The sequence below is a fragment of the Acidaminobacter hydrogenoformans DSM 2784 genome, from assembly GCF_900103005.1.
Taxonomy (GTDB): domain Bacteria; phylum Bacillota; class Clostridia; order Peptostreptococcales; family Acidaminobacteraceae; genus Acidaminobacter; species Acidaminobacter hydrogenoformans.
In genome coordinates this window covers 1-57671 of the sequence record NZ_FMWL01000018.1, presented here as the reverse complement: position 1 = coordinate 57671, position 57671 = coordinate 1, and the positions used below count along the sequence as shown (strand labels likewise).

Genomic DNA, 57671 nt, shown 5'->3' with positions numbered 1-57671 from the left:
CCATATCCTGGCGGGTGATGTTCTCATTTGGCGCAAATTTGCCGCCACCTACACCGCTGACGAGGCCATGGAGGGCTGCCACATTCACATACTCGTAATACCAGTCGCTGGCATAGACGTCATTGAAGGTGACTTTAACGTCGCCTTTCAGCTGAAGGGCTTGGACGAGGATTGTAGCAAATTCCGCCCTTGTAATAGTACCATTTGGCTCATACTCTGTCAAAGCTCTGCCGGAAACAATCCCTTTCACGGCGAGCTCTTCAATCACTGTTTTTGCCCAGTGCTGGGTCATATCCATAAAGACGACATTTTTCTGGAGAACGCCATAGGTGCTGAGGTGTGGCGCGCTGAAGACCAAACGGTCTCCAACGACACGGCTTCTGACATATTCCCAGGTCCCGGTAGCTTCATTGTAATAGTACGCGCCAACCGTATGCAGGTTGAGCTTAAAGCTCCCAAGGGGTAAAGACACCAGTGGCTGAACATTTGACAGCACTTCGACGACCGCGTCCTCAGCATCTGTCAGGTAGACGGAAAGGTCATAGTTTAACTTTTAAAGAGCATCTAAAACGACTCAAACTCCTGCGCAAAAATTGCCGCCCCAAGTCTCTGCCATAACGAATGCTTCGCTGGCTGAATTAACTTTCTATCGAATGACGTCCAGGAACTGTCGTGATTATTTTCCACAGTCCCCCCTATAAATGCACGCTGTGGATTCGACTTTGAAATTTGGTCAAAATAGCTGCGACTTACCATATTTATTAAAATCTCAAGTTCGTTATGAACCAATGGTGAGCAGTCCGTATCACTATTGGCGTCAGTTCCAATAAAGTGATACATTTGATTATTTAACAGGGTTTTTGAAGTCTTGAAAACTCTGGACCTGGGATGTTTTAGGCTGTTGAGATTGAGCTGTAGATAAGCACCACGCTCAATTAGTGCCACGGCCAACTTAGGGTTTTCTATAATAGCAGAACACTGTTCCGGATCTGTAATCACCACATCAATATTCTTCTCTGAGAGTTCTGTGATCAGAGATAGGGCTTCCCCTATCTGACCGGTTTTTGGCAGTTCGGCTAAGAGATATCGATTTGCTAACAAGGCCACTTCCCGGTTCATAATATGTTGAAGCAGTTCAGGGTTCAAATATGCTTTGTGTGCTGGGACGATTTCTAGTTCCATACCTTTTCCTCTGAGAAACTTCGACAAAGTTCTTGCCACAGCCTGTAAATCCTCGCGCTTACCGAATGGCTCACCAGCGACAAAGCGAGAGGTAGATAAAACATGGTTAAATCCCGCCGAGACAGTTTGTTTTGCCATACGATAAGCCATATCATAACTTTTAGAGCCATTATCTCCAGGAATATGTGGAAAAAGATGTGAATTGAAATCATACATCGAAAATATTTCTCCTCGTTTATTGATTAAATTATTTTCGCCTCATAATCTATGACATTGCCAGCTTTCGCGACTTCATTTCCTTAATCAGCGCCGTACACCCATTCTCGAGGAACGCCTTATTGATCTCCCTGTTATCCCTCTGATAGGACGTCACCAGCGAAGCCAGCATCTCGAGGAGCGCTTCCTGATCCCCGCCTTCTGCCAGTTCCTTTAACAGCACGAGGCGCTTCAGTAAAATGGCATACTCCACTCTGCCAGGCTTGCCCACAAAGATCTTTTCATGCTTGGTTTTACTCTCAACGGATTCCTCTGAAGTCAGCAACTCCTCGAAGAGCTTTTCCCCAGGTCTTAGACCTGTAAACTCAATCTCGATATCTTTATAAGGCTCAAGGCCGGAAAGTCGAATTAAGTCTTCTGCCAGGTTCAGGATTCTCACCGGCTCGCCCATATCCAGGACGAAGACATCCCCGCCCTTTGCGAGGCCGCCAGCCTGCAGCACCAGTCTTGAGGCCTCTGGAATGGTCATGAAGTAGCGAACCATATCCTTATGAGTAACCGTCACCGGTCCCCCCGCCTGGATCTGCTTTTTAAACAGAGGAATGACGCTGCCGTTTGAGCCCAGAACATTCCCAAAGCGTACTGCCGTGAAGATCGTTTTGTTGGACTCCACGGACTGAACGATCATTTCCGCGATCCGCTTGCTGACCCCCATGACGCTGGTTGGGTTGACAGCTTTGTCCGTAGAGATTAGAACGAAGCGTTCCACGTCGTTTTTAAGTGCGGCGTCCACCAGATTCATGGTACCAAAGACGTTGTTCTTAATGGCCTCCTGGGGGCTGCGCTCCATGAGAGGCACATGCTTGTGGGCCGCTGCGTGGAAGACCACCTGAGGCTTCAAGGTTTGAAACGCCCTCTGTAGCTCCTTTCGGTCTCTGACAGAGGTTATTACGGTATCCAGATCAACCCCCGCCAGGCCTCTGGCTTTCAGTTCATTGGACAAGTCATAGACAGCATTTTCATTGATGTCTAAAATGATCAGCTTTTTAGGGGCAAATCTGAGGATCTGTCTGCAGAGCTCAGAGCCTATGGAACCCCCGCCCCCAGTAACGAGTACAGTCTTACCTTCGAGGTAATCCTTGATCCCCGCCATATCCAAATTGACCTCATCCCTGCCAAGTAAGTCCTCAATCTCAACATCCCTGATCTTCTTCAAGTCGACGTTGTCTACCATCATTTCTTCTAAGGATGGCACCGTCTTGACCTTAACACCGGTACGCTTGCATTCAGAGAGGATTTCTCTTCGGTCCTGCATGGGCACCGTTGGGATGGCCAGGATGATCTCGTCAATTTTCTGTCGCTTGACCACGCTTAAAATGTCATAGCGGTTGCCCAAAACTTTAATGCCGCTGACCAACGTCCCTTCTTTTAAAGGGTCGTCATCTATGAAAGCTTTGGGATAGCCAAGGCGCTGAGGCTCCGACAACAAATGTCTTGCCGTCATGCCGCCGGTATGGCCTGCGCCAATGATTAAAACACTTTTATAGCTCTGAGTGATGTTTGAGGCCCGGCTCATGAGTCTTCTCAAGACCCGGTAGCTCATTCTGAAGCCGCCTATGAGCACTACATCAAAGAATGAGATGAGCAGCAGACTCTTATAGCTGAATTCGCCGTCCATGTATAGATCTAAGGCGACCACCGTAAAGTGGCTGAGCGCTCCGAACACCGCGATACGAATCAACTCGTCGACACTGGCGTGCTCCCAGAGGCTGTCATAGAGCATCAGCAGTTTTAAAAATACGAGTTTGATCCCAATCATCAGGAGAATGAAGTGCGGAGCATTTTCAAAAAGATGAAATAACCTTTCAAAGTCAGCCTTTAGTACAATGGCTGCGAGCATAGACGCAAAGAGAAACCCTATATCAAGCAGCATTATGGATAATTTTCGCGTCGTTCTCATGGTCGTACCTCCTGGAGCTATTGTCCATATTTTATATTTTATGTATGTGTAGTGCGTATTGAATCCATTATATAATATTTAGAGTGTCGAAATTCCTATAAGAATGTCGAATTGGTTAAAATTCAAATATAATACATTTATGAAAATTTCCACTAAAAAACGGCCACATTCTGCCGCCGTCTACAACTTGCAACTGGCTGACTTTTCCACTTTCGGAGGAAGTCCCTTTAGCTTTGTGTCCTGAAGTTTCCAACAGTTTACCTAACGGGATTAAATTGTGTTATGTATACAACATTTGTTCGCCTCTAATACTATAGCATAGTTATACGAGCTTAGGAAAGGTCGAATAATGTCGATTCATTTTTTTTGGAGGAAATTAGCATAATCCTAACAATTGAAAGGTTTTAATTAGATCGTCAGCGTTTTTCTACGAGATTCAATTTTTATTATCTATTAAAACAAGCCAAAGCTATAGGTCTGCTTTGGCTTGGTGGCTTATAACTAAAGTCTATGGATTAATCCGTTCTGATGGATCTATAATGCTGTTTAATCATTCGGCAATGTATCATACGGCACAATATCAAACGAAATGGACCTAAGCACATTCGTCTTCCCTGTGACGTCCACAGGATCATAATAATATAGCTCCGCGGACGAAATTTGTTCTTCCCAGACCCTGAACTCAAACGGATCCTCCCCTGGCTCAAAGACCGGCTTGATCCAGGCTAAAAAGCGCTCACTGTCCGGGCTGATCTCTGTAAGGGTGATCATGGTCTCGTAGTAATCGAAAGAGCAAAGCAGCAGCTCTACGGTTTCGACCACCTCCGGATCTGTGTTCAGATCCGGGTCAATGAGGTAAAGCTCCAGAGCATCTCCTGCCACTATGTAGATGCGCTCCGGCAGGATGAGCTCTATTTCAGCGGTGTGGGTGGGGACTGGGCCGGGCTGAACGGGCTCAGGAGATTCAGGTTCTGGAGTCGGCTCTGGTTCTGGAACGGGTTCCGGTTCCGGCTCAGGATTTGACGGCGGTGGTATGACGTCTATAGCGTCATCCGTTGTGTAGTCCAGTTCCCCGTCTGGAGTGTGTACTGGTTCGGGCTGGGGCACTGGTTCAGGCTGGGGCTCTGGCTCTGGTTCAGGCTGGGGCTCTGGCTCAGGCTGAGGTGCTGGCTCTGGCTCTGGCTGAGGTTCCGGTTGAGGCTTTGGTTCCGGACTTGGGCTGGGTACCTTTGCCGTGACCCCGTCCTTCATCCAGTGCTGCTGAGATTTTGCCACCAGGCAGATGGCCTCGGCGTGGGTTAGCCACTGGTGGCTTTTGAAGGAACCATCGGGGAAGCCCTTGAAGATGCCCTTTTGAGTCATTCCCAGAACGGACTTGAGCGCCCAGTCCGGGATCTCCGGCTGGTCGGTGTAGAGCTGCTGTTCGAGGATGTTCTCCGCTTTCAGGAGGTGGTGGAGATAAAACGCACCCTCCATGCGAGTGATGTAAAGTGTTGCGGTTTGCTCCCGCTCCGCCTCGGAGCCAGCGGGGATCCTGTAGGCTTCCAGGCCGTCAAAGCTCTCCTGGATGAGGATTTCAAAAGTGCTCCGGGTCATAGGGGTGTCCAGGAGACCGAGGTCCTGGAGCTCATCAATCAAGGGGTGCCAGGCTTCTGACACCTCTTTTGACTGCTTGATCCAGTGGGTGGTGTTCTCTGGCAGAGCTTGGGCCGAGGCAGCAAGACTTGTGGGGAGTAAAACGCTTCCTAAAATCATGATCATACTGAGGACGAGAGAGAGGATCGAGCATTTTTGTTTTGGACGGTTAGTGTGCATTTTTTGCCACTCCTTCTGTAATGATAGCTGCAAGTGGTTGTGTTTCACTACTTTGTGTCCGTCTCTACTGTCTTTTGAAGCGTTGATACTTGGTGTGCGGTTGCTGGTTGCTGCTTACTGCTTTACCCTTCCCGGATCACCTCCCTGGATCCAAAGTCGCAGACGTTGACATAAGACTGGAAGAAAATGTAACCTCCCGATTTTGATTGTAACGGTTTTCGTAAGCCATGTAAAGAAAATTATAGGGATATCCTTATATTTCTTCCTTTATTTACATAATATTTGTATTGATTTTTGTACAGGATTATCTGTCAGTTTGTAGTGATGACAATTTGTTGACTTTCTTGTGTCGTATCAGGCTCCGGTGTTACAATAGAGGCAATGTGAGGTGGATTTTATGCGTATTAACGCAGTTGAGAAAAGAAGCATGAGATTAATGGACGCAGTGGTGATTTTACTGCTGAGTTTGACGCTTTTGATCCCCATAGGGCTTGGGCCAGTATGGGGTGAGACGGTAGCGCCTGAAAGCGCTTCTGAGGCGGAGGCCTTTATGGAAGAAGGTGCTGAGACCTGGCCTGAGGGGGATGCCGGCTCTGAAGCAGGTTATGATGAGACTGGTGGCGTTGAGTCTGGCGGTGAGGAAGAAGTCACCTTTGTCACCCATACAGAAAAGGCTCGGGTGTTGTCCGTGGTAGAGCGGATCCCCGCACCGGAAGAGCAGATCAATCTGGAGCAGACGGTACAGCTTGAGATTCTGACAGGTAAGTTTAAAGGCCAGATCACCGAAACCATTAACGTCCTCAGCGGCAATTACATTTATGAGCTGCCGGTGGAGGAAGGCGACAAGGTTATGATTCATATTGAGGAGTACCTGGATAATGGCGATTTTGTGATCTATGTCTCCGACTATGTGAGGGACACGTATATTTACTGGCTGGGGGCCTTCTTTTTACTGCTGTTGGTGGCGATAGGCCGGATGCAGGGCGTCAAGACCATTGTGACCCTTGGGATTACTTTAGCGCTGATATACAAGGTACTCCTTCCTGCCCTGCTGGCAGGCTACAGTCCTATCATGATTACAGTAGGGATCGCAGTTATTATTAACATTGTCACCTATCTGGTGATCAGCGGCGTCCGGCGCAAGAGCTTTGCCGCCATGATTGGTGCGACCCTGGGGGTTATCATTGCTGGTGTCCTGGCGTATGGGGTGGGCTCCATGGTCCGGCTGACGGGACTATCCGGTGAGGAAGCCGGGATGCTGATGTATATTCCTCAGGGAACCCAGTTCAACTTTAAAGAGCTGATGTTTTCAGGGATCTTGCTTGGGGCTTTGGGCGCTGTCATGGACGTGGCTATGTCTGTGTCCTCGGCCATTGATGAGGTGCACCGGGCGAATCCTTTACTGAAAAGCAAGGCGCTGTTTGGCGCGGGGATGACCGTAGGCAAGGACATTATGGGCACTATGAGTAATACCTTGATTTTAGCCTATACCGGCAGCTCCATTCCCCTGCTGCTGATCTTTATGGCCTATGATACGCCACTGGCGGGAATTATCAATTTGGACTTGATTGCCACGGAGATTGTCCGGTCCCTGGCGGGAACGATAGGGCTGGTGCTGACCATACCGATCACGGCGGTGATTGCGGTGGGGCTTAAGGGAAAGTAATCAGGAAAACAAAGCGTCACCCCCACATTCAGCTGAAGTTCGCTGATTGTGGGGGTGGTTTTTGGTTTTTTTGGAATTGATCTCTGGGGCTCTTGACTTAAAAATTCCAGCTGAACCGCCATGGAAATTGTCACTTTTCTAAATTCAACAGAATCTCCTGATACCGCCGGGTCGCCACCTCCGAAGGCTGGCCGGCTTTACAGAAGTCCAGCTTTGCCAGCTTGGCATTTGGGCGCTCTACTATGAGTCTCCCCTGCCCGTCCAGTTTTTTGCAGAGGGCGTCGAGCATTTCCAAGAAGCGCGGATCTGATTTGGCGACGTCATAAAAGGACAGCACATAGGTAGTGTAAAAGAGGTTGTAGCGGAGGAAGGGATACTCCACTTTCATGTACTGTGTGCCTATGCCGAAATGGCATGGGCCTGTGGGGCTCCGGACTGTCCAGTGGTCGAGGAGGGTTTCGACGGCGCTGTCCAGGCTCGTTTCTTTATTGTTGTAACCAGCGCAGCGGAAGGCATCCAGTGCCCATAGGGTGACGCCGGGGTTGGAGTGTTCAGTTTCCGGGCCTTTTCCCCATATGAATTTGTTGCAGCGCCAGCCGCCGTCCTCATACCGGTTTTCCAGGAGATACTTAAGCATCAGGACAACTCGTGGGTGCTGAGCGAAGCCATTTCTGCACAGCGCCGCTGCAGCTGCAGCTGTATGGCAGGGGTAAATGGCACCCTTTGGCGCGATCCGGGCTCTGCCGTCATCACGGATGGCTTGGATCACAAGGCTTGCGGCACCGATGACCGCTTCATGGGTACTTGGCACCTCCAGCTCACTCATAATAGTCAGCGCGGCCATGGTACCAAATGGTCCACCGACACCAATTTTCCCTTCTGGAGTGGCCCAGAAGTCTGAGCCGTTGTCGTGGCGGGTGGAGAGGAGGAATTCGAGGTCTTTGGAGGACATGGTGGGTGGGCTCCTTTCTATGGGGAGTTTCTTTATATGTACCCCCCCAAAATTCAATTAGTTATTATGATCATCACATATAACGTTATCATTTATTTCAAAATAGGAGTATAATAGTTTTAAAGATAGGAATAAGATCGATTATGTTATTAATAGTTTCAGACAGCAAAACAAAAACGAAAGAGGCTGATCATATGAAAATACTTTCGACTAAGATTCTTGCTGACTATGTTAAAAAACTTCGTACTGAGCAAGGTTTTACCAAAGAAGAGCTTGGAAAGTTGACTGGGATTAACAGAATAATGATTGGGAGAATTGAACGAGAAGACTTTATGCCGTCTATTAATCAAATAGAAGTCTTGTCAGATATTCTCGGTTTTGAAATTACCGATCTATTTATTGAGAGCAAAAAAGATAATGCTTTTGCAGCGCTCCGCAGCGAGACCTATAGTGAAAATGAAAAAGAAGGTGTAGAACAACTTTTTAAAATGATGTTGTCACTCAGACAGCAAAAATTACTGAGGAGATTATGTGATTATGAAAAAAGTGGAATTAAGTGATCTTCAACTTGACCATATTATTAAACTATCCAGAGATTTGAGAAGATCTGTTGGTTATGTTGGTGACGTCGTCATTGGTTATAATGTCTTTTCAATTCTTGATACTTTAGGCATTGCGCTATTAGAGTATCCCATTGATTCGAAAAACAGCAAGCCAGCTTTTTCCGCTGCTATGATTTACTCTGAGGAAAATAATGAAAGGTTTGCCTTTATTGGTCTAAATACTGCAGATTATTTAGATAATCAGATTTTCTCAATCGCCCACGAGCTTTACCATTTTTGTACGAAGACCGGTTCCCATCTTAGCAGAATTGAAAGCGATAATAATCAAATTGAAGATATGGCAAACCGGTTTGCTGCTGAGTTTCTTTTGCCTGAAACCTGTTTAAAAAGTTTGATTTTGGAAGAGTTCAAACAAACGTCATTGGAAGATATAAGTCGAAATACTTTATTGAGATTGATCGCTCGTCTGCAGTGTCATTGGTATTTGCCTTACAGGTCCGTCGTCAGGCGACTGTATGAAATAAGTGCGATAACACACGAACAGTTAGTTGAATTCTATGACATCAACGAAAGGGATCTTAATGGTGAATATGGGCGGCTTGGACAAGCTATTGACCAGGATACTTTTATTAAGTTAAATGATCCAACTTATAAAATTGGGACATCGGCAAAGGAAATAGAAATAATCATTCGGAATTTTGAGGATCACTTGATAGATGAGGATAAGTTTGCAGCTGCACTGAGCCTCTTCAACAGAACCCCTGAGGAATTTGGTTTTCATATCAATGTTTCAAACGAGGACATTGACGAATTTGAAGCATTTTTCTCAGGGGAGGGAAATAATGTATGAGCTCATCTTCTGTCTTTATGCTAAAAAATTATCGACTAACAAGGACCTTAAAATGTTTTATAAATACCAATATTTCTTAACCAATTATGAGAAGATGCAAAATCCAGATTGGAGTTCATTTATTTATAAAATGACAAGGCTATATGATTTGATTGATTAACAACGTTGTTATCTACTTACGAGTTGTCAACTCATGAGTTGTCAACTTATGAGTAGTTAATGTTTTAGATAGGCTAAGTCAAAAGATATAAAAGCGCTCCTTCAGCCAAAGGGGCGCTTTTTGTTATCCTGTAATACATCTTTGGTCTTCTACTTTAACTATCCCACATATTCCAATACCGCTGCCAGGACTATGGCGCCTGGGGTTCCATTGGCTGGATCTCTCCACGAGACATCCTCATAGGCGAGATGTCACGTTTCACAGTAGTTGCCATCGGCGTCAAAGGCAAAGCTGTCGGAGACTTTGTAGCGGTTGTTGGCGAAATCGATGTGCCACTGCTGCTCGTCGCGGACGGCGGTGCCGGGGTTGTTTTTGTAGTCTATCCGGACCCAGACGTCGAGGATCTGGTCGCCCTCTTCGTTGGTCCAGGTTTCAATGGAAGCGGGTTCGAAGCTGTAGTCCCGCCAGGCGTCGGCGCCGGCTGGGACGAAGACCTTTTCGGTGGCTTGTGGAAGCGTGTTGGTTGGGGTCTCGGCGGCTGGCTCGGCTATGGATGCGGCGGGCTGCTCAGCCGGGACGGGTTCTGGGGGATTGGCAGGTGGGACCTCCTGTGTACAGGCGCTCAGGGTGAGGGCTGCGGTGAGGAGGAGGGCTAAGGTGACCATCGGCAAAAACATTTTTGAATTTTGGGAGCTTGGCATCTTGGGTTCACCACTTTTCTTTGTGAAGGCCAGTTGAGAGGTGGTTGATGGATAGTCTTGTTGATACCCGTTCTCAATTGGTTGTGATTTTACTATACCCCCAATTTGTAATAATTGCAAGGGCCCCCTTGAGTGGTCAGCGGCGGATGAGCATGAGCCACTGGTCGATGGTTTCGAAGCCGAGGCGGTGGTAGATGGCGCCGGCGGCGGGGTTGTCGTAGAAGAGGCAGAGGATTTTGCCTTCGGCGAGGAGGTCGCGGCAGAGGGCGGAGAGGTTGGCGGTCATGAGGCCGCGGCCGCGGTGGTCCGGGTGGGTGGCGACGCCTACGATCATGGCGGAGAGGGAGTTTTCGGCGGTGGTTTGGGCGACGGTGAGGAGGTTTTGGGTTTCGTCTTCGATGAAGTAAATGCGGGCGGCGCCGGTCTTGAGGTTCTCCCTGAGGCGGGCTTCGGTGATGGTGAGGGTGGCGCTGAATTCGTCGATGCCCCGGAGGAGGTGGAGGATGCGGGGGGCGTCGTCCGGGGTGGCGCGTTTGGGGGCTGGGGTGTGGCCTTCTGGGGTGAAGGTCTCTGGGGCGAGGCGGCTGGTGGAATCGAGCTTGCAGAAGTAGGTGGACTTTTCAATGTAGGTGGGTTCCGGTTGGCCGAGCTCCCGGGCGGCGCGGGCTATAGCGGCCTGGGTGGTATTGACCAGGGACTGGCGGCCGGAGAGGATGCGAAAGTCTGAGTCGGAGAGGATGATGGCGGCGAAGACGGCGGGATTGTAGCGGGGGTCTTTGAAGTAGGGGATGTAGTTGGTTTCGTAGCGGAGCAGGACGGCCTGGAGGCGGTCGGTGTCCGGCTCGAAGTCGCCCCAGAGGGCTTGAAAGGGGGTCTCGAAGCCGTACTGCTCTATGTCGCCTATGGCGAAGAGGTTGATTTCGGGTTCCTGGAGGAGGAAGTCGAGGGTGGTCTGGCGGTCGGCTTCGGTGAGTTTGCGGATCATGGGCGGGGCCTCGCTTTCGTGGTGGGGGTGTGTGCAGGGTGGTCGTGGTTGGGTGATAGACAGCGGTGGTTTAGATATTTATATGGAAGTTTACTATTCGAGCTCTGAAGATGATGGGCTTTGCTGCCCGCACTGCCCTTTTTCCCTTTTGAGGGGGATTTTAAACGCTTCGGGGATGCTCTTTGATCTTAATTTTTCTATGAGGTGGTCCTCGAAGGCGTAGGCGGCGGTGGCGCGGAGGATTTCTATGTCCTCGGGGGTGAGCTGGGTGATTTGTATGCCGCGGCAGTAGAGGGTGATGGCGTGACCATCGGCAGCAGTCTCTGTGGTGAGGTGGTTTTGGTGGCCAAAGTGGTAGCGGTCGAGGTTCGCGGTGAGTCTGGAGGCGTAGGTGAGGCTGTCTGCGGTGAACCTGAACATGGCGCTGGCCCAGCTGTTGCCGCCCTGGACGCGTTTGTAGCGTGGGGTGGATGGGGATGGGGTGTTGTTGGTGCTGGTGCTGGTATTGATGTTGTTGGTATTGGCGTTATTTTCATTGTTCATGGGGAGGCCTCCTTGGGGGTTGGTTTGTTGGTTAATTGGTTTGAGTGTTTTTGGTTGGGGCTTGGGGCTTAGGGCCTGAGGCTTAAGGGCCAAAGGCTTTTTCAAAAAACGAAAAAAACTTCTTTAAGCAAAAGAAGTCATGTCATCTGTAATCCCTCCTTATCGCTTTCAGCTGGACCACCTTACTTGACAGCAGGTTGGCGCAGGGTCATAGAGCTGAACCTCTACCCTGACTCTTGATAAGACTATGAAGTTGTTGGGGTGTTACATCAACAGAATAGCATATTTAAACGGGATTGGGAAGGGGTGGTTTGGTTGGGGACAGGGACATATGGTTGGGGACAGGCACGCGTGATAAGTCCCTGTCCCCTAATGAAAATCGCTGGGAACCGTCCCCTTTGTGTCATTTTTGGATGTTGTAGATCAACTGGGCGGCTTCTGCCCTTGTCATAGACTTCTGCGGCATAAGCTGCCTGTCGTAGCCTGCCAGCCAGCCGGCGTTGATAAAGCGCTGGAACTGGGTTTTTGCGTAATCTGAAATGGTATCTGCATCCAGGAAGTTTTGGATGTTATAGTTGTATTTCTCTGGGATCTCCCACTTCGCAAAGGTCATGGTCTTCTCCAGCATGACCAGCATGTCCTCGCGGGTGATGGCCGCTTCAGGCTCGAAACGGTTCTCCCCTGCCCCGCTGATGAGATCGAGCTGCCTTGCGACATCGAGGTACGGCGTGTAATAAGCATTTTCGGCATCTGCAAAACTCTCAGTCTCCCCTATGCCTGGTACTATTCCAAAGGCGTGGATCATGAGGATCACGAAGTCCGCGCGTTTGATTGGGGCTTCAGGGTCAAAGCGTTCATTGCCGACCCCTGCCACTATGCCGCGGGCGGTTAGGAAGTCTACGGCGTCTTTGTACCAGGTGTCTTCGAGAACATCTGTAAAAGTGACGAGGCGGTAGTCGGTGCTGTTCGATCGCAGTTCCTCCTTTGTTGCATAGCTATTGGAAAACTCTGCATAGCTGGAAAAATTCGCGGTAGAAATCATACCAGCGCACAGCATCAAACTCAGAAGGAAATAGAAAATTGGACGTTTCGCAGTGTAGCGGAGATTCATTCTTTTCGCCCTCCTCGTTAGTCTACGCATGATTTTTGTATAATTTGTTCTCATTGTTATGTTTACTGGGTACTTATATTATACCCGCATGAGGCTTGTTCAAAGTGTTTTTGAGAATAAAGTCGAGTGACTTGCAGCAGGTTTTAAGGTTTGATGGGTAAAAATGGTGAAATGAGATTTGTGGAAGTGGATTCGTTGACCATCGGCAAATATTTGACTCGTAACTGATGTAAACGGTTTACCCGAAAGGAGACTCAGGCTATGAACACAAACGGCACGCTTATGAGACGACTCCCCCTGTTCCTGCTGCTGTTAATTCCGCTTTTCGCTGTCACCGCCTGTAATATGAATGATGGCACTGAGCCTGACACCAGCCCTGATGGGATCTCAAGCGCCACTGAAAAGCGCTATCAGGAGCTGGAAATCCGGGAGTACGAAGGGGTCCGTCTGGATCCGTCTATAGGACCTCGGGATAATTCCATCAGTGGTATTCAGCAGGTTAATGTTGAGAACTATCAGCTTCAGATCACAGGTCTGGTGGAGAAGCCTATAGTCTATACCTATGAGGACGTTCTTGCACTGCCTGCGGCAGAGCGTCTGATTACGCTTTATTGCGTTGAGGGGTGGGACGCCACCGTCTTGTGGGAGGGTGCAAGAATTTCTGAGCTCCTTGAACCAGCGGAGATCCTGCCAGAAGCGGTGACGGTGATTTTTCACTGTGTGGATGACTACTCAACTTCCATGCCCCTTGGGACCATACTGGAACGGGATATGCTGCTGGCCTATAACGCAAATGGCATCAAGTTGCCGGCTGCCCTGGGATATCCTTTCATTGTCGTAGCGGAGGACAAGCTGGGCTATAAGTGGGCGCGCTGGGTGGACGAAATTGAGTTGTCGGATGATCCTGATTATTTGGGCTACTGGGAGCGGCGTGGGTATGACAACGATCCGGATCTTCGGGAGGCTGAGACGACGCCGTGAGGGATGGGGAGAGGTGTTTTTTGGTGTGACCATCGGCAGAAGCTTGGTATTTTTCCTTTTTGGAGCGTAGGGGTTTTGGTGCGGGACAGGGACGCGTGGTTGGGGACTGGGACACACCAAAAAAAGGTCCCTGTCACTGACGCTTTTGTCAGTGACAGGGACTCTCCTATTTAGGGGACAGGGACATATGGTTGAGGACAGTCCCCCGTGTGTCCCATGTATATGAATCGCTAGGAACCGTCCCCATTGATTCCCCATGGAATCGCCAGGAACCGTCCCCTTTGAATGCCCTTGGGCTACTGGGAGCGGCGTGGGTATGACAACGATCCGGATCTTCGGGAGGCTGAGACGACGCAGTGAGGGATGGGGAGAGGTTTTTTTTGGTGTGACCATCGGCAGAAGCTTGGTATTTTTCAGTGGAAATGGGCAATGGAGACCATTTTGTTTTCTGAGGGATAAGGTTGTTTTAGCCAAATAAAAGAGCCCGGTTCATGTCCCCCACACAGAAATCGCTGGGAACCGTCCCCTTTGTGTCAGTTGGGGACTATGACACACCAAAAAAAGGTCCCTGTCACTGACGCTTTTGTCAGTTACAGGGACTCTCCTTTTTAGGGGACAGGGACATATGGTTGGGGACAGTCCCCCGTGTGTCCCATGTATATGAATCGCTATGAACCGTCCCCTTTGATTCCCCATGGAATCGCCAGGAACCGTCCCTTTTGATTTAAGCTTCTTTTTGTGTTTTGGTGATGGTTGGCTGATCTTCATAGAAGGCCTTGAAGTTTGGATCCACCTGGCCTATGCCCATAACGCGGGCTTTGTAGTCCTTGAGGAGCTCTGAGAATTTCGGGCTCAGGATGGCGAGGGCCACGACGTTGGCGAAGATTGGCAGTGCCGTGGACATGTCGGAGAAGAGCCACACGGTCGTGCCAGGGAACGCGTAGTAGACGGCGATCATGACGAGCGCGAGGCCTGGCAGCGGATAGGTCCACTTGTAGATGCCGAGGACGAGGTCTTTTTTCTTGGAGTCTCCCACCAGGAAGCGCATGACGACTTCCATCTGGGCGAAGAGGCCGCTGGCGGTGGTGATGCCAAACAGGAAGGTGCCAATGGCGAGGACTATGCGGCCTGCGGTGCCAATACCCGTTTCGAAGGCCGTGAGGGTCAGTTCTGCGCCTGCGAGACCGGAGCTCCACTGGCCTGTGACCATGATGACCAATGCTGTTATGGAGCAGATAAAGAGGGTGTCCACAGTGACTTCGAAGACGCCCAGGATGCCCTGTTTGACCGGGTGATCGACCTTAGCCGAGGCGTGGACCATAGGCGCTGAGCCCCAGCCCGCTTCGTTTGAGAAGACCGAACGGGCCATACCTGTCTTGATGGCGTGTGAGAATGCCGCGCCTGCAAAGCCGCCCACTGCAGCGGTGCCTGTGAAGGCGCTGCCAAAGATGAGTCCAAGGCTTCCCGGTACCATGGCAATATTCTTAAGAATAATAAAAATGCCTGCGCCAAGATAGAAGACGACCATGAAGGGAACCATGAACTCTGCAATGCGGCCGAGGCCTTTCAGGCCACCGGAAATCATGAGGTAAAGGACTATAGTGAAGCCAATAGCTACTGGGACCATGTCAAAGCTGAAGGTTGTGGCAATGGCCTCTGCTACTGTATAAATCTGAATGTTGATAAAGAAGCCGACCATGAAGCCAAAGGCGAACAACGCGCTCAGGAATTTTGCCACGCCATGCATTTTCTTCTGGATGCCTATGCCTTTTTTCATGTAGTAGTTTGGTCCGCCGTAAGCTGAACCGTCTTTGTTATGGGAGCGGTAGTGGACGGCCAGGGAGATCTCCGCCATCTTGATGACGGTGCCGAGGACACCGGCGACCCACATCCAGAAGATGGCACCTGGGCCTCCTATGGCAATGGCTGACGCCACGCCGCCTATGTTTCCGACGCCAACCGTCGTCCCCAGTGCAAGGCTCATGGCCTGGAAGGACGAGATGACGCCGGCGTTGTCTTTCTTGTCTTTGCCGCCTCCGGTAAAGGCCTTGATGGCTTCCTTAAAGGCGAAGCCGCCAAAACGGAACTGGAAGAACCCGTTTCGAACGGTCAGGTAGATGCCTATGGCCAGAATGGTCACAACCAGCGGCGTTCCCCAAAGTACCTCCCACACGATATACTCGATCATAGCTTGCGTCATACATTTGCCTCCTCAGCATTTGGATTTGGAACGGGGGTTGGATGGACTTTCAGGTGGGGACTGGGCCCGACCAAACTTTCAGGCGGGGACTGGGCCCGGCCAAAACTTCAGGCCGGGACTGTCCCCAACCAAACAGCCTTAAAACCTCAGTGACAGACAGCTTAACCCGCCGTCGAGCTTCCTGAATTCAGAGGTATCGACGACAATGACATTGTAGCCAAGCGCTTCTACCTTAGCCTGGGTCTTAGGGTAACCCGCCGGCACAATCACGTTGTCGTTGATCCAGATGCAGTTGCAGGAATAGGCTTCATCCTCAGAAACTTCCAGTCTGTTGAACTTCTCAAACACAGGCGTAGTGATAAACTCACCGCCAACGATCAAGTTATTGTTCTCAAGATACGCCAGTCCCGTCTTGAGATGGAGCATTTCCTTCATCTCTACCGCTTCGCAGGTCATGCCAAACTTGGCCAGGGCCTTGGTGAACTGGTCGATGCCTTCAGCGTTGGTGCGCTCGGAGAGGCCCACATAAAAGTGGTCGCCCACCATCATGACGTCGCCGCCATCCAACGTTCCCGGGGCCGTAATGTAAGCCATTTGATCCTCAGTATAGAACTTCTTCACCGCATCTACAATATAATCCTTTTCCTTATTTCTTGACGCGGCGCCTGGGTTGGTGATGATGGCGCCTGCTCTGGTACAGACCGCCACGTCTTCCACGAAGCAGGAATCCGGATAATCTTCGAGGGCGTCGAGGACGAGAACGTCAACGCCGCAGGCCTTAAGGGCTTCAATGTAGGCGTCGTGCTGTTTCAGTGCCAGGGCGTGGTCAGGCTTGCCAAGCTCGGGTGCTGAGGTGATGCCTTCAACCATGGATTTCGCCGGGCGGCGTACGATAGTATGCTTGAACATTGTGAATTCCTCCTAAAGATTAAGTTGTTTTTTCATTGCAGCATTCCATAAGACAAGTCCTATGAAATGTCATGAATCCTCTGAGTTTCAGCAGCGGGGACGGACGCCTCACCCGCCTTACCCAACATGGTCTCAATGGCTTTCAGAACCATTGCCGGCGTTCTGTGCAGCAGATCCTCCTTTAACACGCGCTCACTGATTTTATGGAAATCCTTCCCCCATGGGCCAATGTTAATGCACGGCATGGCATTTCTGGCAATGGCTTCGAAAGGAATGGCATAAAAATCACCATAAAGTGGCATCTGAGCTGCGACAGCAACCTCCAACGTCTGTACCTCCTCCGGCTTTAAGGAGACATAGCTTAAGTCTGAGATTCCTGTAAAATACGCCTCGAGGTCATAAGACTGGCCGTAGTTCTCAGTCGTCAGCGCGTTGAGCGCTTGCTTCAGTCCGAGGACGACCTCCGTGTGCTCAGCCCGGTCGAGGTAAGAGACACTTGGGTAGTATGGCGGGACGACGCCTATGATGACCATCGGCTGATCCGTTCCTAAAAAGTCGAGGATGCTGTCCAGCAAATTCCAGGTCGCTTCCGCATGATTATCAATGCCACTGTACATATTATCATTTTCTTTTTTGAGAGCGTCTTGATAGAAGGCATGGAACCGTTCTCCGAAGCGTGCTTCACACCGCTGAATCAGCTCTGAAAACGTCAGAACCTCCGGCGCCCACCGAACCGTTCGCTTAGGCCTTTTCGTATGCTTGTGATAAAGGTCTGCGGCCACGTTGACCCGGGCGGCAACTTCTTCAGCGGAGAACCTCGCCATATCCACCAGGGTGCGGATAATCTGATCCGGCATGCTGGAAAGGGGCTGGAAGCTGATGCATCCAAAGGCCGTCAGCGGCATGGAGACGTCATAGGTCGTCTTGCTGTCCCGCACCATCAGCCAGGTCGGCGGCGGGGACATCTCCCCCACTTCCTCAGCGACATCCGCCAGGGACGGATTCATTTCCGTTCGCCGCACAATTTCGCTTAGGATCTGGACTGGGTTGAAGCCCTCCGGGCTCTTGCCTGCATGGGCCAGGATCCCCCTCACATACACAAAGGGCAGGATTTTGCCGATGGATCCACCGGACAGCATCCCGCATTCCGGCGTTTTTCGCTGATGTGGCTCTGAATTGATCATCAGAATGTACTCCAGCTGGTATCTGTCTTTTAGCTCATCCAGGAGCACTGCGGCAGAGCGCATGCCGCCCGACAGATTCTCTTCATCAGACACAGCGATCAGAATCAGTGTTCCGTCAAAATCCTCCTGGTGGCCATAGGCGTCCATGATGGCCATTTGAATGGCGCCGCCACCCTTCATGTCCGCTGAGCCACGGCCAAAGATCCATTGATTGGATTTTAAATCCGCCATGGCCTCCTCGCTGATCGCTTCAGGGTCCTCTGCCAGCGACGCGAGGAGGGTTTCAGGATTGAAGGCGAACGCCTTATGATTTTTGAAGTCTTCAATTTCCACGATGTCAAAATGATGGACCATAACAATGGTTCTGTTGCTGCTGCCTTTGACCATGGCCCACGCGACTTCCCTCTGGTGCGGGTCATGCGCAACTTTATAAAGGCCAAAGTGCTCCGGGTGCTTCACGAAATAAGGATGGTCCTTGAAGTGTCTGTAAACGTAGGCGCTGGCTGCGTTTTCTGCCGGCGTTCCGGATTCGGAATTGATGGCCACATAAGGGTAAAATATTTTTTCAATTGCTTCAGGGTCAATGGCTTGAATGTAATTGAGATTCGTTGCTTTTAGGGTTTCCAATTGTCATCACGCTCCTGGGATTGTTGGCAGCTATGCCCGCCAGATGGGTGCCGTGAGGCAGGTCGGGCCGCCAGTGCCCCGGTAGGAGACCTCTTTGCCCAGATAAGTGTAGACTTTGGCGCCGTTTGCCTCGAGACCCTTCTTGACGGCGTCGTTGCCCTCCACCATGATGGCTACGCGGGGCGCGATGGCAAGGACGTTGGTGCCGAGGTAGTCATATTCGGCGTCCGGCGTCTCGATCAGGGTCATGCCGCGCTTCAGCAGCAGCTCCCGGAAGAATACCGGCATGTATTTGGAATACACCACTGCCAGGTCCTGGTCCACCATGGAGATGATGCTCATGAGATGGAGGCAGGCGTCGGGACCATCGGCATGAGGCATGGGGATGACGATGATCTCGTCCACCATACCCTCTGTCAGCTTTCGGAAGGCCTCTATGCCTGCGTCGTTGGTGCGGTAGCCTCTGCCGATGGCCACCGTGCGCTCATCCAGCCAAACGATATCCCCGCCTTCTATCATAGCTGGGGCTTCAATGACGCCAAGGGTTGGAATGCCGTTGGCTTCGAGGAAGCTCCGGGTCGCGGCGGCCTCTTTCGAGCGGAGGGCTTTGCCCATTGGGAAGTAGATGGCGCCTTTTTTCGTGACCTTCAGCGGGTCGTGGGCATAGATGGAATCGAGGCCCACGCTGGCTTCTTCCGGCAGATAGAGGAGCTCGGTGCCCTCGGCTTTGAGCGCGGCTTCGAAGGCCGCGTACTCTTTAAGGACGATCTCGTATTCTGGCGCGCCTATGTAGCCAAAGGCTTCGTAGTCCGCGTTCAAGGTGTTTTGATTTTTGAAGGCGGCTTCGGGGTGCTTGATCAATACTGTTTTTAGTTTGCCGGTCATGGATTGGCTTCCGTAGTGCATGCTGATCTCTCCTTGTCAGGTTGGATGGTGGTATGAAGCGTTTTGTATTTTTGTTGTTTTTTATATATTATATATGGATTTCTTTCATTGTAGACTTATTTGAAGACGGCGTCAAGGTGTTAATCGAATTTTCTGAAAACTAAAGACGGGGGCGCTGCTCCGCGCCGCCCCCCTGCTCGTATCAAAGGTCGAAACCGCCGCGACGGCCGTGCGCCGGTTTCCCCCATTGAAAGAGCCCTTCGGCGTGAACGCTGAAGGGCTTATGAACAGTCCTAATGTCTCGTTTTTCAGTTATAAAGACCTCTTGGTCCGGTCGGCGTGTCTCGGTTTACTGACAATGGCACTCTCAGCTCAGTCCGACTTATCTTGAATATTGCTGAAAGCGGGGCTCTGGCCCAGTCCAGCTTTTCCCGGTTCGTAAAAAACAGGCCTCGGCCCTCAGCCTCTCGGGACTTTAGGGTCAGCCTGCTTTTATCAAATCACAATCTCCATATCCGCATATTTGACATTCCAGTGAACGTCGCGGACGAAGCGGCGCAGCGCAGCTGCATCCCCTGCCTCGAAAAGCTCGAGGATCTTCCAGTGCTCTTCGTTCGTCATGCGCAGGGCTTCCTGATAAAGCTCTTCGGAATCAGTGGGGTTGTAGGATTGCTTGATGAAGATTTTCTTGAGACTTCCCAGAATGCGGATCAGGTCCTCATTGTCACTGGCTTCAATAAAAGTGCTATGGAAGCGGTTCTGAAGGTTATAGTAGAGATCATAATTCTTCTGGTCAATAGCCTCATCCATTTGATGGGCGAGCTGCCTCATGGCATCAAGGTCCAGAATTTTGCCCTGCTCAAGGCAGTCTGTGACGGCCAGGGCTTCGAGGGTACCAATAATCTTATAGATGTTGTTGGCGCGCTCCAAGGTCACTTCACAGACAACAAAGCCCCGTCTGGGGATCTGTTCTATATAGCCTTCTTTGCTGAGCTGAATCAAGGCTTCCCTGACAGGAGTCCGGGAAATCTTTAAGGCGTCGCAAATGACATTTTCATTGATTTTTTCTCCGGCTTTCAGCGCTTTGTTCCGTATCTGTTCTGAAATATAGTCATAGACAATGTCTGTGAGAGAACGGTAATTGATCATAAGTACCCCCAGCGTGTGTGATGGCATATGGTGATATTTTTAGAGTAACACTTTTTCTGGGAATGGAAAAGGGAGAAAATTGCCTGGGGTGTTGGTAGGGGACAGGGACGGACCAGATTTCTGGTCCGTCCCTGTCCCCTACCACATGTCCCTGTCCCCCACCAAAAAACATCACTGAACCAACTGAAACCACGGCATAAACAGCAGCATTACAATCACTGGCGTCAAGAACGTCATGACGACCCCAATCTTGAGGATGTGCCGCGGCCCGTAGTGCTCAAGGCCAACCAGCAAAACGATCTGCTGAAATGGCAGATAGTAATGCAGGTTCACCGTAACATAGGAGATCAGCATGACTGCAATGGGGTTCATGGTGGCCCCCGCCAGAGCCCGCAGCCCCGGAACGCTTATAGACAGCGACGTCACCGTACTTCCCACCAGCTGATGCACCATCATGTTGAGTCCAATGATGGCCGGTGCGAACCAGCCCGTGCCCACCAGTCCGTCCATTTTAAACACGGAAAACATGGCCTCAGAAATCCCGCTGGACTGCATGACACCCCCAATGGAAAACGCCGCCGTCAAGAAGATCATCAGCGGAAAATTCATGGATTTTATGTCCTTATGTCCAAGCGTCCCCGTCAAAAGTGCCAGCCCCGCCACGCAAACCACCGCGACAAATGCCGACGATACCCCATGCACACTCTCCGTCATCCACATCCCAACCGTGCCCAGGACCAGCACCAACACTATTTTTTCGCTCCTGCTGAAGGGATTATGGCTCACAATATGCTCCGAATCCTGATCTGAATCCCCCAGCCTGCCCCGAGCCACCGGATGCCCGAGCTCAACGCTAAACGCCTTACGGTTCATCAGAATCAAAAGCCCGGACATGATCAGTGTGGTGATGAAGCTTGGCACTGCCATCCACTTGGCCCAATCGAACCAGCTGATGCTCGTCCCGCTCATCTCCACCGCGAACGTATTCAGGATTACGTCCGCCGTCAGGAACATCATCAGCGTCGTCACCGCCGTCACAAAGAGATTCAGCATGACCACCTCACTGGTCGCCCGCGGAATATTGTGCCGCTTGATGTACTCTACAAAAATGGCTGCCAGGAGAATAGTCCTCGAAAAAGGCTGCGGAATCAAAAACATCATTAATAAATTCGAGGCAATCCCAACCCATATGAGGTCCATAGGCTTTTTCACAAACCGCGCCAGCAGTGTATCCGCCAGCCTCGCCGCAATCCCGGAATTGACAATAGCCTGAGACATCAGAAACGACATGGCAATGGTGATGAAATTGTCAGAGAGCGGAAACTTGAACACCTGCTGCAGCGGCGTCATGCCAAACAGCGAAAACATGATCAAGAGAAAAATGGACGTCACCGTCTGGGACACCGCCTGGGACGCCCAGCTCAGCACCGCCATGAACAGCGCGCCAAAAACAATTTGCTGTTCCACATTCAAATGCAGCGGATTCATTAGCGTCAGCGCCAGCGCCGCTGCAAGACATAATAAAAAAGCCCTCGGCTTAAGGCGAAAAAAGTTTTTGAATTTGTCACTCGCGGCCACGGCCGGCGGCGCAGTATTCTTCGGATTCTTCTGGGGCACGCTCTCCTCAGTCCTTCTCTGGAAAATTTCACAAACGAAATATTTCCAATTTTATCATAGTTTGTGCCCCCTGACCACCCACCAAAAGCCCAGTGCTCTGCCGATGGTCCCCGCCACCAACACCTCTACCTCCATTTATTATCCTGCTACGGCGTCATGATTTAAATGTGCCAAAGTTTTTATATTCAACTATAAAAAATATACAAATTGAACCAGTTTTCATATCGTATCATAAAATAGTTTCTCAAAGATGGAATCAACTATGCATTGCCTGGTCTTTTTTCTTTTTAAATAGAAAGGAACCGGCACAAAGCGCCGGTTCCTGACGTGGTCTTATCTCAATTAATTGTCTTTATTTCCATTGCCGTTTCCGACATCCTTGCCTTCGAGTCCTGGAGGCGTTGTAGGTCTGTCGCCTTCTTCTTCAGAGTCCTCGCTGCTGTCGGTTTCGGGATCATCGGCTTCAGGTTTTTCTGGTTTGTTTTTATCTTTGTCTTTGTCTTCTTTTTCTTTATCTTGATCCATTTCTTCTTCGTCTTCTTCGCCCTCTACTTTGGCTTTCTCTTCAGGGAGCTCGCCGTTTTCAAAGCGGAGGCGCTTGATTTCCTTCATGATGTCTTTCACAGAAAGCTCTTCTTTGTCGAGGTCATCAAGAAGGTCGTCCACGAAATCGATGACTTTTTGAGCTTCGTCGAGGTCTTCAGCGTCCTCATCCATAGCGGCATTCAGCTTTTGCAGCAGATTGAGCTTGCCAGGGGTCATGGCGTAGTCTTCGTTTTCCTCTTCGATAGCCGCGGCAAGCGCTACACGATCCGCGCCCACGCCTTGGACTTCAACTTCGGCTTCAATGCCGGCTTCTGTAACATAGGCCTTAATCTTGCCATCTAAATCCACAGTCAGCTTTTCAAGTTTTTCTTCGTTCTTTTTGGTGACTGTGATGACGATATCCGCTGTATCATCCTCTTCATTCAGGTACCCGTCATCAATCATTGCCTCTATCAATGCCTCAATTGCCTCGTCGCTTTCCATCCCTTTAAGGTTGAGCGCTTTGAGGATCTCTTCACCATCGGCATTCAAAGCTTTTGCGTTGATGACCTTATCAAAAGTGTTAAGTCTCATCTCCACAGACGGATTGACATCCACGTTGATGGTAGTTACCGGGTTCATGTAAGCGTAGGATACCGCGCCGCTGGTCACCAGCAGCACTGCTGCCGCAGCAGCCACCCACGAAGTTGCTTTCGAATACCATTTTGTTGTTTTCACTTCTATCACCTGTCCAATTTTGAAATTTTTGTTGTCGAGAAGTCGTACGCTGCCATCATTTTGCAGCGCAGCGGCTTTCGCTCCCCTGATCTCTGTAATTACGGCTTTCATCTGGATGTCTCCTCTCTAATGAAGCGCATGTACTGCGATAGGTGAGGAAAGTCCCCACCGACTATTTCAACTGCCGCTATTATGTATTTTCGGTGACGCTCCAGGATTTTTCGGGGTACACCGGACATTTTTTCGAGACTTTTTATGGGGAGCTGGCCATTTTGCTGCAGCGTCTGAAGCAGGACAGGCGATTCCAGGATGCAGTTGACGGCCAGCGCGCATGAAGATTTGGTTTTTTGGGCTTTGGGGGAACAATCGGCAAGGTCAAAGAAGGAAAAGCCGTAGGTTGAGAAAAGTTCGGTGGCGGCTTCGATTTCAAGCGTCAGGGCGTCGTCCGGCTCGACGGTGAGCTGGCGCAGCACCTGGGTGCGCATGGCCTGGTCTTGAGGAGCATCTTCGGAGCCGCTCCCGTTTTCGCCGCCACTGCTGCTGCCGCTTTCGAAGACGTTGGGGTCAATGGGGATTTCCTTCAGGTGCCGCGCTTCTTTTCGGGCGTGGTCGATGAGGCGGCGTTCAATAACCATGGCGGCGAAGCTGTAGAAGCTGCCTTTGTCTATATGATAGGTCCGGAGGGCTTCGTGGAAGGCTTCCAGGGAAATGGTGTAGTGGTCTTCGCCGTCGCCAATATGCTGCTTTCCGTGGCTGGAAGCGCTGGAGCGGTTCTGCCAGTGGCGGACGCTGCTGCGGATGAAGGCGTCGTTGTCCCGGATGAAGGCGTCTGCCATTTCCGGTGTTTTTTGAATTTCCATAACTTTGTGGTCAATGGCGCGTTCCATGGGGGGACACCTCCTTTGCTTGTCTTCGACAGGATTATATCACTCAGGGCGGCGGAGCGTCTACCGCAGGGGGGTTACAATTACTTAAGGATTTGGGGGAGTAAAAATTTTTTTACTTCACAACTGCAGGATGGGGTGAAGTTTGGTATAATGGAGGAAACGTGGTGTGGGACAGGGACTCGTGGCGGGGGACTGGGCCCCGCCATGAGTCCCTGTCCCACACCAGAAAACCACAACGAAAGCGAGGTCTTCCCATGCTTGAAGCCTATTATGACGTGATCACTAAAATCGAAAATTTCGTCGATGGCCTCATGATCGTCGACGACCAGTGCCGCATTGTTTACAATAAGCAGTTTCTTGCCGGAAGCTTTGATTTGAATGAGAAAGACTCTATTGGCAAAACGCCCATGGAGGTCTACCCCAACCTGAATCCGGAGGATTCTACCTGCTACCGGGCCATCCACTACGGGGAGTCCACGGTCAACCAGATCCAGAAGCTCGAGTACATGGGCGGCGGCGAAATGCTGGTCCTGGACAACACCTTCCCCATCATGGAAAACGGGAAGATCATAGGCGCGGTGAGCACCTCCAAGTACCTGGACAACGCGGCCCTGAAAAACTTCATTGACCTTCCCAACATGACCAGCTCCCACAAGGATGGGCTGTATGAAGTGAAAGACATTGTTGGGGAATCGGAGGTGATCCGGGCCCTGAAGCAAAGGCTTGTACGGGTGTCCAAGGCCCACGCCAGTGTGCTGATCTACGGTGAAACGGGCTCCGGCAAGGAGCTGGTGGCCCAGTCCATCCACAGCGGCAGCAGCCGGCGGGGTGAGATGTTCGTTTCCCAGAACTGCGCCGCTATCCCCCACACCCTCCTGGAAAGCATATTCTTTGGCACCACCAAAGGCAGCTACACCGGCGCCGAGAACAAGCCCGGCCTCTTTGAGATCGCCAGCGGCGGCACCCTCTTCCTGGATGAGCTCAACTCCATGGACCCCAGCATGCAGGCCAAGCTGCTGCGGGCCATTGAAGAAAAGAAGGTCACCCGGATTGGCAGCCACGAGCCCAGGAAATTTGATGTGCGCATTATTGCCGCCATCAACGAGCACCCCCAGAGCTGCATTGACCGCCAGCAGATCCGCCAGGACCTCTTCTACCGTCTCTCCAGCGTTCAGATCAAGGTGCCGGCCCTGCGGGAGCGACCGGAGGACATTCCCCTGCTCACCGAGCACTTTATTAAGCTTTTCAATGGCGAATATGGCATGAGCCTCCAGGGGGTAACGCCAGAGGTCGCGGCGCTGCTTCAGAAGTACAGCTGGCCGGGGAACGTCCGGGAGTTCAAGAATGTGATTGAGAGCGCCTTCAACTTTGCCACGACGAGTCAGATCAGCACTCTGGATCTGCCGGAGTTTCTGGTGGAGGCCGCGGCGCTGGAGGTGGGAAGCACTGGCAGCTCACAGGGCTTTGGAGGTGGCATAGGCGGCACTGCCGCTGCGTGGTCTCCAGTGCATGGTGGGGCCAGAAGCCAGGTCAAGGCGCCTGCCACTGCCCCCGCGCCTTCCCTCCCGCCGGAGTCCGTGAGCCTCAGCGACGCCATGGATGCCTTCGAGAAAAGCCTCATTTTAGCGCGTGCCGATGGGACCCGTTCCCTATCCGAGTTAGCCGGCAGACTCCAGATTTCGAAGCAGTCGCTGAATTATAAGCTGCAGAAGTATCAGCTAAAGTTGTAAAAGCTAACAGACGTTTGGTCGGGGACAGGGACTTATGGCGGGGACCTGTCCCCCGCCATAAGTCCCTGTCCCCGACCAAATAAACAAATAGGACCTGCCTCGAGGGCTGCAGATACTTGCGCGCCTGAAGGCAGGTCCTTTAATTTTTTTGCTTACAATCACATCAAATACACGGGATAGGGCTCTTCCAGGCAGTCCCGGCTGAAGTGCTCGTCCCCGCAGGGAACACTGAAGGGATCTGTCACGTCGTCGGCTGGGGTGTGGGATGGGGTGGTGGGACCATCGGCAGAAAGCTCTTCGAGCTTTAGCCAGTGTGCGAGAAGCTTCGCCGTGCTGGCCTGGAAGGTCAGCGTGATGAAGATGGCCGCGAAGGTCACCGAGGAGATGACCCGGGCACCGGGCACGTTTGCCGCCAGCATCATGCCTGCCAGAGCCGCCGGGATGACACCGGTCTCGCGGACCCAGCACATATAGAGGATTTCCTTGAGGGACCACTTGGCCTGACGGTCCCAGAGGACGCTGAGGAGGACGGACACCGGGCGGGCCACAAAGATCAGCACCGCGACCACCAGCAGGGCGCCGCCGAGGTTCGAGAAGAGAATGGCGAAATCAATGCTGGCTCCGAGCAGGATGAAGATCATCATGCGCAGGATCAGGGTCAGGACTTCTTTAAAGCGGACCTGGGTCTCGTACTGCTCTTCGGGGACCCAGAGGCCTATGATTTTCTTGTTGCCGCAGATCATGCCGACCACGAAGACGGCCAGGAAGCCGCTGAAGTGGAAGTGGGAGGCCAGGATGTAGGCGCTGATCACTGTTGCCAGACCAATTTCCGAAGGGTGCTCAGAGAACACGCCATGTTTCCTGCTGGCAATCAGGTAGGACGCCGGGAAGCCGACTATGATGCCCACAGCCACGCCGCCAAAGGCGCTGGTGCCAAGCTCAAGCAGCGTGCCGCTCAGGGAGAAGGTGCTGCCGGCGATCAGGCCGAGCAGGGTCAGCGTCAATATGGCTGCGACTGCGTCGTTGAAGGCGGATTCGGCAATGATGGTCTGTTTGAGGCGTTTGCTGATGCTCATGGTTTTGAAGAGCGGCACCAGGACAGATGGGTCGGTGGAGGCAATGACGGAGCCTAAGAGCAGGCCGGTCAGCAGGTCAAGATGGAGGATCCGGCTCGCCGCGAAGCCCGTGATGGCCGTGGAGGCGACAACGCCGACGGTGGCCAGGAGCAGCACCGAGAATTTGACTTTGCTCAGGACTTTAAGGTTGATTTCCCGGCCGCCATCGTACAGGATATAGGCTGCGCCAAAGGTTAGGATCAGCTGGTTGGCGGCGGGATAGGCGCTGACGTCAATCAGGTTGAAGGCCGCTGGGCCTATCAGAATCCCGGCGAGTATGTACATGACGACGTCTGGCATATGAATGAGTTTGCTGAGTTTTGAAAAGAGAACACCAGAAAATAAGACAATGGCTATGAGTTCGAGCATTTGATTGGTTTCAAACGCGAGAGTGCTGTGCATAAAAAAGACCCCTTATTATTTTGATTGGATATTTAATTGTGTAGGTGGTGTTGTTAAATTCATAACGAAAACGCAGGAATAATTGCATACCGTTTCAGAATTATGTGCCACGGCCGTGGACAAATCCGTCTAAAGCATGTCTTCTCATGATGTTCACAGCCGGTCACCTCCCAATCAAAATTTGCTGAAGCCGTTTATTTTGAACGCTTTCGTTTGAGGAAGACTGGTGTTTTGACCAGCTTGACCTCTTCTATTCACGATCATACGCCTATGCAGGAAAAATTGCAACCCCCTCAAGTGAAAATTCACAATGAATTAACATTTGGATGGGGACAGGGGCGCATGGTGTGGGACAGGGACGGCTGGGCCGTCCCTGTCCCACACCATGCGCCCCTGTCACTCTTTATGAATTGAATAGATCATACAAAAAGAGACAAGTCATTTTAAACCTGTCCCTTCTGAACATTTTCTTGAACTAAATCAAATTAACCATGCTGGAACATACCAGTTTTTCGAATCAATCGGCAGCAAATCATTAGCCATGCAAATGACGGCACCACTGCCAATAAGCGTCTTCATCTGTGGGGGCTCGCCAAATTTTTCCGGGGCTGTGAGCGGCTGAAGTACTTTAAAATGCTTAATGGCATCTTTTCCCGGAGATGCAGCTTTCTCTATCTCAATGGGGTACAGAGTGCCATTTTCGTAAATTAAAAGGTCAATCTCCTTCTGATCCTTATCTCTATAGTAGAAAACCGGTGGTTCTTTACCAGCGTTCAAGAAGCTCTTATAAATTTCTGAAAAGACATAGCTCTCAAAGAAAGGACCTGACATAGCGCCCGTCTCTAAGGTCTCGGGATCACGCCATTTCAGAAGATAGGCGCATAAACCCGTGTCCAGAACATGAAGCACCGGCATCTTTGTAATTCTCTTTAAGATATTGCTGTGAAACGGCTGGACCAGCGCTACAATCTGAGATGAAATTAGAATGGATAGCCATTTTTTTGCTGTTGGCGCAGTTATGCCACATTCTTTGGCGAGCTCTTCATAGACAACGGGCTTCGAAGTACGCGCCGCAACGATGGTCATAAAATTAAAAAACGCCATCTCATCCACCACCTGAGTTAAATCCTTGATGTCGCGTTTTAGATAGGTCTCTACATATGAACGATAATAGGCCTGCAGATCAATAGCCTCATCAGTGTACAACCGCGGCATGGAGCCCTTGTGGATACGACTGTAGATTTCTTTTAAGCTAAGTGGCTTGACTTCTTTTAGCCGGGACATAAGCCTTTCAGGATCTGTACTGAATTCCCTCGACGGGATCTGGTTAATTTCACTGGAAGACAAGCCTAACAGGCTAATTATTCCAACCCGTCCAGCCAGAGTCTCGCTGACATCCTTCATCATAACGAAGGATTGTGATCCCGTAAGCCAAAAGTCGCCATTCTTTTTAGACTTATCAACCGCCATTTTAATGTAAGGCAGCAGCTCCGTGGCATATTGAATTTCATCAATCATCACAGGAGGGGTATACCTTTGCATAAAAAGCGCAGGGTCTGTCTTGGCCAGATAACGCACATCCGGATCATCCAAGGATACAATGGTACGATCCGGTTCCGCAAGATGCTCAAGCAATGTCGACTTTCCAACCTGACGGGGGCCGGTAATAAGGAGTATTGGGAAGGTAGCGGAAATGTTTTTGACAGTGCCTTCTATGGCACGCTTAATATACATGGTTTCACCTCTTCCTTAAAATATGAGGACGCGCTGCCGATGGTCGTCCATTCCATACCTCAATTTTATTTTAGACGGTTTTCGAACGGAAATCAAGCTGCAACATTTGGTTGGGGACAGGGGCGCATGGTGTGGGACAGGGACGGCTGGGCCGTCCCTGTCCCACACCATGCGCCCCTGTCCCTCTTTATAAATTCTTAATGCTTTCCCGTCAAATTTCGGGTATAATATGACCATAAAGTCATGTGACTTAAAGGTCATATTACGCAAAAAAAAAGACGCAGAACCATAAAGCTCCTGCGCCTCAATTAGACTACGGTTTAACCGAGTCTATGTGCTCGCCTCATAAAATTATTTCTTATTTTCAGGTTTTGCTTTTTTGACTTTGTCTTCTTTTTCGTCGTCATCGTCATCATCATCGTCATCATCTTCATCATCTTTGTCGTCATCTTCATCGTCGCCATCATCTTCTAAATCGCTGAGCTTTACATTCATTTTATTTTCTTCGGATTTCATGTTTGGTTTTTGTAAGTCCGCAATTTCATCATCAAAATCAGACAAATCATCATAGCCCGTATCAAAAATCTCATTGAGTTCGTCGACCAAGAATTCTTCAACTTCTTCAGCATAGTCTTCATCATCTTTCTCAAGATCAGCAAACTCTTCATTCTCAGTCATAGCTGCAGAAACCGCTGCAATCAGATTGACGGTGCCAACGCGGTTAGGAATACCGTATTCTTTTAAGAGTTTGTTGGCAATTGCAGGCGCCGCTGGATACAGATCGTCGTCCATCATGTTTTCATTATCAACGTCTATATCTTTCAGCTCCATAGATTTAGTTAAAATTAGATCTTCCGCATCATCAAATTCTGCGGTAACTCTAATTTCGAACTCGTCAACAGGTGTATATTCAATTCCTTCAAAAATATACTTGTACCCTTTCGAAGCAGATCCACTTGTCATTTCAAATTCAGAAGTCTTTTCTTCAGGATCTTCTTTATCTTCTTCAAATATTTCTGCCGTAAGACCCTCTAAATCCTCCCCAAGTTCTGCATCAAGCCACACTGTGATAAATAATAGATCGTCTAAAACATAAGCGCTGATCTTAGGCTCTGACGCCTCATCTTTTTTCGGATTGCCATTTCCTGCAAACGAAAACGCCGACAGCATCAACACCATAATCGAGATCAACAATAGAGCTATAGGTCTTTTCATAATGCGCACTTCCTTTCATTACAATGGTTGAATATCTCAAATTCAACAGTTATGGCTACAGATATTCTACGCAAAAAGCTTATTGAACCAACGGCCGTCAAACCAAGCAATTCCCCCTTTTCCGGGCAGTAACTTTTGCATGCCTATTTATTACTTTCGAAAAAGCGGAATGAAATTCTGGGGTCACGGTAAAACATTTCTGTGTTCAAAAAACAAAAAAGCACCCTTGTGTCAAGTCTGATCACTCTAAATTCCGCGATCAGCCAGTTCAACACAAGGATGCTTCCAAGCATCCAGTGGATTGTACGAAAATTTTCCTTAAACCCTACGCCTGCTCCCAGTTGTGGTAAACCGTCTGCACGTCGTCCGAATCCTCCAGCAGATCAATGAGCTTCTGCATATTCTTGATATCGTCCTCGTCTGTGAGGGCGGTCGTCGTCTGAGGGAGGTAGCGAAGCTCGGCCATGGAGAACTCGTGACCATCGGCTTTAAGGGTATCACGCACTGCCCCAAAGTCTTCGATGGACGTATAGATCTCAAAGTGATCCTCTTCGGCAATGAAGTCCTCCGCGCCGGCCTCCAGGGCCTGCATCATGACCTCTTCCTCGTCCATGGTCTCCGTGCGGTCAATGACCAGGACGCCCTTGCGGTCGAACATAAAGCTGACGCAGCCGTTGGTGCCCAGGTTGCCGTTACCCTTGGAAAAATACGAGCGCACATCCGCCGCCGTGCGGTTCTGCTTGTCGGTGAGGCACTCCACCAGCACCGCGACGCCGCCCGGGCCGTAGCCCTCGTAGGTCAGCTCGCTGAAAATGGCGCCATCAGATTCGCCAGTGCCCTTCTTGATGGCACGGTCAATATTGTCATTGGGCATGTTGGCCGCCTTGGCTTTCTCAATGGCACTCAGCAGCGCCGGGTTGTACATGGGGTCGCCCCCGCCTTCCCGCGCCGCCACCATGATGTAGCGCCCAAGTTTCGTGAAGATTTTCGCGCGTTTTGCGTCCTGCTTGTTTTTGCGGTTCTCAATCGTTCCTATACGACCCATATGCTTTCCTCCAGGCATTAAATTTAACGCCATATTATACCACCAAAAGGCGGGGCGCGTCTATACCTGGGGGAAACACTAAATTTCAGGGCGGGGGGAATGGGTGAGCTTGGGGAGAGGTCAAAGACAAAGGCAGAGACAAAGGCAAAGCCTAAGACTAAGACAAATACATAGAAAAGCAGTGACAGTGAATCGCCGATGGTCCCCGTCCCCAGAAGTTTGGTGTGGCCCAGTCCCCCACCATATGTCCCTGTCCCGCGTGGTTCGGCCCAGTCCCCCACCACAAGTCCCTGTCCCGCACCACAAGTCCCTGTCCCGCACCAAAACACGTTTAGCAACCCAATGTTAAGGTATAAATCCAAGTGTAAGGGGGCCCGTCCTATGGATGACGCACATGCAACAAACCATACACCAGATCAAGCACCACCACCTGCACCAGAACAAATCCTGAAAATCGACCAGCTGACCAAGCACTACCTGATGGGCGAGGTCACCGTCGAGGCCCTCCGGGGCGCCACCTTCGACGTCAACGCCGGCGAGTTCGTCGTCATCCTGGGTCCCAGCGGCTCCGGGAAAACCACCATGCTCAACATCCTGGGGGGCATGGATCAGGCCACTTCCGGGACGGTTCACTACAGGGGGAACATCCTGACGGATTTCTCTGAGAAAGCCCTCACAGAGTACCGCCGCAACGTCGTGGGCTTCGTCTTCCAGTTCTACAACCTGCTGAGCAACCTCACCGCCCGGGAAAATGTGGAGCTGGCCACGGAAATCATTGACGACCACCTGGACGTAGACGAGGTCATGCAGGACGTTGGCCTAACGGACCGGGCGGACCACTTCCCGGCCCAGATGAGCGGCGGCGAGCAGCAGCGGGTCGCCATTGCCAGGGCAGTCTGCAAGAACCCGGACCTGCTCCTGTGCGACGAGCCCACCGGCGCCCTGGACTACGAGACCGGCATTCAGATCCTCAAGCTCCTGAAAAAAATCAACGACAAATATAAGAAGACCGTCATCATCATCACACATAACGCGTCCATTGCGATCATTGCCGACCGGGTGCTGAAGATGCGCAGCGGCGAAATCGTCGAAAACATCCTCAATGAAACGCCTATGGACCCTGAAAGGGTGACGTGGTAATGGGTGTCCTGAATCGCCGGCTCCTGCGCATGATCCTGAGCTCGAAGGGCCAGAACCTCGCCATCGCCATGGTGGTCGCCCTGGGGCTCATGCTCTACGTCGCCATGTTTTCCGCCATCACCAACCTGGAGGTGGCGGTCAACGAGTACTTCGACCTCACCAACGCCGCAGACATCTATGTGGAAATCCCGGCCATCTCCGCCTCTGAGGTCAGCAGCCTGCTGACTGTGGACGGTGTCAAGTCGGCCCAGGGCCGCGTCGTGCGGGACGTGAGCTTCATCTCCGACCTCAAGGAGGACGAAAACCAAAAGATCACATTAAGAGTCATCTCCATCCCCGAGGAAACGGACGACAAAGCCAACGGCATGATCCACAGCCTCTACTTTCAGACCAAAGCCCAGACACTGGCCTCAGATGACGAGGTCTTCCTGATCGAATCCTTCGCGAGAGCCCGCGGCATTGCCGTAGGCGACGAAATCAAAATACAGTATGCCGGCGAGGACCATACTTTAAAGGTCAAGGGCATTGTCTCAAGCTCAGAGTACATCTACCTGATGCAGAGCGACCAGTCCCTGCTGCCGGATTTCAGCAACTTTGGCATTCTGTACGTCCGGGAATCCTTTGCCATGAGAACCATTGCCTCAAATGGCCTCTACAATCAGGTACTGCTCAAGGTCAAGGACAGCTACGACAGCGAGCAGGACCATGAGCTCGTTCGAAAGGCCGTGGAAAATAAACTGGATCACCTGGGGGCCCAGCGGGTCTACCTAAGGGAGGACCAGGTCAGCAGCCGGATGGTCCAGGAGGAAATCCGGGGCAATAGACAGACCATGTCCGTGGTGCCGGTGATTTTCCTTGGCATAGCAGCAGCCATTATGTTCGTGATGATTGGACGCTTCGTGAGGAATGATAAGGTGACCATCGGCGTGTTAAAGGCTATGGGCTATAACAACCGGAAAATCATGACCCATTACAGCCTCTTCGCGGTCAGCATAGGCATCACCGGCGCCATTTTGGGGGTAATCCTGGGGTCGCTGATGTCGGTGTACGTGACGACGCTGTACGCCACCGAGAGCTTCAACGTGCCCATTCTCGTGTTCAAATTCCACGCCTGGATGCTCTTCGCGTCCCTGGGGCTGGCACTGGTGTTCTCCGTTACGGCGGGCTACATGGGCGCCCGGGGCGTCATCCGGATCGATCCGGCAGCGGCCATGCGGCCTGACGCACCGCAGTCCGGCAAGCACATTGGCCTTGAAAACACGCGTTTCTGGAACTTCTGGGTCTCCTTCACGGAAAAAATGGTCATCCGCAACCTCCTGCGCCACAAGCTGCGCATCCTGGCGCTCTCCACGGGGATTGCCCTGACCTTTATGATGATCATGATCCCCATCTACCTCCTCAGCGCATTCCTCGACATGTTCGAGTTCCAGTACAGCGTCATGCAGCGGATGGACTACAGCGTCAGCCTCACCGGCTTCGCGGCGGACCGGGACCTCACCCGCAGCTTCAACGACTACGACGAGATTGACTACGTGGAAGGCCGCCTGGAATATCCCTTTGAGGTCGTAAATGGCTACAGGAAAAAGGCCACCACCGTTGTGGGGCTGTCGCCGGATACGCGGATCTACCACTTCTACGAGCTCAATTCCATGCTGCCGATGGTCTTCCGCCACAACAGCGTCTTCATGACCCGGGGACTGGCGGACAACCTGGCCCTTGAGATTGGCGATACCTTCATGATGAAGCCCTACCTCCCCGACCGGGAGGACAAGGTCTACAAGCTGACGGGGATCATACGCCAGGATCTTGGCTCCAACGTCTACATGTCCTTAGGCACCCTCCAGCGCGATTTCTTCGGACCGGACGCGGTGAACGGCGTCTTTATTCAAGGCGGCAGCGACGTTAAAGGCGTGCTGACGGATGCCCGCAGCGTCTCGTCCTTTATGTCCAATCAGGATTTGCGCAATGCCTACCTCGACTTTCTGCAAATCACCTACATTTCCATAGGTATGATTGTGGTCATTGGGATGTTCTTAGGGGTGGCCATTGTCTACAACACCGTAGTCCTGATGATCAACGAACGCACCGTAGAGATTGCCTCCATGCGGATTTTGGGCATGAGGATTGGCGAGGTCTTTTCGGTCATCGTCCGTGAGATTGGGGTCATCAGCATTGTGGGGATCCTGCTTGGGGTTCCGCTGGCTTCCTGGGCCCTGGAAGGGATTGGATCCTATTTCACCACTGACCTTTATTCCTTCGCCACCAAGCCCCAGTTTATAGATTTTGTCTACGCAGGGCTGATTACTTTGGTTTCCATCATTATTTCCCTTGCCTTGTCCTACCGGAAAATCATTCATGCCAATTTTGTCGACGCGCTGAAAAATCAGGTTTCCTGATGCGCCCACTATGGAGGTGTCAAAGTTGAAAAAGAAAATAAAACTGCGCAATCTTCTGCTGCTGGCTGTCGGAATTATCCTGGTAGGCGCGGGGGCGTATTACAATTACATCAGCAGTCAGGTGAAGCTGGTGCCTTATGAAGTCACTCGAGGGGACCTGAAAGAAGTCGTTGAGTCCACCGGAACCGTGGCCAGCCAAAGTTCCACGGTCATCTACGCCAAACAGGGTGGCTTTGTCAGCGACCTGGCCTTTGAGGTCGGTAACGTCGTCAATGCCGGCGACACCGTTGCCGTGCTCTCCGCTGAGGACCTCTACTACAGCATCCAGACCGCCCAGGCCCAGGTCAATGGTGCCAGGGCGGAATACGCAAGAGCGGCGGAGCAGAATGATCCTTTGCTGACGGCCATGAGCCAAACCGCTGTGGACAGTGCTCAGTTGAACTATGATACGGCGGTCAAGACCCTGGCAGATACCCAGGCCCTCTTCGACGCAGGCGCCGTCAGCCAGGCGGAGCTGGACGGGGCGACACTGGCGGTCTCCCATGCGGAGGCGGCCCTGACCACGGCCAAGAATCAGCTGGCCCTTCAGAAGAAAGGCACCAGTAGGAACCTGCTGAGCTCTATCAGCGCCGGGATTACCGCGGCCCAGTCTGAGCTCAACCGCCTGAAGGCCATGGATGGCAACCGTACGGTGGTTGCTGCCCAGTCCGGCGTCATGACTGAGCGCTATGTGGACCTTGGCACCTACGTGGCCCCAGGCATGCCCCTGGCGGAAATCTCCGCGGTGGACCAGCTCCTGATTGAGACAGATGTGGTTGCCAAGGATGTTCCGAGCTTATCTGTCGGCATGAAAGCAGACCTATACGCCGATGGTTCCTTCATCACCACCGGAACCCTATCCAAAATCCACCCCAAACTCACAGAAATCATGTCCAACCTGGGCATTGTCCAAAAGCGCGTCCGCGTTGAAATTACAGTGGATGGCGTTTCGGCGGCCGGGGGCTCTCCGGTTGGGGACTCTCCGGTTGGGGACAGGGACATATCAGACGGCGCCGCCCCAGCCACCCTCATGCTGGGCCAGGACGTGGATGTGGAATTCATCCAGAATGAAAAGAAAGATGTCATCCTTGTAGAAACCGACTACGTCTACGAAGATGGCCCAGACGGCTCAAACTACGTCCTGGTCATAGAAGACGGCAAGCTGGCCATGCGCCCCGTGGAAGTGGGCCTGCAGGGCGAGCTCTACTATGAAATAGTATCCGGCTTAGCGGCAGGGGATCAAATTGTGGGTGAGATAGAAAACACCGTTGCTGTGGGGGACAGGGTGTCCTGGTAAGCTAACAGAAGTGCATAAACAAAAGCAGTAGCGTACGTAAGAGAGCTTGCTCTCTGAAGTGCGATGCTGCTTTTGTTTATATAGGGCGCAGCCCGAGACCGAAGCGCAGCGTTAGCGGAGCAATAGGCGCCAGCCGCGAGGTGCACGTCTGTTAGCGTGAGGTGTAGGATGTTCAGCCCTCAGCGGACCCTCACACCAGAGAGCTTGCTCTCTGATATGAGGCAGCGTTTCAAGCAGAGGAAAAGGTGCGCAGCACCTTTTCCCACCTGGTCCTTTAAGCTCTTCCGTTTCCAGCAAAATTAAGCGGGTTCTGTACGCTGTGTGGACAAATGACCATCGGCAAAATCTTTAAAAGATCCGATAAGTCCCTGTCCCCCACCACGCGTCCCTGTCCCCCACCACAAGTCCCTGTCCCCCACCAAACATTCCCACATCAAAAAAGGAACCGGCACACAGCACCGATCCCTTTCCTTGTCATAACCAATATGCAATTAAGCTTCCACCGGTGGTTTTGGCGGCATAGTGCGCTTGTGTGCCGTAACGTTGTAAAGATGCTCAATGCGTGTCTTTGCTGCCTCGCTGATTTCCTTACCTTCGAGGTAATCATCGATCTCATCATACTTGACGCCGAGCTCCGCTTCGTCCGTCTGGCCTTCCCACAGGCCGGCACTCGGTGCGCGGTCTATGATCTGCTGAGGCACGCCAAGGACCTTGGCCCATTCGTAGACCTCGCGCTTGGTGAGGTTCGCGATAGGCAGGAAGTCGACGCCGCCATCCCCGTACTTCGTGAAGTAGCCAGTGAGGACCTCCGCCGCGTTGTCAGTGCCTGCGACCATGTAGCCCAGGCTGTTGGCTACGCCGTAGAGTGTACTCATTCTGAGACGCGCCCTGAGGTTGGCATCCGTGATGCGGGCTCTGCCGTTGAGGTCACGGTCGAGCTTGACCTTGATATCGTCGAAAATCAGCTCATGAGAGACGCTGAGATCCATTTCGATCCAGTGGAGTCCACATTTTTCAGCGACAGCGCGGGCATCAATGGAGTCTTTCGTCGAGCTTTTCACCGGCAGGATGACCCCTATGGCCTCCTCCGGAAACGCGCGCTTGACGAGGTTGGCGACGACGGCGGAATCGATGCCCCCGGAAAGGCCCACGACGACGCCGTTTTGATGTGCGTTATTGACAGTTTCGCGAATCCACTCGACGACGCGGTCGATTTCCCTGAGGCGCGTCTCGTGGTCTTCAATTCTTGTGATCATGATGGACATTGCTTTCCCTCCGTACTTGAATCAATGGGTTGTGGCTTCGTGATCATCCCAAATGCTTGTAGATTCTCTATATAAAGGCTGCACCTGCTTTTATTTGTGAAATAAAAGGGCCTGCGGTGTGGGTGGTGGTGCTGTGACCATCGGCAACCACACTGCAGGCCTAATCATATCATGAAAATGTCGAAATTTCGACTGTTTTTTATTTACAAAATAGCAGGCTTGTGACGTTTCACGAAGGGCCCGGAAATGTGTGAATGCTTAAGGGAAACTTTTATTTTCCAATTTTCCCGAGATCTACAAGGACGCAGTGGTGGTAAACCGGCAGGAGGCCTTTTTTCTCGGCATACTGAATCACGTCGTCGTCGAAGGTGCCGGGCTGGAACCAGATATACTTGATGCCGAGGTCCGCAGCTTCGTCGATGAACGGATAAGCGCGCTTTGGCGGAACAACCATGTCGATGCATGCCGGGACAACGGGCAGGGCTTTCAGATTTTCGTAGCAGGGTGCGCCTTCAATTTCCTTATACGTAGGGTTGACGGCATAGGTCTCGTAGCCGCCGGATCTGAGGCGCATGAGGATTTTGTAGCCAAATTTGTCTTCGTTCTGGGTGGCGCCTACGACGGCCCAGGTCTGTTCCGCGAGCATTTGGCGGATGCGTTCTTGCATAAGCTCAACTCCCTTTCGAGATTTAAGTGTGATGGTGTTCATAATGGTTTGGAATGGAATAAGAGGGACTACAAAAGAAAAGCTCGAGATCGCCCTGCTTGGCGATGATACAGCTGTTTTGTTATTACCCGAAATTTTGCTGTGAAAACAAGTCGAACTGGGGCGAGCGAGCTCTGGTTGGGGACAGGGACAGACCAGAAGTTTGGTCTGTCCCTGTCCCCAACCAAACATCCCCTTCAAGCACCCCGCCAAGCCCTACCGCCGCCCCAAAGCACTGGGCACAGCGATTTCCTCAAGGTCCCCGGGCACCCAGTCCATCTGGGCGCTCGTGAGCTCCACCATGGCCGCCTGAACCTCGTCCTCTTCCTCCGGCAAAACCTGCAGCGCCAGGGTCACGTGGTCCGTATAAACCGTATCCGCCAGTCGAACCGATGGCCGCCCCGCCAAATAATTCTGCACCTTCCCCAGCAGCGTATAATCAATGGTCATGGCCACCGCCCGGTGCACGACCATCTCAATTACCCCCGCCGCCTCCAGGCCTGCCTGGGCACTGTGGGTATAAGCCCGCACCAAGCCGCCGGTACCCAGCTTGACCCCGCCAAAATAGCGCGTCACGACCACGACTACATCCGTAATGCCTTCGTTCTTGAGCATGGAGAGCACAGGCAGCCCCGCTGTCCCCTGGGGCTCGCCATCATCCGAGAACTTCTGGGCGTGGTACTCCGGCCCCAGGACGTACACCGGCACGTTGTGGGTCGCGTCCCAGTACTGCTTTCGGATCCCGGCAATGAAAGCCTGCGCCTCCTCCTCCGTCTTGACCGGCTTCACGTGCCCAAGAAAACGCGATTTCTCAATAACCGTCTCCGCGGAAGCTTCCCGGGAGACGGTTTTATAATTCATGATTTTGGCAGTGCCGGGCTGACTACTCATCCTCACGCACCCCTGAACCGGGCGCAGGTAACCCGTCCGGCCTCACTTCAAAGCGCTTGTAGCGCTGATAATCCTTTGAGTCCAGCTCCACCTCAATCAGCGTGCCCGCCTCCACGTACTCAGTCTGCATCACGTGATGGTGGTCGCAGAGGTAAGAGTACACGGCGCCCTCCGAGTATGGGATCAGCATGTGCACCCGCACGTGCCCCCGGAAGACCTTGCCCCGCAGCGTCTCGAACAGCGTATCAAAGCCCTCGCCGGTCCGTGCGGAGATCCTCAGCGCCTCATAGCCGTCAAACATCCCTGCCCTCGGCACCATCACCGTGTCGTGGTCTTCAGTCGACAGCAAATCGATCTTGTTCAGCAGCAGCAGCGTTGGCTTGCCAAAGGCATCAAGCTCCCGCAGGACCTTCTCCGTGATGGCGATCTGGTTGTGCACGTTTTCGTTGGTCACGTCCACGACGTGCAGCAGCAGGTCCGCGTCCCGCACCTCCTCCAGCGTCGCCTTGAACGCCTCCACCAGCTTGTGGGGCAGCTTTGACACGAACCCCACCGTGTCCACCAGCACCATGGCCTTGTTGTCCTCGAACTCCACCCGCCGGTGGTACGTGTCCAGCGTCGCGAAGAGCATGTCCTTCTCGAAGACCCGCTTCACACTGTCCCCCTGGTCCTGGCTGCCGTCCTGACTGCCCCCGCTTTTCTCACTGCCCCCCGCCGATGGTCCCTTAACCACCATCTCCAGCATCCTATTCATCACACTCGACTTACCTGCATTGGTATACCCAACCAGCGCCACCAGAGGTTCTCCACCCCGCTGCCGCCCGGCTTTCTGAGTTTCCCTGACCTTCGTTTCTTCCTTGAGCTCATGGCGAATATCACTGATCCGCTCCCGGATGCGCCGCTTGTCGATCTCCAGCTTCTGCTCCCCTGGGCCCCTGGTGCCAATGCCCCCGCCCGTCCTGGACAAAGCATTGCCATACCCGGTCAGTCTTGGCAATCTGTACCCCAGCTGCGCCAGCTCAATCTGCAGTTTGCTGGTGCGGGACTGGGCCCGCCTGGCGAAGATGTCAAGAATGAGGGCTGTGCGGTCAATGACCTTCAACCCAATTTCGCCTTCAAGGTTGCGGATCTGGGAGCCGGAGAGCTCATCATTAAAGACAATGACGTTGGCCTCATTCGCCTCCGCGAGCTGCTTGACCTCCTGGACCTTTCCGCTGCCAATGTACGTGGCCACATCAATGATCCGCTTGTTCTGAACCGTGCTGCCAACGACCTCAGCATCCGCTGCCATCACCAGCTCTTCCAGCTCGTGCATGGAGTATTCTATATCGATTTCCTCACGGTCGTCCCCGAGACCAACAAGGATCGCGCGTTCTGTCAGACTGCCGGAGGTCTCAAAGTACGTGCTGTTTTTATCTTCTCTTTCCTTTACGTTTGTGTTGTCCTGGTTCATTTAAAACCACCTCCAGCCACATTATATCACGCCTTCGCGGTTGGGGACAGGGACTTACCGAGAACTTGAGGCAGACTTTGCTCCGGCGTATGTCCCCCAAACAACACCACCACCCGCACCCCTGTCCCCGTACGTCTTGAAAGTCTTCCCTCAGCTTCAAGTGCGCTGAGGGAAGGTTTGTCGGTAAACGTCAACGAGATCTTTGACTTCACGCTCCAGCTTAATGGCATATTTGCCATTTTGGACCCGCAGGATCTCTGGCGTTAAATTCAAATAGGCGTCAACGTCTTCCCGGGTCGCTATTTTCAGCGCACTGCTCAGTGCATTCATGGCAAAACAGACTTTTGTGAATCTCTTAATGTAGATTCTTCTTGAGGTTTCTGACTGAACATGTTTGCCAATTAATTTGGGATTCACTTTGGTCATCAGACATAGCCTGCCGAACAGTAAATCCAGCTGGCCTTGAACGTTGTCTTGAGCGGCATGCTCTGGCAGGGCCAGGACATATTCGTGTTCGCCGGGAAATTGGGTGTTTTCAATTGCTATGAGCTCGCGCTCGGTCAAAATTTTGTTTTTGGCGAGGCGCTCGAGATCATCTTCCGCGCTGACGTATTTGAGATAACTTGTCTTTGCGGATGTTTTTTTGGAATCGAACGTCAAGAGGCCCTGGCTTGCCTCAAACCAGGCTTTCTCTGGACGTCCTGCGTAAATGTGATGGCTGGACCACGGATAATTCAGCGAAGTAGTTATACCGGCGGCTATAGGGTTTCTGTGTATGTATCTGATGACATAATTGGTTCTGATCTTTCCTGAAATGGCTGTAAGGTGATAACGGTCGCCCCATAAATGGCCGTTTCTGCCCATTCTGGAATTGACGAAATAGGCAAATCTTTGGTTCAGCCAGCTCATGATATTGGAGATTGAGTCATTGTTCATCTTCATAAGCAGATGCACGTGGTTATCCATTATGCAATAGGCGTATAGCTCGAAGTCAAATTGCGCTTTTGCGGATTGCAGCAGTGACAGATAATGCGTTTTGCAGTGGGGATGCTCAAAAAAATGCTCCTGGTTGTTGGCACGGCTGGTGATGTGGTAGAGTTCGCCTGATTTGAGATGGCGGCGGATTCTTGGGATGGGGATCACTCCTTAGTTAATTAAATGTTATTTACTTCTTTTATTTACATTATATTACATTTCTTTAGCCACATCAATAAAGGAATGAATGAAAAATGCGTTTCGTGGTATCTTATAGGATAGATTGTGGTTGTGTGACCATCGGCAGAGTATTGTTTTTTGAACAGGTCTAAACATAAGGGGTTTTGAGCATGGAAAAGAACGTAAACAAGCAGTTGAAGAAGGTGTCCAGGCAGGAACGGAAGCTGCTGAGGGAGCAGCGGGACTCCTGGCTGACCTACAAGACACAGCCTGCCAGGGACAAGCTGGACGCGGCGATTCCGGAGAAGCTGAAGGCGGGGCTTGAGGCGGCTTTTTACAAGGGTTTCAAGCTGGTTTTCGAAAAGGGCGACGCGGTCATTGAGAAGACTATTAACAGAGAGAAGGCGCTGCTGCGGCACGAGGCCAGGGATGAAATTTTTATGGACAATCCCAGCGGGAAGAATCTGAGGAAGGTGCACCGGCAGGCGAAAAACGCGGGTGCCGCGAATACGCTGATCGCTTCTGTGGAGGGCGGGGCGCTGGGGTTCTTTGGGATTGGGCTGCCGGACATTCCAATTTTTATTGGGATGCTGATGAGGACGCTGCACGAAACCGGGCTGAGCTACGGGGTCGACACGGAGTCGGAGGAGGAGCGGATTTATGCGCTGCTGCTGATCTGCGGGGCGCTGACTAAAAATGAAGAGCGGAGGCGCTTTAACCATCAGATTTTGCTGTTTGAAAAGCGGCTGAAAAACGGAGAGCCGCTGGGCATGAGTCTGGAAGAGCAGATCAAGCGGACTTCGGAGGTTTTGTCGCGGACGCTGCTGACGGCAAAGTTCGTGCAGGGACTGCCGGTGATTGGGGTCGTGGGCGGCGCGGTCAACTATGCGGTCACGCGGAAGGTGGCGAGTTTTGCGCAGCTCAAGTATAAGAAGCGGTATTTGCTTGGGAAATCTGAGGGAAAGGTTTTGGAGTAAGTCCAGTGAATAGAAAAATGGCGTGATTCGGTTGAGGAATCACGCCATTAAGATTTTTGGGGGAGTGTTGTGGGAATTTTTTGTTTTTGGTTGTTGAGTGTTGTGTGTTGTGTGTTGTTTTTGGATTTGAAAAGCCACCAGCTTCCCTATTTGCAGCTGCTTCAGCCAAAGCCTGTGGTTCTTGGCGCGCTAAAGCTTGAGCTTGAGTTTGAGCCGCTCTTGCTGCCTGTGCCGCTGACATTGACAGCGGTAAACCTGGTCTTTATGTTAGGGCTGTCGCAGCTCGGGCAGCGCTGCTGATCCTTGGCGCTGATGCTGCAAAAGACGGAGAACTTGTGGCCGCAGTCCGAACAAAGCAAATCATAGCTAGGCATGCTACACCTCCTGGATATACTTCTTTAGCCCCCTGGGTGTGGGGGTTTTGTTTAGTTTACTAAAAAAGGATGTGCCCTGTCAATGGATCTTTTGTCATTGGTTAAGGACTTGATGATGACAAATCGGGGTTTTTGGTCTGTCCCTGTCCCGCACCATATGTCCCTGTCCCGCACCACATGTCCCTGTCCCGCACCACAAGTCCCTGTCCCGCACAACACATCCCTGTCCCGCACCACACACCCCTGTCCCACACCACCCCTCCATTCCATTAAATTTCAGTGACTTAATGCAGGCCCAGACCATTATATGGTATAATAGCGCTGAAATTATAAGGAGGATTCTCATGGACAAAAAACCTACAAGACCCGCCGGATCAGCACGTCCAGCCAATCCACACAGGACGGAAGGCAGAAATGGCTCGGGCGCATCGGATAATGGGAAGGCCAGACGGTCGTCTGGCAACAAAAAGAAAAAGAAGAAAACTGTAGGGCAGAAGATCAGGAAGGCGTTCCTGAACCTCATCCTGTTGTTCGTTATTCTGGGACTGTTCGGCGCCGGCGTCGTCTACGCCTACGTGAAAAACGTGGTCTCAGACCTGCCGCCCATTGACCCTTCAAAGATCAACGAGCTCTTAGGGGAGAACTCCATCATCCTGGACTCAAACGGCGAGCTGCTTGAAACCCTGCAAAGCGACGGACTCAGGACCATCATCCGTTACGAGGACATGAGTCCAAGCCTGATCAACGCCTTTGTCGCCGTGGAGGACAAGACGTTCTTTGAGCATGGCGGCTTCAACTACGTGCGGCTGGTCGGCTCCGTGGTCAACAGCGTCACCAAAGGGGTGCGCATCCAGGGCACCAGCACCATCACCCAGCAGCTGGCAAGAAACCTCTATTTGGTGGAAAGCAAATCCAAGCGGACCATGGACCGTAAAATCAAAGAAGCTTACTACACCCTCGAGCTGGAAAAGCTCCTCAATAAAAAGCAAATTATTGAAGCCTACCTGAACACCATCTGGCTCGGTGCCGGCGCCAACGGCGTGCAGGCCGCGGCCCAGTCTTATTTCAGCAAGGACGCCAGCCAGCTTGACCTTGTCGAGTCAGCGATTTTGGCAGGCATCCCGTCGAGCCCGGCCAACTATACGCCTATGCTTCGCCTGGAAAAGGCAGACATTGGTGAGGGCAGCCGGATCATTGACGACTCGGACAGCCAGTACACCCTGGTCTACAATGACACGGCGCAAAAGCGCTACAACGTCGTCCTTAAACTGATGCTCGAAAATGGCTTCATCACCCAGGAAGAATACGACCGCAGCAAGGATATTGATCTCTACGACCGCATCGTGCCCAGCAAGCTGAGCAATGACGACATCACCTCCTACTTCGCGGACATGGTCCGTGATGAAGTCCTGGAGGCCCTCATGGCCCAGTACAGCTACACCAAGGAAGAGGCCAACAGCATGCTCTTCACCAAGGGCCTGAAAATCTACACCACCATAGACATTGACCTCCAGAAAAAGCTGGAAAATACCTATGACAAGCTTTATGACAGCATGCCTAAAGTCGCCGTCCGCTTCAACCCGAACGGCAACGTCATCACACCGGACAACCGTATTCTTCTCTACAAATATGAGAACCTGGTCAACGAGGCAGGTCAGCTGGTCATTCCGGACGGAGACTATAAATACGACGAATGGGGCAACCTGGTCATCTTCAAGGACCGCCGCTTCAACCTCTACGCCAACCGCCAGGACGGCAAAGTCGTCTCGGTTCAGATGGTCATCGAAAACGTCTTTAAAGCCAGCGAGCTGGAAACCAGTCCAAGCGGTGTCAAGAACATCTCCAACTTCAAAACTTACGCCGGCCGTGAAGTGGCCGTTCCCCACACCGTAAAGACCCTGGATGAGCAAGGTAACCTGGTCATCAGCAAATCCTTCCTGAATGAAAATCCAAGCTTCTTCACCCAGGGTCCAAACAACGAGCTGCTGGTCGCCAAGGAGCACTTTGGCTTCAGCGAACAGGCCATCGTCCAGCCCCAGTCGTCTACAGTCATCATTGATTACTACACAGGGCACCTGAAGGCCGTCGTGGGCGGGCGAAACATCACGGGGCAAAAGATCTACAACCGCGCAGTGAACCCGCGTCAGCCGGGCTCCTCCATCAAGCCCCTGGCCGTTTATCTTCCAGCCATTGACACTAAAAAATTCACCGCAGCCAGCGTCATAGACGACGCGCCTGTTTACCTTAAAGGTGGCACAGACCGCTGGCCGCTGAACTGGTACGAAGGCTCCACCAAATACTGGGGACTTCAGACCATCCGCGAATCCATTGAGTGGTCCATCAACGTCAACGCCGCCAAGGTCGCTCAGGCCGTGGGCCTCCAAACTTCCGTGGACTATTTGAAAAAGCTTGGCGTCACCAGCGTGGTCGAAACCGGCGCCTACAACGATATGAACCTCGCCGCCATGTCACTGGGCGGCATGTCCAGAGGCATTTCGCCCCTTGAGATGGCCCAGGCCTACGGCGCCATTGCCAATGGCGGCGTCCTCAACAAGACCACCACCTTCACAAAAGTCATAGACAACCGCGGCAACGTCATCCTTGAAAACGCGCCGTACCTCACCCGGGTCGCGGATGAAAAAGCGGCCTATATCCTGCAGGACATGTTGCGCACCACGGTTACAGATGGTCTCGCCAAAGTGGCCGCGATCCGAAACGGCAACACAGGCATTCCAGTGGCCGGCAAAACCGGTACCACCTCGAATCAGATCGACGCCTGGTTTGTGGGCTTTACCCCTTACTACACCGCCAGCGTCTGGTTCGGCAACGACGTCAATATGCCGCTGGATCAGGGCTCCAAGGTCGCGGCCCAGTTTTGGAACCAAGTCATGACAACCGTCCATGAGGGCTACCAAAACAAAAATTTCACGCCTGTGAACGGCCTGGTCTCCCTGTCCGTGGACACCAAGTCGGGGAAACTCCCCTCTGAGTTTTCTGCTCTTGACCCACGAGGCACCGTCAAGACGGAAATGTTCATCCCAGGTACAGAGCCAACCATGATGGACGACGTCCACGTGCAGGGCCTGGTCTGCATAGAAAGCAATCTCCTGGCCAATGAATACTGCCCTGAGGAAACTATCGAGACAAGGGTCTTCGTCAAGCGGCCAATCCCGCTGTCCCCAGAAGATCTCGCCATGGTACGGGACGCAGCCTACGAGCTGCCAGCCGTGAGCTGTGACCTCCACAACGAGTCCACTTACATCCCGCCGGCTCCGGCACACATCACCCCAATGGGTGACGGCCGCTACTACGTCATTCTGCCGTTCGAGCTCAAGTTCCTGGACGGCTCCAGCTTCACGACACCAGTGGATTCCATCATCAACGCCGACCTCTCCATTCAACTGCCGGACGGCACGATCCGCGAGCCGCGCAGCTTCCAGTATCCGCCGGATATTGAAACCCTTCTGGGCACGAAACCGAGCTTCAGGACGCCGCCGGAATCAGGAGACGGCACTGCGGTTCCTGAACTTGATCCAGACGCGTTGATAGAAGAAGCAGATGCGCCGGTGGCCAACTAAACAGCTTCCCCTTTTCAAAAAATAGAATGCCGATGGTTACGGGCTTCCACCCACAACCATCGGCATATCTTTTTGAAGCATTTGGTCGGGGACAGTCCCCAACCAAATTTCTCATTTAAACATCAAACATTTATCGACGTATGTTCCCTGTCAATCAAATGGACACTCACCAGGGCCCCAAATTCCCCTGCCAGCGCCGAGGCCAGCTGATCCCGGGCAGCGAGGACCTGCTCCAGATTCTGACCGCTGAAGCCGTCCACCGGAAACAGGACGTTCCTGGAATCCGGCGTCACCTTGCCCCATTCGGACTGTCGCCAGATCCAGCGGCGGGTCCTGACCCGGCTGGCGTCGCCATAAATCAGCTCCCCCGCAGGCAGCGACTCTTCCTGGTCCGAGCCCAGGGCTACAAAAGTCTCACCCTCCCTCGAAAAGCGCACCTCAAAGTCGCCCCCCAGCTGGTCCAGGTCATGGGCCCCCATAGGCACGGAAAAATTTAGGGAAATGCCGTTGACCAGGTCGATCACCGGGTGGATAAAAGGTAGCGCTCCACCGTTCATGACCCGCTTGCCCATGGCCTCAATCGAGCTCGGAAACCGGTTCGGGTTGATGCCTACGCGCTCAAACGCGTCCCTGTAAGGCACGAGGTCCGCGGATTCCTTATAGTCGCACAGGCAGTGCCTGTCCCGGAATACCGACTCCCCGGAGCGCAGGACGTCCTGGGGCATATGCGTGTGGCGCAGGACATCAATGCCACGGGCGACCACAACACCTACTATATAATCCGGCAGCTTGTCGAACACTGCATCTTCTACCATAAACTTCAATTCAACCGACTCCTTTCAGCACGCATTCTACGATTGTTTCGCTGCTTTTATACAAAAGTTGGCCCTACCGCTCGAAGCGCAGCACTTCTTTGCCCTCAAGGGCCCTCTGAATCAGGCCCTCGACGTCAAGGTTTGCTTCCGAGGCCTCAATCTGAGCAAGCCTTGGCTTGGTCACCACCTTGGAAGGCAGGAAGACCGTACAGCAGTCCTCAAAAGGCAAAATGGAGGTCTCATAGGTGCCTATGCGCTTGGCGACTTCCACAATGTCATTTTTGTCATAGGCAATCAGCGGCCGGAAGACAGGCAGGGACACCCTTGCATTGGTGACGGTGAGGCCTTCAATGGTCTGGGACGCGACCTGACCAATATTCTCACCTGTAACCAGGGCCTGGCTGCCATTCTCCTTCGCCACCTGCTCCGCCAGGGCCATCATAAAGCGACGGGACAGGATCGTCATCTCCTCCTCAGGGCAGTTCTCCATGATGGCCTGCTGGATCTCCAGAAGATTAATGGAGGTCACTTCAATACTGCCAGTGAAGACCGCCAGCTGCCGGGCGAGGTCGTAAACTTTTTCCTGGGCCCGCTCGCTGGTAAACGGATAAGAGTGGAAGTGGACCGCGGACAGTGTGACGCCCCGCCGCGCCATCATCCAGCCCGCAACCGGGCTGTCAATGCCCCCTGAAAGCAGCAGCGCCGCTTTGCCAGCCGTGCCATAAGGCATGCCGCCGTGGCACCGGATCTCCCTGGAATAAATATAGGCGCGGTCCCTTATTTCTACGTTGACGAGAAATTGAGGCGCGTGCACGTCTACCTGCAGCCCTTCTATGCTGCTGAGCAAAACCCCGCCAAGGTCCCTGCAGATTTCAGGGGAGGTCATGGGAAAGCGCTTGTCGCTGCGCCGGGCTTCGACCTTGAACCGGGTCATCCCCGTCTCCGCCTTCAGGGCTTTGACCTGAGCTACCGCAGCTGCGGAAATTCTGTCGAAGTCCGGGTCGACCTCGACACCAGGACAGAGGGCCACCAGGCCAAACACGCGCTGTGCCTTTTCCAGCACTTCCGCCTCTTCAGACAAATCGTAATTCATATACATGCGGCCAAATTCCTTGGCGACCTTGACGTGATGCAGGCCCCGGACCGCTTCTTTCAGGTTGTCCATCAAACGGTTCTCAAAATATCTTCTGTTGTTGCCTTTTAAAGTGATTTCACCAATTTTGACCAGTATAAAGCCTCGTTCACTCATAGTTATCTTCTCCTCATGATTTTGCCTAAAGACGTGTCAGCCCTTCGGATAATTTCAATAGCCTCGTCGATTTCTGCTTCGGTGGTGTGGACGCTGAGGCTGAGCCTCAGGGCGCTGTCAATGCGGGCAACCGTCAGTCCCATGGCCACGAGGACGTGGGAAGCCTTCCGGTCCTTTGAATGGCAGGCCGAGCCACTGGAGACGTAAACGCCCTCTTTTTCGAGGGTATGCAGAAGCACCTCGGATTTCAAACCTTCGAAGGAGACGTTGATTACGTGGGGTGCCCCGTCCTCAGGACTATTCAAAGCGATATGGCCGATGGTCGCCAGGCCAGCCCAGAGGCGGTCCCTCAATACGCGAAGACGTGTTGCAGCATCTGCCGGCAGAGCCTTTAACGCGGCTTCCATCCCCAGAATTCCAGGGACATTTTCGGTTCCCGGGCGGATGCCGCCCTGCTGACCGCCGCCAAAGACCAGAGGCTTCAGCCGGACCGACTTGTCCCGGTAGAGAAAGCCCGTCCCCTTTGGTCCATGGATCTTGTGGGCGCTGGCGGTGAGGAGGTCAATGCCCATGCCGCGGACGTCAATGGGCAGCTTGCCAAAGGACTGTACCGCGTCCACGTGGAAGATGGGCGGCTCTGAGGTGATGGCTTTCATCTGCCCCTTGAGGTTAGCGCCGAGGTTAAAGACAGCGCCGGTTTCGTTATTGACGTGCATCAGGCTGATCAACCCCGTGTCAGACCTCACGGCTTCCAGCACCTGCTCCGGGGTGATGTGGCCGCTTTTGTCCGGTCTGAGCAGCGTCACGCTGTAGCCGCTCTTCATGCCCCACTGCTTGACCGTGTCCAGCACTGAGCTGTGCTCCGCTTCTGTAGTGATGATGTGCCGGCGGTTTTCCTTTAGCAGCGCCGCGACCCCCGAGATAGCCAGATTGTTCGACTCTGTACCTCCGGAGGTGAAGAGAATCTCCCCCCGGTCCGTAGGCGCCCTAAGGGCGTTTAAGAACGTTTGTGACGCAGCTTTAATAAGCTTCTCCGCCTCAAGCCCCTTCCTGTGGAGAGAGGACGGATTCCCATAACACCCCGCCATCACCTCATTCATGGCCTGGATCGCCTCCGGGCAAACCGGCGTCGTGGCACTATGATCAAGATAAATCTCTTTTACAATAATATTTTTCATGTAAATCACCTTCCCTAACCTTTTTATTATACCTTAAGGCGGAGGACAGGTACAGAGTCAAAGAAGCACATAAGGGACAGTCCCCAATGATTCTCGTGGCTGGGCCCAGTCCCCCGCCACAAGTCCCTGTCCCCCACCACAAGTCCCTGTCCCCCACCAAACCGTCCGCTTCCCCACCGCTTTTTAATGACCATCCCATCAGGATTTGTTATACTATCCATAGAGACCAAAAAATCCTTATAATCGCTTTAGGGGGGCATTTCCTTGAAAAAAGTCGCAGTAATCTTCACCGGCGGCACCATCTCCATGAAAGTTGACGAACGGCTCAAAGCCGCTATACCAGCCATGTCCAGCCAGGAAATCCTGTCCATGGTCACCAACATAGACAAATTCGCGGAGGTGGAAACCATCACCTTTGGCAAATACCCCGGCCCTCACATGAACCCGGACCGAATCATGGCGCTCAATCAGCTCGTCAAAGGTCTGATCACAAGAGATGACATTGACGGCGTCGTCATCACCCACGGCACGGATTCCATAGAAGAAACCGCCTTCTTCCTCGACCTGAGCCTCCCGGACCATAAGCCGATTGTTATGGTCGCCGCCATGCGCAACGGCTCCGAACTCGGCTATGACGGCCCCAGCAACCTCTCCGCCGCCATCTGTACCGCCATCTCCGACCAGGCCAGAGGCAAAGGCGTCCTCCTCGTCATGAACAACGAAATCAACTCCGCCCAGGAAGTCACCAAAACCCACACTATGAGCCTTGACACCTTCAAATCCATGGAGTTTGGTCCCCTGGGCATCATAGACAACGACGAAGCCATCTTCTACCGCGATATCATCCGCCATCCCCACATTGACACCGACTTCTACGTCAAAGACGTCTACCTGATCAAAACCGCCGTGGGCATGGACTCGGACTTCATTGACTACTGCATCGAAAAAGGCGCGAAAGGTATTGTTGTTGAAGGCATGGGCCGCGGCAACATCCCGCCAGAAATGGTCCCCGGCATCCAAAGGGCCATTGAAAAAGACATCCGCGTCGTCATGGTCTCCCGCTGTCCTATGGGCAGGGTCTACGACTCCTATGGCTACGAAGGCGGCGGCAAAATGCTTCGCAACGCCGGCGTCATCTTTGGCGGCAACCTCAACGGCCAGAAGGCCCGCATCAAGCTCATGCTCGCCCTCACCGTCTACCACGACCACGCCAGCATCAAACAGTTCTTTGAGAAGGATCTTTACTCAAAATAACAAAAAAAGAAAAGGAACCAGGCTCAAATTTCCCATCGCGAGGAAAATGTGCCTGGTTCCTTTCCCTTTCCCTTTCCCTTTCCCTTTTACTTTTCCTTTTTTACTCCCAAAATTTCACTTCATCACTCTATTTCTCAGCACCAGCCTCACCCAGCGCCATCACTCCCTGACGTACACAAACCCGTCCATAATCCGCCGGGCCGTCCGGGTCACGCCGCCTTTGACAATCCGCTCGCCGTCCATGACCATCTCCACCTCAGTGACACCACTCGCGTGCCCCAGCCTCATGGTTTGCTGCCCCGCTTTCAGCGCCGCCATCTCATGAACGATCGTCCCCGGAATCAGCGCCGCCGCCCCCGTGCCAATAGTCACCGTCATAGGATACGCCTTGTGCAGCGCCCCCACGGAAATTGCCCTCACGCAAAGATCCATCTGCCCACTGGCAATCTCGTTTTTGTCCATATCCACATAATCCTGAGGCTCAGAAATAATGGAAACCTTAGGCAGTGACGTCGACTTCGTCCTGGCCTCCTCCCAGTGCGCCACAAACCCGCATTTCTGCGCCGCGAGACACCGGATCCGCTCGACGTGCTCCATGACCTCTTTCTGAGCGTTCAGCTCCGTCAGCTCCCGACCTGTGATGCCCAGGTCCTTTGCCCTGATAAACACCATGGTATTCGAGCAGTCCACTACGGAGACCTCAATTTCTCCGTATCCAGGCACCTCAAAAACCTCTTTGGCCTGCCCCGTTGGCAGCAGCTTCCCTGTCGTCGCCCCTGCCGGATCCTCAAAATACATGTCAATTCTGGATCCCGTCCCCGGAACCCCGCGAATCTCTTCATCCCCGTGGACCATAGCGTGCCCGTTCTCAACCCTGACGTGCTCCTCTATGATCCGCTGCGTGTTTGTGTTGAACACCCTCACCACCGTGATGGGCGCCACCGCCTGCACCAGGCCCTCGTCAATGGCGAACGGCCCCACCGCCGAGGAGATGTTGCCACAGTTCGCCTTGTCGTCCACCCGCGGAATAACAATGTCCACCTGCTTAAACGTATAGTCCACATCCGCGTCTTCTCTGGCCGATGGCGCTATTATCGCCACCTTGCTCGTCGACGACACCGTGCCGCCCATGCCATCAATCTGCTTCACATCCGGCGTCCCCATCACCTTCAGAAAAATCTCATCCCAGGTCGACCGGTCCTCCGGCAAATCCTTCTCATGAAAGAACACCGCTTTACTCGTACCGCCCCGCATATAGACACATGGATATTTTTTCATGTACATCAATAGTCACTCCTTTTTTTACCTCATCTTATTCTATTCTATCCCGACAGCCCCTTAATGTATACGCTGCTATCCTTTGGAACACAAAAAAAGCAGACCCATTTGGATCTGCAATCACCCTAAAACCTATTTTTTGCCGATGGTCCCCCATCCACACCTCTATCGTATACTTCACCGCTGCGGCGCATACGCCAGTCTGACACTCCTCGACACCAGCATGGTCACAGCAAAGGCCGCCAGCGTCCTCAGACCAAGGAGCAGCCAGCCATTCGCCCCTATGGCAACGAATAGCAGCGTATCCTCCACCACCGCATGGCAGCACGCCAGAAAAATGGAGACCAAGGTTAAACTCACCTTATCAATTTCACCCTCCTGGGCACTTTGAATGATGACACCCGACCCATAAGCAAGTCCAAAAATCAGCCCCACCGCCAGCGGAAAGGCTGCTGAGCGCTCCACACCAAGAAATCTCGTCAGAGGCCGCAGCCCTGCGGAAATATAATCCATCAGCTTATATTTCTTCGCGAACTCCATAGCAATCATCAAAGGAAAGACAATAATAGCGATATTCCAAACGGAACTCAAGGATCCAAACACAGACTCCTTTAGAACCTCGATTAAGTTAAATGTCATGTGCTTTTACCTCCACTTCTAATACATCAGGTTCATCAGAACACCTGACAAAATCATAAGACCGAGCCGAACCGTCAGGATCATAGGTACGCTGACGCCAACGCGCTTCGACACCGCCGTCTCAACCAGCAGCGAATGGGAGAAGGACAGCATAACTGCCATGATCGTCAGCTGCTTCACGGACAGCGGCAGCGTCACCATGACCCCAATCCCGGCGTACAAATTCAGAAGGTTTCCCATGACTAAAGCAATGGCCGCTTCACCCGGTAGTCCAAAAAGTTGCATCAGCGGCTCAAACAAAATGGCAATCCAGCCGATCACTGGGGTATACTTAAGAATAGTAATGATAATATAAATGGGAACAATGACCTTCGCAAGCGTCCATGTTGTCTTAAAACCCTTGTAAGTCCCATCCCTCAGGGTCGTCATAAAAATATTCATTCAATCACCTTATCTATCTATTTATTTTCCATATGAAGGAGTGAGCGCCATGATCACAACCCATAAACGCTTGCAGCCCAGCCCTGAAAGCCATTTTATAGCCAGGCATTTAGAGGCAGATTCAGGGGTGGTCTTTTTCGACATTGAAACCACAGGTTTCCACCGGGATTATTCCAAGCTGGTTTCGATCAGCCTGATCGAAATGCTTGAAGATGACCTCCACTATCACTATTTCTTCAACGAGACCGGCAAAGAAGAAGCTGACATCCTAATGGCGGCCCATGCACTCCTCTCTTCCAAATATCTCATTTCCTTTAACGGCGACGCCTTTGATGTGCCATACTTGATGCACAAATACGCCAAGCATAGCATAGACACGCCACTGACAATTGCCCGCAATCTTGATTTGATGAAGGTGGCAAAAGCAAGCCTCCATCTGGACAGCTACAAACTAAAAAGCATAGAATTGGCACTGGGTATCCATAGAACAGACACACTTAGCGGCCTCGACTGCATAGAAGCCTATAAACAGCATCTTGAAACTGGCGATCCCGTCCACTCGGACAAGATTGCCCTTCACAACGAAGAAGACACGTTAAACCTGATCCAGCTCATGTACCGTCTCCTGGAACACCACTCTGGGGTCGTTGAACTCTACAAACCCCATTATTTCGAATGGCGCGACTCTGAGGTCAACCTCATCTCCCTGAAATTACAGGGCGACTTTGCCACGCTGATCTTTGAGCCCAATAAAAACATTGATGAAATTCACTGGTATGATGATCGCGGTCATATTTTCAAAACAAACCATACTGGGGCCGTACCAAGGCTTGAAATTACCCTCCCCGTCCAACACCACAATGTCGATGGCTTCGATTTAAGCACGGGCCTGTATCTTAAGGGCCAGCCACGACAGCGCGTTATTAGTGTGGATGGCCATCCACTATACGAAAATGTGCCCAACATTCTGTTGCATATGGAAAATTTAATGGGCGCCGGAAACAACCGCATTCTATAATTCAAATCTCATAAATAATAGATCAAGCAAAAGTAAAAGCCGCTCACGGATTCAAGTTCACGTGAACGGCTTTTTAGTGGTGCCCAGAGCCGGAATCGAACCAGCGACACGAGGATTTTCAGTCCTCTGCTCTACCGACTGAGCTATCTGGGCAAAGTGTACCAAGGTAAACTTGACACGAATTAGTAATTGCTGAAAAAGTTTGTAAATACATGGTGGGCATGGATGGACTCGAACCATCGACCTCACGCTTATCAGGCGTGCGCTCTAACCACCTGAGCTACACGCCCATGTAAGTTAAATATTAATGGTCGGGGCGGCAGGATTTGAACCCGCGACCCTCTGATCCCAAATCAGATGCGCTACCAAGCTGCGCTACACCCCGACATATTAAGTTGAGATGGCAGGGGTGATAGGACTTGAACCCACGGCACGCGGTTTTGGAGACCGCTGCTCTACCAACTGAGCTACACCCCTAAGCTTTATAATCCGTTCTTTGTATAGATGGCGGAGAAGGAGGGATTTGAACCCTCGCGCCCCTCATCAGGACCTACTCCCTTAGCAGGGGAGCCTCTTCAGCCTCTTGAGTACTTCTCCATTTTAGATGGCGGAGGGGGTGGGATTCGAACCCACGTGGGCTATTAACCCTAACGGTTTTCAAGACCGCCCCGTTATGACCGCTTCGGTACCCCTCCGTGTTGTTGGTGACCCATCCGCGGCTCGAACGCGGGACACCTTGATTAAAAGTCAAGTGCTCTACCGACTGAGCTAATGGGTCGCATGTTTTCGGTTATTTAATTTAGGTGGCTGGGGATGTAGGACTCGAACCTACGAATGACGGAGTCAAAGTCCGTTGCCTTACCGACTTGGCTAATCCCCAATGTTGTAAGACTACATGTAAGGATGTTGGAGCGGGTGAAGGGGATCGAACCCTCGCAACCGGCTTGGGAAGCCGGGGCTCTACCACTGAGCTACACCCGCGGGCTGTTACAGTGGTGATTGCGTTATTGAAAGGTACTAAGGTAGTTTTTTCTCCTTCGGAGAAAAACCACTTTTTGTGCTCAGCGGTTGGTGCCCCGCTTGCGCTAAAAAGTTAACTTGGTGGGGGGAGAAGGATTCGAACCTTCGAAATCGTAGATAACGGATTTACAGTCCGTCCCCTTTGGCCACTCGGGAACCCCCCCATGATTAAGTTTTAAATGGCGACCTGGAAGGGACTCGAACCCTCGACCTCTAGCGTGACAGGCTAGCGTTCTAACCGACTGAACTACCAGGCCGTGGTTTAGTACGGCTTTTTGACGCCAGCGATGAGAAGCGCTGTGTCGATGGATCATCTGGAAAACCAATTGGTATGCCTTGATTAAGTACAAGGAAGGTTTTTTCTCCTTTGGAGAAAAACCGCTGAATATGAAATGCGATTACTGCCTCGCATATCCTTGTATACCTTAAGGTAGTTTTTTTCTCCTTCGGAGAAAAACCGCATTATAGAAATGCGATTGCGCTGGACGCTATTGGTGCCTCGCATTTCTATAATGCTAACTTGGTGGGAGCTACAGGGATCGAACCTGTGACCTCTTGCTTGTAAGGCAAATGCTCTCCCAGCTGAGCTAAGCTCCCGTAAATGGTGACCCCTAGGGGAATCGAACCCCTGTTACCGCCGTGAAAGGGCGGTGTCTTGACCGCTTGACCAAGGGGCCGGATATTGAGTTTAAAAATTAAAATGGTAGCGGTGGGCGGACTCGAACCACCGACCTTCCGGGTATGAACCGGACGCTCTAGCCAGCTAAGCTACACCGCCATATGAGAATTAAATGGTTGCGGAGACAGGATTCGAACCTGCGACCTCCGGGTTATGAGCCCGACGAGCTTCCATCTGCTCCACTCCGCGACGAGTGTGGTGAAAGGTGTAAAATGTACTCAATTTGTTAATCATACAATTACTAAAGGTAGTTTTTTTCTCCTTCGGAGAAAAACCGTATTTTGCTCAGCGGCTGCGCTGGACGCTATTAAAACCCCGCATTCGCAAAATACTAACTGGTGCCGGAGACCGGAATCGAACCGGTACGGTCTTTGAGGACCGCAGGATTTTAAGTCCTGTGCGTCTGCCAGTTCCGCCACTCCGGCAATTAGAAATGGCTCCAAGGGTGGGGCTCGAACCCACAACCTACCGGTTAACAGCCGGTTGCTCCACCATTGAGCTACCTTGGAACGTTAGTTGCCAGAAGTAACACTTTAGCGTATTAGCAGTGAAATCCTGGATCTTCTGGTTGAAGGCCTTGACCTTCAACCAGAGCATCCATTGTACCCGGCGACGACTTACTCTCCCAGGGGGCTGCCCCCCAAGTACCATCAGCGATGAAAGGCTTAACTTCTGTGTTCGAGATGGGAACAGGTGTGGCCCTTTCTCTGTATTCACCGGATGTGTTGCGACAAGATAAATTGTATCAAGGTTTGAGGCACTTGTCAATCAGTATTTCCAAGCATTTTGCGAAATCGAGCAACTTTTTATATCGTCTCTTTTTCAATAAAATGATTCAGAAAAAGCAATGACAAATAATGTGCTTTCACACCTTCAAAACTGCATAAGGAAGAAAATGAACTCTGAATTACCCTGATCAAGCCCTCGACCTATTAGTATCTGTCAGCTTAAAGCGTTACCGTTCTTACACCTCAGACCTATCAACCTGTTAGTCTATCAGGGGTCTTACTTCTTTCGAATGGGAAATCTCATCTTGAGGTGGGCTTCGCGCTTAGATGCCTTCAGCGCTTATCCCTGCCGCACATAGCTACTCGGCCGTGCTCCTGGCGGAACAACCGATACACCAGCGGTGCGTCCATCCCGGTCCTCTCGTACTAAGGACAGCGCCTCTCAAATTTCCTG

45 protein-coding genes, 17 tRNA genes, 2 rRNA genes and 1 riboswitch (1 of these 65 running past the window's edge) are annotated in these 57671 nt (G+C 52.1%); of the genes, 12 read left to right on the top strand and 52 right to left on the bottom strand.

Annotation, left to right across the window (positions count from 1 at the left end; translation table 11 throughout):
- The 4 genes from BLP63_RS13610 to BLP63_RS16915 all read right to left on the bottom strand — a co-directional run.
- A protein-coding gene (locus BLP63_RS13610) for an S-layer homology domain-containing protein (RefSeq protein WP_092592484.1) crosses the window boundary here: on the bottom strand, positions 1 to 496 show its 5' portion. Its footprint begins 230 nt before the window's first position; 496 of the gene's 726 nt are visible here — the first part of the coding sequence; it begins with the start codon at positions 494 to 496; its stop codon lies off the left edge, out of view.
- A 68-nt stretch (positions 497 to 564) separates the two neighbouring features.
- Positions 565 to 1398 (bottom strand): CpsB/CapC family capsule biosynthesis tyrosine phosphatase, encoded by an 834-nt coding sequence (locus tag BLP63_RS13605; protein WP_092592482.1) that lies wholly within the window; start codon positions 1396 to 1398, stop codon positions 565 to 567.
- 49 nt (positions 1399 to 1447) lie between these two features.
- Positions 1448 to 3358: a polysaccharide biosynthesis protein gene (locus tag BLP63_RS13600; protein ID WP_092592480.1), complete on the bottom strand. Its 1911-nt coding sequence runs from the start codon at positions 3356 to 3358 to the stop codon at positions 1448 to 1450.
- A 185-nt stretch (positions 3359 to 3543) separates the two neighbouring features.
- Positions 3544 to 3630, bottom strand: a riboswitch (cyclic di-GMP riboswitch).
- A gap of 274 nt (positions 3631 to 3904) precedes the next feature.
- On the bottom strand, positions 3905 to 5173 hold the full coding sequence (locus BLP63_RS16915; protein WP_092592478.1) for an S-layer homology domain-containing protein: 1269 nt from the start codon (positions 5171 to 5173) through the stop codon (positions 3905 to 3907).
- A gap of 397 nt (positions 5174 to 5570) precedes the next feature.
- Between BLP63_RS16915 and BLP63_RS13590 the strand changes: the two genes are divergently transcribed.
- Positions 5571 to 6839, top strand: a complete 1269-nt coding sequence (locus tag BLP63_RS13590; RefSeq protein ID WP_207646477.1) for a YibE/F family protein — start codon at positions 5571 to 5573, stop codon at positions 6837 to 6839.
- A 130-nt stretch (positions 6840 to 6969) separates the two neighbouring features.
- Here BLP63_RS13590 and BLP63_RS13585 read toward each other — a convergent pair whose 3' ends face one another.
- A complete protein-coding gene (locus BLP63_RS13585) occupies positions 6970 to 7791 on the bottom strand; it encodes a hypothetical protein (RefSeq protein WP_092592476.1) in 822 nt (273 codons plus the stop codon).
- A 194-nt stretch (positions 7792 to 7985) separates the two neighbouring features.
- Here BLP63_RS13585 and BLP63_RS13580 point away from each other — a divergent pair, with 194 nt between their 5' ends.
- Together BLP63_RS13580 and BLP63_RS13575 are read left to right on the top strand one after the other, a co-directional pair.
- Positions 7986 to 8351: a helix-turn-helix domain-containing protein gene (locus BLP63_RS13580; RefSeq protein ID WP_092592474.1), complete on the top strand. Its 366-nt coding sequence runs from the start codon at positions 7986 to 7988 to the stop codon at positions 8349 to 8351.
- Positions 8329 to 9204, top strand: coding sequence for an ImmA/IrrE family metallo-endopeptidase (locus BLP63_RS13575; protein ID WP_242870919.1), 876 nt, complete (start codon positions 8329 to 8331; stop codon positions 9202 to 9204). Before BLP63_RS13580 ends, BLP63_RS13575 begins: the two co-directional genes overlap by 23 nt.
- 411 nt (positions 9205 to 9615) lie before the next feature.
- Here the strand turns inward: BLP63_RS13575 and BLP63_RS16740 are convergent, their stop codons facing one another.
- The 4 genes from BLP63_RS16740 to BLP63_RS13555 all read right to left on the bottom strand — a co-directional run bounded on the left by BLP63_RS16740 (position 9616) and on the right by BLP63_RS13555 (position 12704).
- The gene (locus BLP63_RS16740; protein ID WP_139159836.1) at positions 9616 to 10185 is read right to left on the bottom strand and encodes a hypothetical protein; all 570 of its coding nucleotides are present in this window, start codon (positions 10183 to 10185) and stop codon (positions 9616 to 9618) included.
- Positions 10186 to 10201: 16 nt separating this feature from the next.
- Positions 10202 to 11050 (bottom strand): GNAT family N-acetyltransferase, encoded by an 849-nt coding sequence (locus BLP63_RS13565; protein ID WP_092592470.1) that lies wholly within the window; start codon positions 11048 to 11050, stop codon positions 10202 to 10204.
- Positions 11051 to 11143: 93 nt separating this feature from the next.
- Positions 11144 to 11593 carry a hypothetical protein gene (locus tag BLP63_RS13560; RefSeq protein ID WP_092592468.1) on the bottom strand — a complete coding sequence of 150 codons (450 nt, stop codon included), beginning with the start codon at positions 11591 to 11593 and terminating at the stop codon, positions 11144 to 11146.
- Between the two features lie 403 nt (positions 11594 to 11996).
- Entirely contained in the window at positions 11997 to 12704 is a 708-nt protein-coding gene (locus tag BLP63_RS13555) for an S-layer homology domain-containing protein (RefSeq protein WP_170829461.1), read from the bottom strand.
- 261 nt (positions 12705 to 12965) lie between these two features.
- Between BLP63_RS13555 and BLP63_RS13550 the strand changes: the two genes are divergently transcribed.
- Entirely contained in the window at positions 12966 to 13685 is a 720-nt protein-coding gene (locus BLP63_RS13550) for a molybdopterin-dependent oxidoreductase (protein ID WP_092592465.1), read from the top strand.
- A gap of 724 nt (positions 13686 to 14409) precedes the next feature.
- On the opposite strand, the gene BLP63_RS13545 is transcribed toward BLP63_RS13550, so the two are convergent.
- The 8 genes from BLP63_RS13545 to BLP63_RS13510 all read right to left on the bottom strand — a co-directional run bounded on the left by BLP63_RS13545 (position 14410) and on the right by BLP63_RS13510 (position 24406).
- Entirely contained in the window at positions 14410 to 15885 is a 1476-nt protein-coding gene (locus BLP63_RS13545) for an alanine/glycine:cation symporter family protein (RefSeq protein ID WP_092592463.1), read from the bottom strand.
- 138 nt (positions 15886 to 16023) lie between these two features.
- Entirely contained in the window at positions 16024 to 16794 is a 771-nt protein-coding gene (locus tag BLP63_RS13540) for a dimethylarginine dimethylaminohydrolase family protein (RefSeq protein ID WP_092592461.1), read from the bottom strand.
- A gap of 59 nt (positions 16795 to 16853) precedes the next feature.
- Positions 16854 to 18605 (bottom strand): M20/M25/M40 family metallo-hydrolase, encoded by a 1752-nt coding sequence (locus BLP63_RS13535; RefSeq protein ID WP_092592459.1) that lies wholly within the window; start codon positions 18603 to 18605, stop codon positions 16854 to 16856.
- Between the two features lie 30 nt (positions 18606 to 18635).
- Complete coding sequence (locus BLP63_RS13530) at positions 18636 to 19511, bottom strand: dimethylarginine dimethylaminohydrolase family protein (RefSeq protein WP_092592457.1); 876 nt, start codon at positions 19509 to 19511, stop codon at positions 18636 to 18638.
- A gap of 474 nt (positions 19512 to 19985) precedes the next feature.
- Positions 19986 to 20639: a GntR family transcriptional regulator gene (locus BLP63_RS13525; RefSeq protein WP_170829460.1), complete on the bottom strand. Its 654-nt coding sequence runs from the start codon at positions 20637 to 20639 to the stop codon at positions 19986 to 19988.
- A gap of 171 nt (positions 20640 to 20810) precedes the next feature.
- Positions 20811 to 22256: an SLC13 family permease gene (locus BLP63_RS13520; RefSeq protein WP_092592453.1), complete on the bottom strand. Its 1446-nt coding sequence runs from the start codon at positions 22254 to 22256 to the stop codon at positions 20811 to 20813.
- A 342-nt stretch (positions 22257 to 22598) separates the two neighbouring features.
- On the bottom strand, positions 22599 to 23630 hold the full coding sequence (locus BLP63_RS13515) for an anti-sigma-I factor RsgI family protein (RefSeq protein ID WP_092592452.1): 1032 nt from the start codon (positions 23628 to 23630) through the stop codon (positions 22599 to 22601).
- A complete protein-coding gene (locus BLP63_RS13510) occupies positions 23627 to 24406 on the bottom strand; it encodes a sigma factor (protein WP_092592450.1) in 780 nt (259 codons plus the stop codon). Before BLP63_RS13510 ends, BLP63_RS13515 begins: the two co-directional genes overlap by 4 nt.
- A gap of 254 nt (positions 24407 to 24660) precedes the next feature.
- Here BLP63_RS13510 and BLP63_RS13500 point away from each other — a divergent pair, with 254 nt between their 5' ends.
- Positions 24661 to 26136, top strand: coding sequence for a sigma-54 interaction domain-containing protein (locus BLP63_RS13500; RefSeq protein ID WP_092592446.1), 1476 nt, complete (start codon positions 24661 to 24663; stop codon positions 26134 to 26136).
- A 158-nt stretch (positions 26137 to 26294) separates the two neighbouring features.
- Here the strand turns inward: BLP63_RS13500 and BLP63_RS13495 are convergent, their stop codons facing one another.
- From BLP63_RS13495 to BLP63_RS13480, 4 genes are all read right to left on the bottom strand, one after another.
- Positions 26295 to 27653 carry a cation:proton antiporter gene (locus tag BLP63_RS13495; protein ID WP_092592444.1) on the bottom strand — a complete coding sequence of 453 codons (1359 nt, stop codon included), beginning with the start codon at positions 27651 to 27653 and terminating at the stop codon, positions 26295 to 26297.
- A gap of 480 nt (positions 27654 to 28133) precedes the next feature.
- Positions 28134 to 29387, bottom strand: a complete 1254-nt coding sequence (locus BLP63_RS13490; protein WP_092592442.1) for an ATP-binding protein — start codon at positions 29385 to 29387, stop codon at positions 28134 to 28136.
- Positions 29388 to 29738: 351 nt separating this feature from the next.
- Positions 29739 to 30602 carry a hypothetical protein gene (locus tag BLP63_RS13485; protein WP_092592440.1) on the bottom strand — a complete coding sequence of 288 codons (864 nt, stop codon included), beginning with the start codon at positions 30600 to 30602 and terminating at the stop codon, positions 29739 to 29741.
- Between the two features lie 325 nt (positions 30603 to 30927).
- Positions 30928 to 31647 (bottom strand): YebC/PmpR family DNA-binding transcriptional regulator, encoded by a 720-nt coding sequence (locus BLP63_RS13480; protein ID WP_092592438.1) that lies wholly within the window; start codon positions 31645 to 31647, stop codon positions 30928 to 30930.
- A 480-nt stretch (positions 31648 to 32127) separates the two neighbouring features.
- On the opposite strand from BLP63_RS13480, the gene BLP63_RS13475 reads away from it, so the two are divergent.
- The 3 genes from BLP63_RS13475 to BLP63_RS13465 are packed head-to-tail and all read left to right on the top strand — an operon-like array spanning position 32128 to position 36519.
- Positions 32128 to 32787, top strand: coding sequence for an ABC transporter ATP-binding protein (locus BLP63_RS13475; RefSeq protein WP_242870921.1), 660 nt, complete (start codon positions 32128 to 32130; stop codon positions 32785 to 32787).
- The gene (locus tag BLP63_RS13470) at positions 32787 to 35183 is read left to right on the top strand and encodes an ABC transporter permease (protein WP_092592434.1); all 2397 of its coding nucleotides are present in this window, start codon (positions 32787 to 32789) and stop codon (positions 35181 to 35183) included. Before BLP63_RS13475 ends, BLP63_RS13470 begins: the two co-directional genes overlap by 1 nt.
- A 25-nt stretch (positions 35184 to 35208) precedes the next feature.
- The gene (locus tag BLP63_RS13465; RefSeq protein WP_170829459.1) at positions 35209 to 36519 is read left to right on the top strand and encodes an efflux RND transporter periplasmic adaptor subunit; all 1311 of its coding nucleotides are present in this window, start codon (positions 35209 to 35211) and stop codon (positions 36517 to 36519) included.
- A 491-nt stretch (positions 36520 to 37010) separates the two neighbouring features.
- Here the strand turns inward: BLP63_RS13465 and nadE are convergent, their stop codons facing one another.
- From nadE to BLP63_RS13440, 5 genes are all read right to left on the bottom strand, one after another.
- Positions 37011 to 37784, bottom strand: a complete 774-nt coding sequence (nadE, locus tag BLP63_RS13460; protein WP_330387165.1) for an NAD(+) synthase — start codon at positions 37782 to 37784, stop codon at positions 37011 to 37013.
- A gap of 271 nt (positions 37785 to 38055) precedes the next feature.
- Entirely contained in the window at positions 38056 to 38451 is a 396-nt protein-coding gene (locus BLP63_RS13455) for a CoA-binding protein (protein WP_092592430.1), read from the bottom strand.
- Between the two features lie 255 nt (positions 38452 to 38706).
- On the bottom strand, positions 38707 to 39381 hold the full coding sequence (locus BLP63_RS13450; protein WP_242870918.1) for a YigZ family protein: 675 nt from the start codon (positions 39379 to 39381) through the stop codon (positions 38707 to 38709).
- Positions 39374 to 40834 carry a GTPase HflX gene (gene hflX, locus BLP63_RS13445; protein ID WP_092592428.1) on the bottom strand — a complete coding sequence of 487 codons (1461 nt, stop codon included), beginning with the start codon at positions 40832 to 40834 and terminating at the stop codon, positions 39374 to 39376. Before hflX ends, BLP63_RS13450 begins: the two co-directional genes overlap by 8 nt.
- A 156-nt stretch (positions 40835 to 40990) precedes the next feature.
- Complete coding sequence (locus tag BLP63_RS13440; RefSeq protein ID WP_092592426.1) at positions 40991 to 41977, bottom strand: transposase; 987 nt, start codon at positions 41975 to 41977, stop codon at positions 40991 to 40993.
- Between the two features lie 182 nt (positions 41978 to 42159).
- On the opposite strand from BLP63_RS13440, the gene BLP63_RS13435 reads away from it, so the two are divergent.
- A complete protein-coding gene (locus BLP63_RS13435) occupies positions 42160 to 42966 on the top strand; it encodes an EcsC family protein (RefSeq protein WP_092592424.1) in 807 nt (268 codons plus the stop codon).
- A gap of 161 nt (positions 42967 to 43127) precedes the next feature.
- On the opposite strand, the gene BLP63_RS13430 is transcribed toward BLP63_RS13435, so the two are convergent.
- Positions 43128 to 43340 carry an FmdB family zinc ribbon protein gene (locus tag BLP63_RS13430; RefSeq protein WP_092592422.1) on the bottom strand — a complete coding sequence of 71 codons (213 nt, stop codon included), beginning with the start codon at positions 43338 to 43340 and terminating at the stop codon, positions 43128 to 43130.
- Positions 43341 to 43684: 344 nt separating this feature from the next.
- Here BLP63_RS13430 and BLP63_RS13425 point away from each other — a divergent pair, with 344 nt between their 5' ends.
- Positions 43685 to 46918 carry a transglycosylase domain-containing protein gene (locus BLP63_RS13425; protein WP_170829458.1) on the top strand — a complete coding sequence of 1078 codons (3234 nt, stop codon included), beginning with the start codon at positions 43685 to 43687 and terminating at the stop codon, positions 46916 to 46918.
- Positions 46919 to 47040: 122 nt separating this feature from the next.
- On the opposite strand, the gene BLP63_RS13420 is transcribed toward BLP63_RS13425, so the two are convergent.
- The 3 genes from BLP63_RS13420 to BLP63_RS13410 all read right to left on the bottom strand — a co-directional run bounded on the left by BLP63_RS13420 (position 47041) and on the right by BLP63_RS13410 (position 50160).
- The gene (locus BLP63_RS13420; RefSeq protein ID WP_242870920.1) at positions 47041 to 47733 is read right to left on the bottom strand and encodes a B3/B4 domain-containing protein; all 693 of its coding nucleotides are present in this window, start codon (positions 47731 to 47733) and stop codon (positions 47041 to 47043) included.
- Between the two features lie 73 nt (positions 47734 to 47806).
- Positions 47807 to 48982: a tRNA uracil 4-sulfurtransferase ThiI gene (gene thiI / locus BLP63_RS13415; RefSeq protein ID WP_092592416.1), complete on the bottom strand. Its 1176-nt coding sequence runs from the start codon at positions 48980 to 48982 to the stop codon at positions 47807 to 47809.
- A gap of 2 nt (positions 48983 to 48984) precedes the next feature.
- Positions 48985 to 50160 carry a cysteine desulfurase family protein gene (locus tag BLP63_RS13410; RefSeq protein WP_207646476.1) on the bottom strand — a complete coding sequence of 392 codons (1176 nt, stop codon included), beginning with the start codon at positions 50158 to 50160 and terminating at the stop codon, positions 48985 to 48987.
- Positions 50161 to 50424: 264 nt separating this feature from the next.
- Here BLP63_RS13410 and BLP63_RS13405 point away from each other — a divergent pair, with 264 nt between their 5' ends.
- The gene (locus BLP63_RS13405; protein WP_092592414.1) at positions 50425 to 51414 is read left to right on the top strand and encodes an asparaginase; all 990 of its coding nucleotides are present in this window, start codon (positions 50425 to 50427) and stop codon (positions 51412 to 51414) included.
- Positions 51415 to 51573: 159 nt separating this feature from the next.
- Here BLP63_RS13405 and BLP63_RS13400 read toward each other — a convergent pair whose 3' ends face one another.
- From BLP63_RS13400 to BLP63_RS13390, 3 genes are all read right to left on the bottom strand, one after another.
- Positions 51574 to 52698 carry a 2-methylaconitate cis-trans isomerase PrpF family protein gene (locus BLP63_RS13400; protein WP_092592412.1) on the bottom strand — a complete coding sequence of 375 codons (1125 nt, stop codon included), beginning with the start codon at positions 52696 to 52698 and terminating at the stop codon, positions 51574 to 51576.
- A gap of 171 nt (positions 52699 to 52869) precedes the next feature.
- The gene (locus BLP63_RS13395) at positions 52870 to 53331 is read right to left on the bottom strand and encodes a nucleoside recognition domain-containing protein (RefSeq protein ID WP_092592410.1); all 462 of its coding nucleotides are present in this window, start codon (positions 53329 to 53331) and stop codon (positions 52870 to 52872) included.
- Between the two features lie 18 nt (positions 53332 to 53349).
- Positions 53350 to 53772: a nucleoside recognition domain-containing protein gene (locus tag BLP63_RS13390; protein ID WP_242870917.1), complete on the bottom strand. Its 423-nt coding sequence runs from the start codon at positions 53770 to 53772 to the stop codon at positions 53350 to 53352.
- 49 nt (positions 53773 to 53821) lie between these two features.
- On the opposite strand from BLP63_RS13390, the gene BLP63_RS13385 reads away from it, so the two are divergent.
- Positions 53822 to 54790, top strand: a complete 969-nt coding sequence (locus BLP63_RS13385) for a ribonuclease H-like domain-containing protein (RefSeq protein WP_092592408.1) — start codon at positions 53822 to 53824, stop codon at positions 54788 to 54790.
- Between the two features lie 77 nt (positions 54791 to 54867).
- Here BLP63_RS13385 and BLP63_RS13380 read toward each other — a convergent pair.
- The 19 genes from BLP63_RS13380 to BLP63_RS13290 form a co-directional block, all read right to left on the bottom strand.
- Positions 54868 to 54943 (bottom strand) — tRNA-Phe (locus tag BLP63_RS13380).
- A gap of 60 nt (positions 54944 to 55003) precedes the next feature.
- Positions 55004 to 55080 (bottom strand) — tRNA-Ile (locus tag BLP63_RS13375).
- 18 nt (positions 55081 to 55098) lie between these two features.
- Positions 55099 to 55175: transfer RNA gene (locus tag BLP63_RS13370), tRNA-Pro, on the bottom strand.
- Positions 55176 to 55191: 16 nt separating this feature from the next.
- A tRNA-Trp gene (locus BLP63_RS13365) sits at positions 55192 to 55267 on the bottom strand.
- A 28-nt stretch (positions 55268 to 55295) separates the two neighbouring features.
- Positions 55296 to 55387: transfer RNA gene (locus BLP63_RS13360), tRNA-Ser, on the bottom strand.
- An 8-nt stretch (positions 55388 to 55395) separates the two neighbouring features.
- Positions 55396 to 55485 (bottom strand) — tRNA-Ser (locus BLP63_RS13355).
- 7 nt (positions 55486 to 55492) lie between these two features.
- Positions 55493 to 55568 (bottom strand) — tRNA-Lys (locus tag BLP63_RS13350).
- A 26-nt stretch (positions 55569 to 55594) separates the two neighbouring features.
- Positions 55595 to 55670: transfer RNA gene (locus BLP63_RS13345), tRNA-Gln, on the bottom strand.
- 27 nt (positions 55671 to 55697) lie between these two features.
- Positions 55698 to 55771 (bottom strand) — tRNA-Gly (locus tag BLP63_RS13340).
- Positions 55772 to 55889: 118 nt separating this feature from the next.
- A tRNA-Tyr gene (locus BLP63_RS13335) sits at positions 55890 to 55974 on the bottom strand.
- A gap of 16 nt (positions 55975 to 55990) precedes the next feature.
- Positions 55991 to 56067: transfer RNA gene (locus tag BLP63_RS13330), tRNA-Asp, on the bottom strand.
- Between the two features lie 264 nt (positions 56068 to 56331).
- Positions 56332 to 56407: transfer RNA gene (locus BLP63_RS13325), tRNA-Val, on the bottom strand.
- Positions 56408 to 56412: 5 nt separating this feature from the next.
- Positions 56413 to 56487 (bottom strand) — tRNA-Glu (locus BLP63_RS13320).
- Positions 56488 to 56511: 24 nt separating this feature from the next.
- Positions 56512 to 56588, bottom strand: a tRNA-Met gene (locus BLP63_RS13315).
- Positions 56589 to 56602: 14 nt separating this feature from the next.
- Positions 56603 to 56678, bottom strand: a tRNA-Met gene (locus BLP63_RS13310).
- Positions 56679 to 56825: 147 nt separating this feature from the next.
- Positions 56826 to 56914, bottom strand: a tRNA-Leu gene (locus tag BLP63_RS13305).
- Between the two features lie 9 nt (positions 56915 to 56923).
- A tRNA-Asn gene (locus tag BLP63_RS13300) sits at positions 56924 to 56998 on the bottom strand.
- A gap of 95 nt (positions 56999 to 57093) precedes the next feature.
- Positions 57094 to 57210 (bottom strand): 5S ribosomal RNA (gene rrf / locus BLP63_RS13295).
- Positions 57211 to 57401: 191 nt separating this feature from the next.
- Positions 57402 to 57671 (bottom strand): 23S ribosomal RNA (locus BLP63_RS13290); the annotation flags it as partial.

Coding starts and splice junctions, on each gene's coding strand:
- BLP63_RS13605 (WP_092592482.1), bottom strand. CDS start 1,398: ATGTATGATTTCAATTCACATCTTTTTCCACATATTCCTGGAGATAAT.
- BLP63_RS13600 (WP_092592480.1), bottom strand. CDS start 3,358: ATGAGAACGACGCGAAAATTATCCATAATGCTGCTTGATATAGGGTTT.
- BLP63_RS16915 (WP_092592478.1), bottom strand. CDS start 5,173: ATGCACACTAACCGTCCAAAACAAAAATGCTCGATCCTCTCTCTCGTC.
- BLP63_RS13590 (WP_207646477.1), top strand. CDS start 5,571: ATGCGTATTAACGCAGTTGAGAAAAGAAGCATGAGATTAATGGACGCA.
- BLP63_RS13585 (WP_092592476.1), bottom strand. CDS start 7,791: ATGTCCTCCAAAGACCTCGAATTCCTCCTCTCCACCCGCCACGACAAC.
- BLP63_RS13580 (WP_092592474.1), top strand. CDS start 7,986: ATGAAAATACTTTCGACTAAGATTCTTGCTGACTATGTTAAAAAACTT.
- BLP63_RS13575 (WP_242870919.1), top strand. CDS start 8,329: ATGAAAAAAGTGGAATTAAGTGATCTTCAACTTGACCATATTATTAAA.
- BLP63_RS13565 (WP_092592470.1), bottom strand. CDS start 11,050: ATGATCCGCAAACTCACCGAAGCCGACCGCCAGACCACCCTCGACTTC.
- BLP63_RS13560 (WP_092592468.1), bottom strand. CDS start 11,593: ATGAACAATGAAAATAACGCCAATACCAACAACATCAATACCAGCACC.
- BLP63_RS13555 (WP_170829461.1), bottom strand. CDS start 12,704: ATGAATCTCCGCTACACTGCGAAACGTCCAATTTTCTATTTCCTTCTG.
- BLP63_RS13550 (WP_092592465.1), top strand. CDS start 12,966: ATGAACACAAACGGCACGCTTATGAGACGACTCCCCCTGTTCCTGCTG.
- BLP63_RS13545 (WP_092592463.1), bottom strand. CDS start 15,885: ATGACGCAAGCTATGATCGAGTATATCGTGTGGGAGGTACTTTGGGGA.
- BLP63_RS13540 (WP_092592461.1), bottom strand. CDS start 16,794: ATGTTCAAGCATACTATCGTACGCCGCCCGGCGAAATCCATGGTTGAA.
- BLP63_RS13530 (WP_092592457.1), bottom strand. CDS start 19,511: ATGCACTACGGAAGCCAATCCATGACCGGCAAACTAAAAACAGTATTG.
- BLP63_RS13525 (WP_170829460.1), bottom strand. CDS start 20,639: ATGATCAATTACCGTTCTCTCACAGACATTGTCTATGACTATATTTCA.
- BLP63_RS13515 (WP_092592452.1), bottom strand. CDS start 23,630: ATGAAAGCCGTAATTACAGAGATCAGGGGAGCGAAAGCCGCTGCGCTG.
- BLP63_RS13510 (WP_092592450.1), bottom strand. CDS start 24,406: ATGGAACGCGCCATTGACCACAAAGTTATGGAAATTCAAAAAACACCG.
- BLP63_RS13500 (WP_092592446.1), top strand. CDS start 24,661: ATGCTTGAAGCCTATTATGACGTGATCACTAAAATCGAAAATTTCGTC.
- BLP63_RS13495 (WP_092592444.1), bottom strand. CDS start 27,653: ATGCACAGCACTCTCGCGTTTGAAACCAATCAAATGCTCGAACTCATA.
- BLP63_RS13490 (WP_092592442.1), bottom strand. CDS start 29,387: ATGTATATTAAGCGTGCCATAGAAGGCACTGTCAAAAACATTTCCGCT.
- BLP63_RS13485 (WP_092592440.1), bottom strand. CDS start 30,602: ATGAAAAGACCTATAGCTCTATTGTTGATCTCGATTATGGTGTTGATG.
- BLP63_RS13480 (WP_092592438.1), bottom strand. CDS start 31,647: ATGGGTCGTATAGGAACGATTGAGAACCGCAAAAACAAGCAGGACGCA.
- BLP63_RS13475 (WP_242870921.1), top strand. CDS start 32,128: ATGGGCGAGGTCACCGTCGAGGCCCTCCGGGGCGCCACCTTCGACGTC.
- BLP63_RS13470 (WP_092592434.1), top strand. CDS start 32,787: ATGGGTGTCCTGAATCGCCGGCTCCTGCGCATGATCCTGAGCTCGAAG.
- nadE (WP_330387165.1), bottom strand. CDS start 37,784: ATGTCCATCATGATCACAAGAATTGAAGACCACGAGACGCGCCTCAGG.
- BLP63_RS13455 (WP_092592430.1), bottom strand. CDS start 38,451: ATGCAAGAACGCATCCGCCAAATGCTCGCGGAACAGACCTGGGCCGTC.
- BLP63_RS13450 (WP_242870918.1), bottom strand. CDS start 39,381: ATGAGTAGTCAGCCCGGCACTGCCAAAATCATGAATTATAAAACCGTC.
- hflX (WP_092592428.1), bottom strand. CDS start 40,834: ATGAACCAGGACAACACAAACGTAAAGGAAAGAGAAGATAAAAACAGC.
- BLP63_RS13435 (WP_092592424.1), top strand. CDS start 42,160: ATGGAAAAGAACGTAAACAAGCAGTTGAAGAAGGTGTCCAGGCAGGAA.
- BLP63_RS13430 (WP_092592422.1), bottom strand. CDS start 43,340: ATGCCTAGCTATGATTTGCTTTGTTCGGACTGCGGCCACAAGTTCTCC.
- BLP63_RS13425 (WP_170829458.1), top strand. CDS start 43,685: ATGGACAAAAAACCTACAAGACCCGCCGGATCAGCACGTCCAGCCAAT.
- BLP63_RS13420 (WP_242870920.1), bottom strand. CDS start 47,733: ATGGTAGAAGATGCAGTGTTCGACAAGCTGCCGGATTATATAGTAGGT.
- thiI (WP_092592416.1), bottom strand. CDS start 48,982: ATGAGTGAACGAGGCTTTATACTGGTCAAAATTGGTGAAATCACTTTA.
- BLP63_RS13410 (WP_207646476.1), bottom strand. CDS start 50,160: ATGAAAAATATTATTGTAAAAGAGATTTATCTTGATCATAGTGCCACG.
- BLP63_RS13400 (WP_092592412.1), bottom strand. CDS start 52,698: ATGTACATGAAAAAATATCCATGTGTCTATATGCGGGGCGGTACGAGT.
- BLP63_RS13395 (WP_092592410.1), bottom strand. CDS start 53,331: ATGACATTTAACTTAATCGAGGTTCTAAAGGAGTCTGTGTTTGGATCC.
- BLP63_RS13390 (WP_242870917.1), bottom strand. CDS start 53,772: ATGAATATTTTTATGACGACCCTGAGGGATGGGACTTACAAGGGTTTT.
- BLP63_RS13385 (WP_092592408.1), top strand. CDS start 53,822: ATGATCACAACCCATAAACGCTTGCAGCCCAGCCCTGAAAGCCATTTT.